Here is a 56,569-nt window from a genome sequence, read left to right on the forward strand (position 1 = left end):
CCCCCCCCCCCCCCCCCTCGACCGCCCCGTGCGCTGGGTGCATGTCGCCGAGGCGGCCGACGTGGGCGTGATGCTCACCGGCGGCGAAATGGTCCTCACCACCGGGGTGTTGCTCGCCGGGAACCCGGACGCCCAGGCCGAGTACATCCGTTCACTGCACCGCGCGGAGGCCGCGGCCGTCGTCCTCGGGCTCGGCCGGGCCTTCCCCACCCCGCCGGACGTGATGCGCCGGGCCGCCGAGCGGTGCGGCCTGCCCATGGTGGTGCTCCACCGGCCCTTCCCCTTCGCGGAGCTGACCGAGGAGGTCCAGTCCCGGCTGGTACGGCAGAAGTTCGCCGCCGTCAGCCTCTCCGAGGCCGTACGGACCGCGCTCACCGGACTCATCACCGCGGGCGCCCCTCTGCAACGCATGCTCGACGAGATCGCCGGGCATGCCGCCTGCCCCGTCGTCGTCACCAATCTCGCCCACCGCGTGCTCGCCACGGCCGGGGAGCGGTCCGCGGTCGACGACGTGCTGCGTGACTGGGAGCGCATCGCGCGGCAGGCCGGCGGCAGCGAGGGCGACGGCTGGGTGCGGGCCGAACTGGGCGGGCGGGGCGAGCGATGGGGCCGGATCGTGCTGTGCGGGTACCGCGGCGACGCGGCCACCGGACGGCTGCTCGCCGACCGCGCCGCCGAGGCCCTGGTCCTGCACCGCATGCTCGGCGGATCCGTGCACAGCTGGGAGGAGGAGTCCGCGCAGAGCCTGCTGACCGACCTCGTCTCCGGCGTCGTCCCCGCCCGGCAGCTGCTGCCCCGCGCCCGCGCCGCCGGACTGCCCGTCAACCGCCGCACCTTCGTACCGCTCGTCGTCCGCGACGGCGACCCGGCCCAACTCGACCGGACCCTGCGGCTGTTGGGGCTGCCCGGGCTCGTCGCAGAGCTGGCCGACGGAGCCACCGCCGTGCTGCTCAGCCTCGCCCGGGACCAGGACGCGGACGCGCTGGCCGCACACTTCGCCGGGCGGCTGCGCCATGAGACCGGCGCCCCCACCACCGTGGCGGCCGCCTCCCCCCGGAGCGGATGGGACGACGTCTCCGCGGGACTGCGCGAGGCGCTGCACGTCGCCGAGGCCGCCGCGGACACGCCCGCCGACCAGGACCAGCCGGCGCTCGTACGTCTGCGGGATGTCCATCTGCGCGGTCTGGTACGGCTGTTGAGGGAAAACCCGCACGTCCAGGCCTTCGCCGAGCGGGAGTTGGACGGGCTGCTGTGCGGGGCCGACGCCGAGTCGGAGCTGCTGCCCGTGCTGCGCACGTACCTCGCGACCGGCCGCAACAAGTCGCGCACCGCGCAGCTCCACCACGTCAGCCGGCCCGCGCTCTACCGCCGCCTGGAGGCCATAGAGGCCCGCCTCGGCGTCGACCTCGACGACTTCGAACAGGCCGCGTCCGTGCACATCGCGCTGCTCGCGCACGACGCGCAACAGAGGTGAAACATGGAACGACGTGGGAAAACGGTGGTGAAACATGGGCCGACGCGGGGGTGACACCGTGGAACGCCGCGCGGCCGCAGACGTGACACCGTGCAACTCAAAGCCGCTCCGGGCGCTTTCTAGGCTCCTCGTACACCGAGCGACCGGAGGTCCCGATGAGCAGAGTGATCCGAGCCGCCGTCTTCCAGACCGCGTGGACCGGCGACAAGGAATCGATGATCCAGGTCCACGAGCAGGCGGCCCGAGACGCGGCCGCGCAGGGCGCACAGGTCCTGTGCTTCCAGGAGCTGTTCTACGGACCCTATTTCTGCCAGGTCCAGGACAAGGCGTTCTACGAGTACGCCGAACAGATCCCCGAGGGCCCGATCGTGCAGCGTTTCCAGGCGCTAGCCAAGGAACTGGGCATCGTCCTGGTGCTGCCGATGTACGAGGAGGAACAGCCCGGCGTCCTCTACAACACCGCGGCGGTGATCGACGCCGACGGCTCGTACCTGGGCAAGTACCGCAAGACCCACATCCCCCAAGTACCGGGATTCTGGGAGAAGTTCTACTTCCGTCCCGGCAACTCCGGGTGGCCGATCTTCGACACTGCCGTCGGGCGGATCGGTGTGTACATCTGCTACGACCGGCACTTCCCGGAAGGCTGGCGGGCGTTGGGCCTGGCCGGTGCCGAGATCGTGTTCAACCCCTCGGCCACCTCGCGCGGCCTGTCCGGCTACCTGTGGCAGCTGGAGCAGCCCGCGGCGGCCGTCGCCAACGAGTACTTCGTGGGCGCGATCAACCGGGTGGGCGTCGAGGAGTACGGCGACAACGACTTCTACGGGACGAGCTACTTCGTCGACCCGGAGGCGCAGTTCGTCGGCGAGGTGGCGAGCGACAAGGAGACCGAACTCGTCGTCCGCGACCTGGACATGGCCAAGCTGCGCGAGGTGCGCGACCGGTGGCAGTTCTACCGCGACCGCGCTCCGGGCACGTACGGGCCCCTGACCGCTCCCTGACCGGACGAGCAGCCGCGGGCCCGGCGCACGGGGGGCCGGGCCCGCGGTGTCGACCTCCCCGGCAGGAACCAGCGTCGACCTCAGGCTTCACCACCAGCAGCGGTATTACCTCAGCGCACGCGCGAGCGGAAGGAGAGGGAGCATGAGCCGTACCGTCATCCGGGGTGGCCTCGTCATCACCGCGTCGGACGAGATCCACGCCGACGTCCTGATCGAGGACGGCCGGATCGCCGCCCTCGCCGCGTCCGGCACCCCGGCGGCCGGGGCATGGACGGCCGAGCGCACCATAGACGCCACCGGAAAGTACGTCATCCCCGGCGGTGTCGACGCCCACACGCACATGGAGCTGCCGTTCGGCGGCACGTTCGCCTCCGACACCTTCGAGACGGGCACCCGGGCCGCCGCCTGGGGCGGCACCACCACCATCATCGACTTCGCCGTGCAGAGCGTCGGCCATACGCTGCGCGAGGGCCTCGACGCCTGGAACGCCAAGGCCGACGGCAAGTGCGCCATCGACTACGGCTTCCACATGATCGTCTCCGATGTGAACCAGGAGACGCTCAAGGAGATGGACCTGCTGGTCGAGGAGGGCGTCACCTCCTTCAAGCAGTTCATGGCCTACCCCGGGGTCTTCTACAGCGACGACGGGCAGATCCTGCGGGCCATGCAGCGCGGTGCCGAGAACGGCGGGCTGATCATGATGCACGCCGAGAACGGCATCGCGATCGACGTCCTTGTCGAGCAGGCGCTCGCCCGCGGCGAGACCGACCCTCGCTACCACGGCGAGGTGCGCAAGGCGCTCCTGGAGGCCGAGGCCACCCACCGCGCGATCAAGCTCGCCCAGGTCGCCGGCGCCCCGCTCTACGTGGTGCACGTCTCGGCGCAGCAGGCGGTCGCCGAGCTGACCCGGGCGCGCGACGAGGGCCTGAACGTCTTCGGCGAGACCTGCCCGCAGTACCTGTTCCTGTCCACGGACAACCTCGCGGAACCGGACTTCGAGGGCTCCAAGTACGTGTGCAGTACGCCGCTGCGGCCCAAGGAGCACCAGGCCGCGCTGTGGCGGGGCCTGCGCACCAACGACCTCCAGGTCGTCTCCACCGACCACTGCCCGTTCTGCTTCGAGGGCCAGAAGGAGCTGGGCCGCGGCGACTTCTCGAAGATCCCCAACGGTCTGCCGGGCGTGGAGAACCGCATGGACCTGCTCCACCAGGCCGTCGTCGACGGGCACATCAGCCGCCGCCGCTGGATCGAGATCGCCTGCGCGACCCCGGCCCGTATGTTCGGCCTCTACCCGAAGAAGGGCACGATCGCCCCGGGCGCCGACGCCGACGTCGTCATCTACGACCCGCACGCCGAGCAGATCATGTCGGTCGAGACGCACCACATGAACGTCGACTACTCGGCCTACGAGGGCAAGCGCACCACCGGACGGGTGGAGACCGTGCTCTCGCGGGGCGAACTCGTCATCTCCGAGCGGGAGTTCACCGGACGCGCGGGTCACGGCGTCTACACCCCCCGCTCCACCTGTCAGTACCTGAACTAGGAGTGGCGCACATGGACTTCGGACTCGTCCTGCAGACCGACCCCCCTGCCTCCCGTGTGATCGAGCTGATGCAGCGGGCCGAGGGCCAGGGCTTCACGTACGGCTGGACCTTCGACTCGGCCGTGCTGTGGCAGGAACCCTTTGTGATCTACAGTCAGATCCTCGCGAACACCGAGAAGTTGACGGTCGGCCCGATGGTCACCAACCCGGGCACCCGCACCTGGGAGGTCACCGCCTCCACCTTCGCGACGCTCAACGACATGTACGGCAACCGCACGGTGTGCGGCATCGGGCGCGGCGACTCGGCGATGCGCGTCGCCGGACGCAAGCCGAACACCCTCGCCCGTATCAGCGAGGCCATGAAGGTCATCCGCGCCCTCGGCCGCGGCGACGAGGCCGACCTCGGCGGCACGGTCATCAAGTTCCCGTGGGTCAAGCCGGGCGCTCAACTCCCGGTGTGGATGGCCGCGTACGGCCCGAAGGCCCTGAAGATGACCGGCGAGGAGGCCGACGGCTTCATCCTCCAGCTCGCCGACCTGTACCTCACCGAGTACATGGTCAAGGCGGTGAAGCAGGCGGCCGTCGACGCGGGACGCGACCCCTCCGACGTCAAGATCTGTGTGGCCGCCCCCGCGTACATCACCGAGGACGACTCGCCCGAGGCGCTCGCCCACGCACGCGAGCAGTGCCGCTGGTTCGGCGGCATGGTCGGCAACCACGTAGCCGACCTCGTCTCCAAGTACGGCGAACACTCCGCCGCCGTACCGGACGAACTCACCGACTACATCAAGTCCCGTGAGGGCTACGACTACTCCCACCACGGACGCGCCGACAACCCCGACACCGCGTTCGTGCCGGACGAGATCGTGGACCGGTTCTGCCTCATCGGCACCGCCGAGCAGCACATCGAGAAGCTGAACGCGCTGCGCGCGCTCGGCGTCGACCAGTTCGCCGTGTACGACATGCACGACGCGCAGGAAGCGACCATCGACGCGTACGGGTCGAAGGTCATCCCGGCCGTCAACGGCTGACCCGCGGTACCGCTCGACTCCCCACCCCCCACTCCTGTTCTCCCCTCCCCGACGTCCCGGGGGAGGGGGCCGGAGCCCGCACGGCCTTTCCGGATCCGCCCCTCGTTTGATTGGCCTGCCCATGACCGACACCGCTCCCTCGGCGATACCGCCGTCCCCTCAAGTCACCCTCGCCGACGGCCGGGTGGAGATCGCCCCCGGGGCTTCGGCGCCCAGCGGCCCGTACGCCAACGAGGACCTGCTGCCCGTACCCGTCGAGAAGCGCACCTGGACCACGTACAACTTCTCGGCGCTGTGGGTGGGCATGGCCCACAACACCGCTTCCTGGACCCTGGCCTCCGGTCTGATCGCCGTGGGCATGGACTGGAAGCAGGCGGTCCTCACCATCGCACTGGCCAACCTGATCGTCCTGGTGCCGATGCTGCTCACCGGGCACGCCGGTCCCAAGTACGGCATCCCGTTCCCGGTCTTCGCCCGCGCCTCCTTCGGTGTCCGCGGCGCCAACCTCCCCGCCGTCGTACGGGCGTTGGTGGCGTGCGGCTGGTTCGGCATCCAGACCTGGATCGGCGGCGAGGCGATCTACTTCCTCGCCGGGAAGCTCATCGGCGACAGCTGGGCGAACGCATCGCACGTGGGCGGCTACGCCTGGACGATGTGGCTCTCGTTCGCGATCTTCTGGGTGATCCAGGTGGCCATCATCTACCGGGGCATGGAGACGATCCGCCGCTTCGAGAACTGGGCGGCACCCTTCGTGCTCGTCGGCGCCGGCGTGATGCTGTGGTGGATGAGCAGCAAGGCGGGCGGCTTCGGCCCGCTCTTCGACCAGCCCTCCAAGCTCGGTTGGGGCAGCGGCTTCTGGAAGCTGTTCTGGCCCTCGCTCATGGGCATGATCGGCTTCTGGTCCACGCTGTCGCTGAACATCCCGGACTTCACCCGGTACGGCAAAAGCCAGAAGGCGCAGACCTGGGGGCAGGCGCTCGGTCTGCCCACGACCATGACACTGTTCGCGTTCCTGTCGGTGCTGGTCACCTCCGGTTCGCAGGCGGTCTACGGCACGGCGATCTGGGACCCGGTCCAGCTGGCCGCCAAGACGGACAACGTGTTCGGCCTGCTCTACGCGCTGGTCACCGTGCTGGTGGCGACCCTGTCCGTGAACATCGCGGCCAACCTGGTCTCGCCGGCCTTCGACTTCTCCAACATCGCGCCCCGGAAGATCAGTTTCCGCACCGGCGCACTCGTCACCAGCGTCCTCGGCGTGCTGATCTTCCCGTGGAAGCTGTACTCCGACCCGCAGGGTTACATCTTCACCTGGCTCGGGCTGGTCGGCGGTCTGCTCGGCACGGTCGCGGGCATCCTCATCGCCGACTACTGGATCCTGCGCCGGACGAAGCTCGACCTCGCCGATCTCTACCGCGCGGGCGGCCGTTACTGGTACGACGGCGGCTGGAACTGGCGGGCCGTGGTCGCCTTCGTGACCGGCGGCGTCCTGGCGGTCGGCGGCGCCGACTTCCATCCGCTGATCGACGGGCGGCCCATCCCGGCCCTGGAGTCGCTGGCGGACTACGGCTGGGCGGTCGGACTCGGCACCTCGCTCGTGCTGTACCTCGTCCTGATGTCACTGCGGGGGCGCGACAATACGGCGTCGGACTGACGCACGGGAGGGAGGACGGTCAGCTCTTGCGGCCGTCCTCCAGTGCGGCCACCGCATCTTTCGCGGCTTTGATGGCGCCCTTGTTGATCTCGTCCGTGCCCGGCGCCTTCTGCGTCTCGAAGTCGCTGCCGTTGTACGTGATGATCACCAGTGCGTTGGACGCGCGGACCATCACCAGGCCCTCGCGCGTCTGCTGCTTCTTGTCGGTGGTGAGGTTCACGACCGAGTAGCCCTCGTCGCCGAGGCCGGGTACCGCCCCGCCGCCGCCCTTCTCGCCGGTGCGTTCCTTGTAGGCGGTTGCGGCGGCGCCGTCGGTGGCCTTGATCTCGTACGAGACGTCGAGCCAGCGGTAGTCGTAGCCCTTGAGCGCGTTCCAGGAGCAGGTCCGGCGCAGGGACTTGTCGGTCGAGGGGATCTCCTGGCCGGTCGTCTTGGCGCCCGGAACGAGCGAGGTGACCGTCTTCTCGGTCACGCCCGTGCAGGGGGCAGGGGAGGCGGTGTAGGTCTTGGACGCCGCCGAAGTCGAGGGAGCGGTGGCCGAGTTGTTGTCCTTTTGTGGCGATTCGGTCGTTTTGTGCTCGGCGGTCGTGGTCGTCGCGAGCGGGCCGGAGGACAGGGCCCAGCCCGCCGTGGCGAGCACGACGACCGGCATCACGCGCACGGTGAGTGCGAGCGGCAGAGGAAGAGAACGCACAGAGTACTTCTCGCGTGTCGGTGCGGGAGGTCCCGCACTGGGGTGGGGGACGCCAGTGTCACACGAGTCCCTGTGGGGTGGAAGTGTCAACTCGCTCCGTGCCTGTGCGGTGACGCAGGCTCACTGTTGACGAGCTGTGGGCCGCCTCGCCGTCACGAGCCACACCGCTCCCCGGAGGCGAACGCCGCGATTCGTCTCGTAGGGGCGCAAACTCTCCTCCAGGGCCGTGCGGGTGCCGGCGTCGACCTTCCGGTCAGGTGTGCGGGAGAGAAGGAAGTCGACGGCGTCCGGGACGTCGCGCCCCCAGTGTGTCTCCACATCCACCGGGGCCACCGTCACGTCGTCCCACCCCTGCAGCACCTCGTGGAGACGGGCCGGGTCGGACAGGGACGCCATCGCGGTGTGCGCGGCGACCGTGTCCGCGTCCGGGGCGTCCAGGAGCTTGGCGAAGAGGCCGAGGGCCCGCGACTCCTCGACGTCCGGCCCGGCGGGTCGCGGACAGATGAACGCCAGTCGCCCTCCCGGGATCAGGGCCCGCGCCAGGTTCCGGAACGCGGCCGCGTGGTCCTCGAAGAACATCACGCCGCCCCGGCTGATGACCACGTCGTATCCGGCGGGCGGAAAGGGATGGGTCTGGGCGTCGGCGAGCTCGTAGGCCACGTTCCCGACGTGCTCGGCGGCGGTGACCGCACGGGCCCGCCCGACCAGGGGTGCCGAGATGTCGACGCCTACGACGTGTCCGCGCGAGGCCAGCCGGGCCGCGATCCGCGTGGTCGTCCCCGCGCCGCAGCCGACGTCCAGGACGCGGTCGGCCATCGTCACGGCCGCGCCCGCGAACAGCGCGTCGTTCACCCCCGACAGCAGGGCGTCGTAGCGCTCGTGATGGTCGGCCCAGTGGGTGCCGACGGTGCCGTTCCAGGCCCCTGCCTGTACGGGGTTGGTGGCCGTCCGGGTCATGAGGACTCCTTGGCGGTGTGAAGGGGCAGCGCACTCTCGATGCGCTGGACGGCGGCGAACGCGCCGTACGCGATGAGCTGCACCAGGGAATGGTCGGCGTGGTCTGTTTTGCGCCAGTTCGTCACGTCCTCGTCCGTGATGCGGTACGGGGCGAGGGCGGCCAGCACGGCGAGGCGGGCCCCGGGCCGGGAGAGGCCGGGCAGGCCGTCCCAGCCGAGCGGCGGATGAGTGCCGTCCCAGTCCTGGAGGGTTTCCCGTACGACGATCCGGTCCCCTTCGTCGAGGAGGCCCGCGCCCGCGCCGGCGGCGTCGCGCAGGGCGGCGTACGCCGGGCCGACCGTGGTGCCCTGCGCCCAGTCCGGCCCCGGGCCCGGATCGTCGAGCAGCGCCAGGCCCGCACCCGGCGCGGCCCTGCGGCGGACGGTACCGGCCAGCGACCGGCCGGCGAGGCTGCGTACCGCCCGGAACCGCTGGGCGTTGCCCGGCAGCAGGTTCTCGGTCAGCAGGGCCGACACGATGCGGTTGATGAAGTGGAAGGAGAGGGCGGTGCCGATGTAGGCGGGCACATGGGCGCGGGGGAAGGGCAGCGGGGTCAGCTCCGGCGCGCCCGGGGTCCGGGTCGCCCTGCCCCAGGCCAGCACGCGCGCGTGGTTATCGTCCCTGGGCGTCTCGCCGCGTGCCACCGCCTCCGCGAGGGCGTGGTCCCCGGTGGCGTGCAGCAGCACCGTGTGCGCGTCCACACAGAACGGGCACCGGTTGGCGGCCGACACCCCGAGCGCCGCGAGCTCCTTCCCGGTCCGGTCCCCGGCTCCCGCGATCAGGGACTCGCGCATCAACGCCCAGACGGCGGCCATGATTTCGGGAGCGGAGGACAGCACGACAAAGGTCACCGCCCGATCGATCCCGAAGTCCTGGGCCAGTTGCTCATAGACCTCGGCGGTGCGACCGGTGGCGGACCTGGGCGGCGGTGGAGTGGTGAAGCGGTAGGGGCTGGGCATGTGGATCTCCTGGGGTCTGCTGCGGTGGGGCCACCGCTGTGAGCACGTCCGGCAGCGCCGGGTGCCGTGCAAACCCTGGCCTGTCGGGGTTCGCCGGGGCGTCGTACCGCCGAAGGCACTTCCGCTTACGGCAACGGGCCCGTGCGCGGCGCGAACTACTGCGTAGGGAGTAGCCCCGGGGCCGTCCACAGGTCTGACGCCGCGGGCCGACCCGGCGGCTAGGGTGCCGGACATGCAGCTCGACCGGGCCACCCGCACACGCCTGGCCGACGCGACGCTCTCCGTCGTGGTCGGCGCGCTCGTCGCGACGTCGGCCGCCTTCGACGACGGTACGACCCCGGTCGACTACGGGCTGATCGCTGCGGGTTCCCTCGCCCTGGCGGCCTACCGCCGTGCCCCGCGTGCGGTGTTGGCCGTGGTCACCGTCGCCATGACCGCGTACGTCCTGCACGCGCATCCGGGCTCCCTCGCCGCCCTGCCCGTGCTGGCCGCCGTGCACACGGCCGCCCGGGTGGGCAACCGGGGCGTCGCGGCGGTCGCAGGTGCCGTGTTCCTGGCCGGATTCGCGGTGACCGGCCCTGCGACACAGGAGGTAGTCGAGCGTACGACGTTGCTCGTCGGCTGGTTCCTGTGCGCGCTGGTGACCGGCCTCGCCGACCGCAACTGGCAGGCGTACCTGCGCCAGACGGAGCAGCGCGCACTGGAGGCGGAACGCACCCGTGAGGAGGCCGCCCTGCGCAGGGCCGGCGAGGAACGGCTGCGCATCGCCCGCGAGCTGCACGACTCGCTGACGCACAGCATCTCGATCGTCAAGCTGCAGGCGGGAGTCGCAGCGCACCTCGCCCGCAAGCGCGGTGAGGAGGTGCCGCCCGCACTGCTCGCCATCCAGGAGGCGAGCGGCGAGGCCATGCGTGAACTGCGCTCCACGCTGGAGGTGTTGCGCACCGACGAGCCGACCGGCACCCCCGCGCTGCTCGTGGAGCGGGCCCGCGCGGCCGGCCTCGCCGTCGACCTGACGGTGACCGGCGACGAGCGCCCGCTGACGGCGACCGTCGACCGCGCCGCGTACCGCATCGTCCAGGAGGCCCTGACGAACGCCGCCCGTCACGCGGGCTCGGCCAAGGTGACCGTTCAACTCGACTACGCCAGGGACGACTTGACAGTACGAGTGGACGACGACGGCAGCGCCGATCCGGCCCGTCCGCCGAAGCCGGGCATCGGCCTCACCGGCATGCGTGAACGCGTCACGGCCCTCGGCGGAACCCTGTACGCCGCCCCGCGCACCGACGGCGGCTTCTCGGTGCGCGCCGAGCTGCCGCTCGGGGAGGCGACGTGATCCGGGTCGCGCTCGTCGACGACCAGGCCCTGATGCGGGCCGGGTTCCGCGCCCTGCTGGACGCCGAGGACGGCATCGAGGTGGTGGGCGAGGCCGCCGACGGGAAACAGGGCCTGGCTCTCGTGCGCGCCGAACTGCCGGACATCGCGCTCGTCGACGTACAGATGCCCGTCATGACCGGAATCGAGGCCACCCGCCGTATCGCCGCGGATCCGGAACTGTCCGGCGTACGGGTCGTGATCCTCACCAACTACGGCCTGGACGAGTACGTCTTCGAGGCGCTGCGCGCCGGGGCCAGCGGCTTCCTGCTCAAGGACACCGAGCCCGCCGACCTGCTCCAGGCCATCGAGGTCGTCGCCCATGGGGAGGCGCTGCTCTCGCCGTCCGTCACCCGGGCGCTCATCGGCGAGTTCGTCGCCCGGCCACCGGACCGGGCCACCGCGCCCGGCCTGGAGAGCCTCACGCGCCGCGAACGTGAGGTCACCGCCCTCGCCGCGCGTGGCCTCACCAACGAGGAGATCGCCGCCCACATGGTCATCAGCCCGTTCACGGCCAAGACCCACATCAGCCGTGCGATGACGAAGCTCGGTGCGCGCGACCGGGCCCAACTGGTGGTGTTCGCCTATGAGTCGGGGCTCGTGACGGCTCGCGGGCGCGCGGAGTGAGGGCTTCCGGCAAGGCGGCGTGCCATGATCGTCGCGTGACCGCGATACCTGTGACGGCGACCCGCTCCGCCGCGCTCGCCTGTGTGCTGGCGCTGGCCGCGAGCGGGTGCGGGCTCTCCGCCGAGCTGGACCGCGAACGCAACCCCGACCGCTCGCCGACCCCGACTCCGACACTGACGTGGCCGACGACCGCCGCCCCGGCATCCGTGTCCCCGCTCCCCGAGCCGTCGCCGGCGGTGCCGGTCCAGCCGGCCGGCTGCCCGCCGTCCGGGGTCCGCGTCGAGGCAGGGCCCGTGGACGGCGCCATGGGCCTGCGCGCCATGACGCTCACACTGACCAACTGCGGCGACAAACCGTACAAGGTGGACGGCTACCCCGCCGTCCTGGTCCTCGACGATACGGGCCTGCCGATCCCCGGCGTGCGCACCGCCGAGGGAACGGACGACGTCTCGATGGCCCCGCCGGACCCCGGTCCCGAGCCGCTGACGCTGGCCCCGGGCGCGGCCGCGCAGGCGGGCCTGTACTGGCGGATGAACAACGAGGACGGCCCCTACCTGCGGGTCGGGCCCGCAGAGGGGCGGGACGAGCGGACCGTACGCCTTGAGTCGCCCCTCGACATCGGCCCGGAGAACGTTCTCGCAACGACGGCATGGAGACCTGCCCGGGCAACCGGCTCGTCCACTCCGGCGAACTGAACCCGTCCCCACCGGCTCCTGCGCGCACACCGGGTCCGCCCCGCAACCGCAAGTGCCATAGTCGAGCCCGAGGTTGATCGCTCCCGCACAGCGAGGTGGCACGGCATGTTCACGACCCGACCGACTCTCCAGGGCACCTTCGGCATGGTGTCCTCCACCCACTGGCTCGCCTCGCAGTCGGCGATGGCCGTCCTGGAGGACGGCGGCAACGCCTACGACGCCGCGGTCGCCGCCGGCTTCGTCCTGCACGTCGTCGAGCCGCACCTCAACGGTCCCGCGGGCGAGGTCCCGATCATCCTGGCCCCTGCGGGCGGCGCGATACAGGTGCTGTGCGGGCAGGGTGTCGCGCCCGCCGGGGCCACGATCGCCCACTACAGGGGACTGGGTCTGGATCTCGTACCCGGTACAGGACCGCTGGCCGCGGCCGTCCCCGGCGCCTTCGACGCCTGGATGATGCTGCTGCGCGACCACGGGACGAAGTCCCTCGCCGACGTACTGAAGTACGCCATCGGGTACGCGCAGGACGGCCACGCGCCCGTGGAGCGCGTCGGCGAGACGGTGGAGACCGTACGCGAGCTCTTCGAGAGGGAGTGGACCTCGTCGGCGGAGGTCTACCTCCCCGGCGGCAGGGCGCCGCGCCCCGGCGAACTGTTCCGCAACCCCGCCCTCGCCGCGACCTGGCGGCGACTGCTCGCCGAGACCGCCGGCGCCGGGGACCGGGTGGCGCGGATCGAGGCGGCGCGCGAGGTGTGGCGCCGCGGGTTCATCGCCGAGGCGCTCGTGCGGCAGGCGGGCCGGCCGACCCTGGACACCAGCGGCGCGCACCACACCGGCACCCTGACCGCAGCCGACCTGGCCTCCTGGTCCGCGACCTACGAGGCGCCCGCGACGTACACATGGCGGGGCTGGACCCTGTGCAAGGCGGGCCCCTGGAGTCAGGGCCCCGTCCTCCTGCAACAGCTCGCCCTGCTGCCGCCCGAGCTGCCGCGCTACGGCTCCGCCGACTACGTCCACCTGCTCGTCGAGGGCTGCAAGCTCGCCATGGCGGACCGGGAGGCCTGGTACGGAGACGCGGCGGAGGTGCCCCTCGACGATCTGCTGTCACGGGAGTACAACGCCGCACGGCGCGACCTCATCGGCGACAAGGCGTCCTACGAACTGCGCCCCGGCAGCCCCGGAGGCCGCGCGCCGCGGATGAGCGGGCACGCGCGCGTGGCCGCCGAGGCGGACCCCGGCTTCGATCCCATGGGGGTCGGCGAGCCGACGGTGGCCAAGAGCCCGCGGTCCCCGGTGCCGGGCGAGCCGGACGTCACCGCGGACGGTGGCACCCGCGGTGACACCTGCCATCTCGACATCGTCGACCGGTGGGGCAACATGGTCGCGGCCACGCCCAGCGGCGGCTGGCTCCAGTCCAACCCGGTCGTACCGGAACTGGGCTTCCCGCTCGGCACCCGGCTGCAGATGGCCTGGCTGGAGGAGGGCCTGCCCAACTCGCTGACGCCCGGCCGCCGCCCCCGGACGACCCTCACCCCCTCGCTGGCGCTGCGCGACGGCGTGCCCGTCCTGGCGTTCGGCACCCCGGGCGGCGATCAGCAGGACCAGTGGCAGACCCATTTCTTCCTCGCCGTGGCCCTGCGCTCCGAGGTGCGCGGCGGCCTCGACCTCCAGGGCGCGATCGACGCCCCGAACTGGCACAACGACAGCTTCCCCGGCTCCTTCTACCCTCGCGGCATGCGCCCCGGGGCCCTCACCGTCGAGTCCCGCACGGACGAAGCGGTCGTCGAGGAGCTGCGCCGCCGCGGCCACGACGTCCTCGTCGGCGACGCCTGGTCCGAGGGGCGGCTCTGCGCGGTCGCCCGGGACCCGCGGACCGGAGTGCTGTCGGCGGCGGCGAATCCGCGGGGGATGCAGGGGTACGCGGTCGGCCGCTGACCTTGGGGATCAAGGGGCACGTGCGGCGGCGGTCGCCCGGCCCCGGCAATTCATGTCGATTCCACCGGGAGTGCACCGGGCCGGTGGGGATTGTCAGTGGGCCGTGCTCTCATGGATGCATGATCGAAGACACGGAAACCATCGAAGAGTTTCTCGCACAGCACTCGGCCGACGTCGAAGAAGCGGTCCGCACGGCGGCCGCGACCGAGATCATGCCGCGCTTCCGGCAGCTCGCCGCGCACGAGGTCGACCAGAAGAGCGGCCCGCACGACCTGGTCACGGACGCCGACCGCAAGGCCGAGCTGTACCTCACAGAGGTGCTGCGGGAGCTGCTGCCCGGCTCTGTCGTCGTCGGCGAGGAGGCCGTGCACGCCGACCCGGCGTCGTACGAGGCGCTCCAGGGCGACGCCCCGGTCTGGATCGTCGACCCCGTCGACGGAACCCGCCAGTTCGTGCACGGCAACCCGGGCTTCTGCACGCTGGTCGCCCTCGCGCGCGGCGGCGTCCTGCTCGCCTCGTGGACCTACGCCCCCGCGCTCGAGGAGTTCGCCACCGCGATACGCGGGCGGGGCGCCGTTCTCAACGGCGCGCCGCTGCGCTCCGGCTCGCCCGAGCCCGGCCGTGACCTCGACGTGGCCACGTCCCACCCGGACTACACGACGGACGAGCAGAAGCGCGCCCTGCTCGGCCTGCGCACCGACGGGATCCGCCCGCGCCCCTGCGGCTCGGCCGGCCTGGAGTATCTGGCCATCGCCCGCGGCGAGTTGGACGCCACCGCCTTCTCCTGGGAGGCGGCCTGGGACCACGCCGCCGGTCTGCTGCTCGTCGAGGAGGCGGGCGGCGCCCATCTGACCCTCGCGGGCGAGCCGTTCCGTATCACCGGCGGCAACGCGCTGCCGTTCACGGCCGCACGGGACGCGGCCACGGCTCGCCGGGTGGTGGAGCTGCTGTCGGCCGGAGCCTGAGCTGCGGGGACCCGTTGACACGGATGCCGACGACCTCGAAATCAGCGGCGGTCCCGTCGGGCGGCCACACGCAGTCTGCCTCCCAGAGGTGCACCACATCCACGAAACCGGGCAGCGGCAACCCGAGATCGACGAAGACACCCGTCCTGCCGGGAGGCCACGGGGCCCCGACGAACGTGCCGGGCAGCCGCGTGCCCACCGGTATCGGACCGCTGGAATGCCGGACGTCGCACTGCCGGTAGGAACGGCAGCGCCCCCACATCACGGCGAACTCGTGCTCGGTCACGGGCTCCGCGTCCGGCGGTGCCTCGACGGGCCCCTCCGCCGCCACGCCGTACACGACCTCGTAGAGCTGGGCGCCCAACAGGCCACAGCTGTCGCGGACTTGGGTGAGCTCGGCGAAGTCGACGGCCACCACGGGAACGGAGTCGGCGCCGAGCAAGGTCATCCGGCGTGTCGGCTGTCCGTCCGGGGCCGTCTCGAACCAGTACCAGGTGTCCTCTTCGGGCTCATGGCGGCGGAAGCGGCACGTCATGCGCGTAGGTTACCCACGCCCCTGGGATGTCGGTGGCCCGGCATATCCTGATCCTCAGTGGCCATCGGCTGACGAAGGAGTCCGAAGGTGTCGTCCATGCTCGATGCGGTCGTGGTGGGAGCGGGCCCGAACGGGCTGACGGCTGCCGTGGAGCTGGCCCGCCGTGGATTCTCCGTCGCCGTCTTCGAGGCCCGCGACACCGTGGGCGGAGGAGCCCGCACCGAGGAGCTCACGCTGCCCGGATTCCGGCACGATCCCTGCTCCGCCGCCCATCCGCTGGGCATCAACTCGCCCGCTTTCAAGACGATGCCGCTGGAGCGGTACGGACTGGAATGGCTGCACGCCGAGCTGCCCATGGCCCACCCCTTCGACGACGGTACGGCCGCGGTCCTGTCGCGGTCGGTGGCGGAGACCGCAGCCTCCTTCGGGCCGCGCGACGCGGGCGCGTACCGGCGGCTCGTCCAGCCCTTCCTGCCCAAATGGGACACGCTGGTACGCGACTTCATGTCCCTGCCGCTGACCTCGCTGCCCCGGGACCCGGTCACCCTGGCCCGCTTCGGCCTCGTCGGCCTGCCGCCCTCGACCTGGCTGATGCGCCGCTTCCGCGACGACCGTGCCAGGGCACTGTTCGCCGGGCTCGTCGCGCACGTCATCGCCCCGCTCGACGGCCTCGCCACGGGCGCCGTCGGCCTCGTCTTCGCCCTTGCCGCGCACGCCAGGGGCTGGCCCGTCGCCCGGGGCGGTTCCCAGTCGATCTCCGACGCGCTCACCGCGTACCTGAAGGACCTCGGCGGCACCGTCCACACCGACTACGAGGTCAAGCGCCTCGACGACCTGCCCCCGGCCCGCGCATACGTCTTCGACACCTCGCCCACGGCCCTGGCCAGGATCGCGGGCCTCGGGCGCTACTACGAGCGGTACCGGTACGGGGCAGCCGTCTTCAAGATCGACTACGCGCTGGACGGCCCCGTGCCGTGGACGGCGCACGAGGCGCGCACCGCGGGAACCGTGCAGGTCGGGGCGAGCAGCCAGGAGATCGACCGCGCCCTGCGAGCGGCGTCGCGTGAGGGCCGCGCACCCGACGTCCCCTTCCTGATCTCGGTGCAGCCCAGCGTCGTGGACCCCTCCCGGGCACCCGACGGCAAGCATGTCTTCTGGACGTACGGCCACGTCCCCAACGGCTGGAGCGGCGACCTCACCGACGCCGTCGAACGCCAGCTGGAGCGGTTCGCGCCCGGCTTCCGCGACCGCGTACTGGCCCGTGCGACCGCGGGCCCGCCCGAACTCGCCGTGCGCAACGCCAACTACGTGGGCGGCGACATCGCCACCGGCGCCGCCTCCGGGCTCCAGCTCCTGCTGCGGCCCAAGATCTCCCTGTTCCCGTACGGCACCCCGCACCCGGCCGTCTTCATCTGCTCGTCGGCCACCCCGCCGGGCCCCGGCGTGCACGGTATGTCGGGGCACAACGCGGCCAAGGCCGTCTGGAGGAGGCTGCGACAGACATGACCGTCATCACGCTGGTCCAGGGCGACATCACCGGGCAGACGGTCGACGCCCTCGTCAACGCGGCGAACTCCTCCCTGCTCGGCGGGGGCGGCGTGGACGGAGCCATCCACCGCCGCGGCGGCCCGGCCATCCTGGAGGAGTGCCGCAAGCTTCGTGCCTCGCAGTACGGCAAGGGGCTGCGCACCGGCCAGGCGGTCGCCACGACCGCCGGTCGGATGGACGCCCGCTGGGTGATCCACACCGTGGGACCCGTCTTCAGCCGGAGCGAGGACCGCTCCGCCCTGCTCGCCTCCTGCTACCGCGAATCGCTCCGGATCGCCGACGAACTCGGCGCGCGCAGCGTCGCGTTCCCGGCCGTCTCCGCCGGCATCTACGGATGGCCGATGGACGACGCCGCCCGGATCGCGGTGGCGACCGTCCGGGCCACGCCGACCGATGTCGAGGAGGTCAGGTTCGTGCTCTTCGACGAGCGGGCGTACGAGGCCTTCGCCCGGGAGACGGCCCAGCGGTCCGGCTAGGGGGTGTTTTGAAGGTCCTGTGCGGTGCCCGCGGTGTTCGGTGCGTGCCCTCGGCGTGCCGGACGAAGGCCCTCGTACTGGACGTACTTGGGGTTTCGGCCGGTGCGGCGAGGGTGCGTGCCGGGCGCCGTGGGTGCTGTGCGGGACTTTCAAAACACCCCCTAGCGGGCCGGGCTCCGCTGCGGCCGTTCCGGGACGACCAGGATGCTGTTGGCGAGAGGGCGGCTGCCCCGGGGCATCGGACCGGTCAGGGACCGGGAACACCGACCCGGCTTCGGTCGTTTCCCGACGGCGCAGCCAATCCCGCCCACCCCGACTTCCCCGAAGCGCACGCCATCAGCATCATCGGCCTCTGATGTGGAGCCTGACATGACGACACCGCGGGACCTGTTGATCATCGCCTTGGACGTCGCGTCCAGCCGCCCCGTCGAGCAGGGTGAGCTGTCGCTCGCCCTCGCGGGAGCCGAGCTCATCGATCTCCTCGACGCCCGGGCGGCCGCCCTGGAAGGCGACCGGATCGTGCCCGGCCCCGAGACGGCCACGGACGACCGGCTGCTGGACGAGGCCGCGTCGGCGCTCGCACGGCAGGAGCCGTACGAGTCCGCCGAGGAGTGGCTGTGGCGCCGCGGCAAAGGCCTGTCCTCGGCGTACCAGGCCGCCCTGGAGGCGGACGGCCAGGTGGCCCGGGAACGCCATCGCTGGATTCCCGTGCGAACCGGACGCACGGCGCTGGTCGACTCGCCCGCCCGCCGCCGGGCCGACGACCGCTGGACGTCGGGCGAGCGCGTCCTCGCAGGACTCGCAGCCGCCGTGGGGATCCTCGACGCGCCGGACGAGGGCTTCGAGGGGCCGACCGACGACGACGCCGTCGTGACCGTGCTGGCCGCCGTCCACGACGCGGTGATGGAGCTGGAAGCCGTGCGGCAGCGGCGAAGCATCGAGAACGCGGCCTTCGACAACATCTGGCGAGGTCAGTGACCGAAGCCGGTACGCGGAGACCGGCCGGCCGCAGGCCACGCGACCTACGTGTCGGATTTCCGCCAGCCCTTGGCCCGGCGGTGCCCGATCCTTGAGACATGCAGAACGGGATGCACGCCGATATCGAACGCTGTGTGCGCGCCGTCCAGTCGAAGGACGCGCGCTTCGACGGGTGGTTCTTCACCGCGGTCCTGACCACCCGAATCTACTGCCGGCCCAGCTGCCCGGTGGTGCCGCCGAAGCCGGAGAACATGACGTTCTACCCGAGCGCGGCGGCCTGCCAGCAGGCCGGCTTCCGGGCCTGCAAGCGGTGCCGCCCGGACACCAGCCCCGGCTCGCCCGAGTGGAACCGGCGCGCCGACCTGGTCGCCCGCGCCATGCGTCTCATCGGCGACGGAATCGTGGACCGCGAGGGCGTGCCCGGCCTCGCCGGCCGGCTCGGCTACAGCACCCGCCAGATCGAGCGGCAGCTCCTCGCCGAACTGGGCGCGGGCCCGCTCGCACTCGCCCGGGCCCAGCGCGCCCAGACCGCGCGGCTGCTCATCGAGACCACCGCGCTCCCGATGGCGGAGATCGCCTTCGCGGCCGGGTTCGCCTCCATCCGCACCTTCAACGACACCGTCCGCGAGGTCTTCGCCCTGGCGCCGAGCGAGCTGCGCACCCGAGTACCCAGGTCACGCGCTCCGGGAGTCTCGGGAACGCCGGGGGTCCTCAACCTGCGGCTGCCGTTCCGCGCGCCGCTCAACCCCGACAACCTCTTCGGACACCTCGCCGCGACCGCCGTACCGGGGGTCGAGGAGTGGCGCGACGGCGCGTACCGGCGCACCCTGCGACTGCCCTACGGCCACGGGGTCGTCGCGCTCGCTCCCACGGCCGACCACATCGCCTGCCGCCTCACCCTCAGTGACCTGCGCGACCTGCCCGTCGCCATCAGCCGCTGCCGCCGCATGCTCGACCTGGACGCCGACCCGGTCGCGGTCGACGACCAGCTGCGCACCGACCCGCTGCTCGCGCCGCTGGTCGACAAGGCGCCGGGGCGCCGGGTGCCGCGCACCGTCGACGAGGCGGAGTTCGCCGTACGAGCGGTGCTCGGCCAGCAGGTCTCCACAGCCGCCGCCCGCACCCACGCGGCCCGCCTGGTCCTCGCCCACGGCGAGCCCGTCGAGGATCCCGAGGGCGGCCTCACCCACCTCTTCCCGTCCGCCGAGGCCCTTGCCGCACTCGATCCCGAGTCCCTCGCGATGCCCCGCACCCGCCGCACCACCTTCACCACGCTCGTCCGCCAACTCGCCGACGGCACCATCCACTTGGGCGTGGAGAGCGACTGGGCGGAGACCCGCACCCGGCTCCTCGCGCTGCCCGGCTTCGGGCCCTGGACCGTGGACGTCATCGCGATGCGCGCCCTCGGTGACCCCGACGCCTTCCTCCCCACCGACCTCGGAATCCGGCGCGCGGCCCAGGAGTTGGGCCTGCCCTCCACCCCGGCCGCCCTCACCGCACGGGCCGCGGCCTGGGCGCCCTGGCGGGCGTACGCCGTGCAGTACCTGTGGGCGACGGACAGCCACCCCATCAACTTCCTCCCTGTGTAAGGACATCCAGTGAAGCAGCACACGGTCGTCGACAGCCCGTACGGCCCCCTCACCCTGGTCGCCGACGACGGGGTCCTGTGCGGCCTCTACATGGTCGGCCAGCGCCACCGCCCGCCGGAGGAGAACTTCGGCGAGCGTGACGAGACCCCGTTCGGGGAGGTGGCCGAGCAGCTACAGGCCTATTTCGCAGGCGAGTTGAAGGAGTTCACGCTCCGCCTCGACTTCGCCGGGACACCCTTCCAGCGCACGGTCTGGGAGCAGCTGAGCCGCATCCCCTACGGCGAGACCCGCTCGTACGGCGAACTCGCGGAAGCGCTCGGCAACCCCAAGGCCTCGCGCGCGGTGGGCCTGGCCAACGGCAAGAACCCCATCGGCATCATCGTCCCCTGCCATCGCGTCGTCGGCGCCGACGGCAGCCTCACCGGGTACGGCGGCGGCCTCGACCGCAAGCGCCGCCTGCTGGACCTCGAACGCGGCACGGCGCTCTTCTGACTCCTCGGACGAGCCGCCCACCCCGCTCTAGAGGCGGCCCAGCAACTCCGGCAGCGCCGTCCCGATCGGCTCCCGTACGACCTCGTCGGCCCGGTCGTCGTACGGGGTCGGCTCGGCGTTGACGATGACGAGCCGCGCGCCGTGGTCGGCGGCGACCCCCGCGAGCCCGGCGGCGGGCTGCACCTGAAGGCTGCTGCCGACGGCGACGAACACCTGGCAGGCCTTGGTGATCGCGACCGCCTCGGCCAGCACCACCGGGTCGAGCCGCTGGCCGAACATCACCGTCGCCGACTTCAGGATCCCGCCGCACTCCAGACACGGCGGGTCGTCCTCGCCCGCCTCGACCCGCGCGAGCGCGTCCTCCATCGGCCCGCGCGCATGGCACCCGGTGCACACGAAACTCCGTGCGCTGCCGTGCAGTTCGAGCACCTTGCGGGCCGGCATCCCGGCGAGCTGGTGCAGCCCGTCCACGTTCTGCGTGATCACCCGCACCGGCACCCCGGACCGCTCCAGCTCCACCACCGCCCGGTGCGCGGCGTTCGGCTCGGCCTTGAGCGTGCGGTTGTCGCGCCGCATCTGCCACGAGCGCCGCCGGATCTCCGGGTCCCCCATGTAGTAGTCGTAGGTGACGAGCTTCTGGGCCTCCGGATCCCGCTGCCACAGCCCGTTCGGCCCCCGATAGTCCGGGATCCCGGAATCCGTGGAGATCCCGGCCCCGCTGAGGATCGCGACAAGTGGCTTGTTCATGGTGCCGAGGGTAAAGGCGCCCGACGCCCGGTCGCGAGCGAATTCGGCCTCAGGAGGAGCCGGGGCGCGGGCCGAGGAGCAGGGCGGCGAGCCGCAGGTAGGCCTTGTACGCGTCGGGTGTCAGCCAGGACAGCTCGACCGTGCTGCCCATCGCCAGATGGCCGTCCCGCGGCACCGTGACGATGCCGCGGCAGCGTGAGCTCAGGCCAAGCAGGGCGCCCGAGTCGAGCGCCCAGCCCGCGGCCGGGCGGCTGTGGTTGAGCACGACCACCGACTCCCCGACGAGCCCGGGCCGGTCCAGCGTCACCAGGCGGTCCATGGCCTGCTGGGCCTGGGTCAGGCCCGCGGGGTCCGCGCGCGAGACGATGACCAGGCGGTCGGTGTGCTGCATGATCACGGGATGGAGGTTGTCGGTGTCGACCAGGGTGAGGTGGAAGTAGCGCTGCGTCGTGTACGCCACGCTGCGGAACTCGTAGTCCGTGTACTGACCGGCCGCCGGGGGACGCCGTACCGAGTCGTTCGCCAGCACCATGAGCCCGGAGCGGTGCGGTGACAGAAAGAGCTCCAGGTCCTCGAACCGTTCCACGTCGTGCAGCGAACCGGCCAGGTCCGACATGCTCTCCAGGGTGTTGCGGAACACCCGGCCGCTGATGCGGACCTGCCGTCCCGCATGCCGGTCGGCGTCGATCGCGAGCACGTGTTCCTGCCGTTGGTCGGCCAGCACGGCACCCAGCATCATCGTGGTCGTGGTGCAGCCGACGCCGTCCCTGACCCCCACGAGCGTGATCCGCAGCGGTCGTTCCAGCGGTTCCCGGATGGTCCGCGTCCACTGCTCGCGGTGGTCCTCCGGTGCGGGCGCCTCCACCGGGTCGACCGCCGCGGGGTCGGGCGCCTCCTCCTCGACGTCCTCCCACTCCGTCCCGCCCGGCAGCCGCGCCCCCAGGGCGTCCGCCACCTCACGGGCGGTGGGCCGCCCCTCCGGCTCGCGCATCACGCAGCGCATCAGCAACTCGGCCAGGTCCTCGTCGAGTTGGGCGAAGTGATGGTTGCGCGCCAACTCGGCCTGTTCGTGCGGGGACCACGCCCTCCCGGTCACCGCGTGCAGCAGGACGACGCCCAGCGAGTACACGTCTCCCGCGGTGATCCGCGACTCGCCCCAGTACGTCACCTCCGGCGCCCGGTAAGGGGAGTTGGCCGGTACCGACGCCGTCGACGCACTCCACGCGCCGTCGATGCGCGCCGACGTCCAGCCGATCACGTGCAGCGTCGACTCGGTCACCAGGATCGCGCCCGGGGCCAGCGAGCCGTGCACCATGCCCAGACGGTGGCAGCGGCTCAGCGCACGCGCCAGATTCCAGGCCAGCCAGGTGAACAGCGGGGTGCCCGGCTGCGGCCCCGCCGCCTCCAGCACCGCCCGCAGCGTGGGCGCCGGCCGCCCGTCGGCGAGCGTGTCGAGCCGCAGCGCGAGCCAAGGGGTGGCGGCGCTCGCCAGGTTGCCGTCGACGACCGCGGGCGCGTACACCCCGGCCATGCGACGCAGCGCACGGTGCTCGACGTCGAGCAGCTCCTGCGCCACCGGTGAGGCGAACGAGGAGGACACCCGCAGCAGTACGCGCTGTCCCTCCTCGTCCTCGCCGATGTACGCCGTGGGCTTGCCGCCGGACCCGTCGCGCTGCAGCAGCGTGTAGGGGCCCAGGGAATGCAGGTCCTGCAGACGCAGTGGCAGCCAGGAGGGTGCGGCCTCCAGGTCCGGCGGCAGTCGTACGTCCTCGTACTCGGTGACCCGCTCGGGCGTCGGCGCCATGGGCCGGGCGCCCAGATGCGTCAGCAGGCGGTCCTCCAGCCACGCGAACGGCCGCGTACCGGGCAGGAGTTCACCCGTCCCCGAGGGATGGGCGAGCCATGCCGGGAAGTCGGGGGAGCGGCCCACGAGGGTGCGCAGACGGTCGGTGACGGCTCGTGTCGTGCGCAGCAGGTCGATCGGGGACGCCGTGTCGAGCAGGATCTCCTGGGCGTCCCTGGGGAATCCGAAACGCCGGTGCTGGACGGGGAGCAGCTCGTCGTCGGGCTCGGTCCGGCGCATCAGACCGCCCAGGAACACCTCCGCGAGATGCGCGGTCTCGGCACGCCAGGGCACGGCCGCCTGGACGAGACGCATCACCGGAACCGTCAACGGGGACACCGCGGCCAGATGGGCGGCCAGCCGGTAGGCCTGCGGCGAGGCGGCGTTGCGGAACCGCAGGACGGCCTTCGCCGCGTCGGCTCCGCGGGTGTCGGCCCCGCCACGGGGAGCCCGCGCCTCCGGCGGTGCCAGCAGCGGCAGTTGCGCACTGGCGCCGGGCGACGCCACGAGGCGGGCCCAGGCCGCGACGGCCGGCGGATACGGTTCGAGAACCGGGACCGGGACGCCCGGGAACTTCTCGCCGAGGTCGGGCGGCAGCAGCGGATCGGTCACCTCCCAGCTCTCGTTGGCCGCGCCGCGCCGCCGGGTCGTCACCAGCCATGGCTCCGAGCGGATGCCCGAGCCGTCCCACAGGTGGGCGGGCAGGGTGTGCATGATCGCCGTCGGGCCCTGGCGCGCCCAGCGTTCCAGGACGGTCCGCATCCGCCCGTCGCGCCAGCAGGGACCGACGCCGTCGCTGATCACCAGCACCAGCGTGCCGCCCGAGGGATCGACGACCGAGGCGGGGGACAGCAGCGGGGCGCCCGGGTCGAAGGGGCGGGCCCGCAGCAGCGGCACCGGCGCCTCGTCGGGGTCCGCGTGGTGCATGCGTGTGTCGAGGCCGTGCACCCGGATGTCGCGGAACGCGCCGAGCCGCTCCAGCAGCGCCCGCAGTTCCGCCGCGAGCCGCCGCCACAGCAGCATCGATATGCCGTCGTCGATCAGCAGGACCAGATCGAGCCAGCGCTGCCGCGCGGGCCGCGTCACCACGTCCGGCAGCCCCGTCTCGGCGATCGCGGCGGCCGTGGCCTCCTCGTCGAACTCCCGCTTCAACAGATTGGGTTGGGGCTGCTTGAGCAGCCGCAGGGCACGCCCGAAGCGGAGCTCGTCCTCGCCGAGCGCCTTCTCCTCCGGCACCCGCACCGGCATCGCGCCGTCGCGTGCGCCGCCGTGGCCGTCGTCCTCGCCGAGCGCCGCGAACTCGGGTGCACTGCGCGTGGCGGCGGCCGCGTGCAGAGCGCCCAGGAGCTGCGCCGGCGCCGGCGGTTGCGCCGGGGTCTCGGCGCTCGGCTCCGACGCGGCGGCCCCCGGAGGGCGGGTGCCGGGCGCCGGCGTGTCCTCGCTCGCGTCGGGCCCCGGGCGGTGGGCGGAGAGCCGCGGCAGCGCCGACACGAGCGGGGCGCCGCTGTCCGCCGGAAGTCGCGCCGCCAGCCATACGGCGTCCAGCAGCTCGTGGATGGACAGCTCCTGCCCGGTGAGGCGGGCGATGCTGCTCAGCGCCGGCGGTGGCTCGACGCCGTCGAAGGGGTCGTCCGGAGCCCTGGGGCCCGTGCCGTCGGGCGGCATCTAGACCATCCCGCCGAGCCGGTGCAGTACGGCGTCGAGCAGCCCCTCGGCGTCCAGATCGACCCCGCCCTTGCGCAGGAACACGGCGTTCAGCAACTGGTCGGTGGCGAGTTCGCCCGGTGCCCGGCGGTTGAGGAAGGCATGGAGGAGGTCCTCCACGTCGCTCAGCGTGTCCTCGCCCAGATGGGCGGCCACGATGTCCCGCAGCCGGGCCTCGTCCGGGTCGGGCAGGTCCAGGCGAACACAGCGGCGCATGAACGCGGGCGGGAAGTCCCGTTCACCGTTGCTCGTGATCACCACGACGGGGAACTCCCGGCAGCGGACCAGACCGCGGGTGACCGTGACCCGCTCACCGTGCGCCCCGTGGGTGAGGACCGGCACCTCGGCCTGCTCCTCCGGCAGCCGGGACAGCTCCGGTATCTCGAACTCGCCCTCCTCGAAGACGGTCAACAGGTCGTTGGGCAGATCCACATCGCCCTTGTCCAGCTCGTCCACCAGCAGGACGCGCGGCCGGTCGCGCGGCACCAGGGCCGTGCCCAGCGGTCCCAGCCGGACGAACGTGCCGATCTCGGGTTCGTCCGCGCCCCGTTCCCGGCGCAGGTGCGTCTCGCGGAGCCGGCCGATGGCGTCGTACCCGTACAGGGCGTCCTTGAGGACCGAACGGCTGTTGACGGCCCATTGCAGCACCGGCCCCAGGGACAGTTCGTGGGCGATGGCGTGCGCCAGCGAGGACTTGCCGGTGCCGGGGTGCCCGGTCACCAGCAGCGGGCGGCGCAGATGCAGCGCGGCGCTCACCACGTCGGCCTCCGCGCGGCCGATGAGATAGGGGCGGTGCCGGGGGCGGCCGCCCGGCCGGTCGGTGAACTGCCGCCAGGGCGGTGCCTCGGGGAACTCCGGCTGCCGGGCCACGCGGTCGCCGCGGAACAGCCGCCACCCGTCGGTCTGCGTCATATCGCGTGCTCCGTTCCTTCCGAGGGGTCGGCGAGCTGTAGTTCGTCCGGCAGCGGCAGTTCGGCGTCGTCCCACACCAGGGCGGGGCGGGCGGCCACCTCGTTGTCCGCGAAGACGCGGACCCTGACGTACCGCACCCGCTCCGGAAGCGCGTCCACCGGCCCCTCGGGCACGATGGCATCGAGCGGGGGTCCCTCGCCAGGGCCGAGGCCGGCGCGGTTCCACAGCACGATGGGCACGCCCATGGCCAGACAGACGAGGACCAACTTGCCGCGGTGCTGGGCGTTCCCGTCCACAAGGACGCGCGCGGTGTCCCGATGGGTTGTCTTCAGCAGCCCGGCCAGTGTCCGGTCGCCCGTGCGGTGGTCGGCGAGCAGCGAGCCGCTCTGCTGCCGGGCGTTCCATCGCCGTTCGAGATCGGCGGCCCCGGTGGGGGAGCGGCGCCGCAGCCGGGGGCAGCGCAGGACCAGGTGGAAGTCCTCGCCGAGCGGCGCGGGCATGTACTCGCCGGCCCCGGCCCCGTCCCACTCGTCGACCGGCAGGTCCAGCGCCTCCGGCGGCACCGACACGGCGACCAGCGCGACACCGTCACCCGTGTCCTTCGCGCCTCCCGCGACCTCCCTGATCAGCCGGGCGATCTCCGGTCCGGTACGGGGCCGGTCGGGTCCGTCGACGGTGCGTGCGGCGCTGCCGTCGGGGCGCAGCCGCCACACCGAGCAGCGGTAGTGGTGCGCGGGATCCTGGGCGTAGCGGTCGAGCTCCACCAGGATCCGGGCCCCGGCCGGGGCGGCCTGCCGCGACCAGCGCTCGGCGTCGGCGCGGCGCTCGCGAAGCGCGGAGGGGTGGATGCCGAGCCGCGCGGCGACCCGGTTGCTCCATTCGCGCAGGACCTGGCCGACCATGCCTTCGGTGGCCGCCGCCAGGTACTCGACGACGCGCAGCAGGGCCGGCAGCCGGGGCGTCTCATCGGGCACGGGCGAGCCGTCGCCGTACCAGGTCTCCAACTCGCCCAGGACATCCGGTACTTCGGCCGGGGTGAGCCGGGCCGCCTGCAGTGACCGGGGGAGTTCGAGATAGGGAAGGGCCGCGGTCGCCGCCCGGTGCAGCAGTCCCGGATCGGCCTGGGTGAGATGCTCCAACTTGCCGATGAGCATGCGGTGTTCGGCGATGGAGAGCAGCCGGGCCGCGCCGGTGAGGCGGCCCAGGGCCAGCAGCCGGTCGAGCTCGGCCCGCCCGCGCGGGTCGTCGACCACCTTGGGCGCCAGCGACTCGGCAAGGGTCGGCAGTGCCCGCTCCGTGCCGCACAGCAGGTGCGCCAGTTTCTCCACGGACGGCGCCGTGCCGTCGGAGGGCGCCGACAGGCCGAGCTGCTCGGCGAGTTCGCCGGCGTGCGCGGCGCGTGCCACGGGATCGCCGAGCAGCGTGTGCAGCGGCCCCACCATCATGTCGCGCACCGACTCGTCCTCGGCGAACACCGCCGACCGCCCCGCCCACAGCCCGGCCAGGTGCGGTTCCGGCACCGCCTCGGCCCTCCGCAGCTCCACCAGCACCGACTGCCAGCCGAGCCCCCAGCTGCGCCGCACCGTGTGCTGGGTCGAGAACCCGTTGTCGGGAGCGGTGATCCGGCCCATGACCAGCCCCACGGCGGCGCCGTCGCCCATCGACCACAGGGGGCCGCCGCTGTACCCGTCGTCGACGGCCGCCCCGGACAGCTGCCCGTCGAGATAGCCGACGCCGTCGTCGTACACGGCCACGCGCACATCGGCGTACGAGAACGGCTGCCCGGCCCCGTACCACGCCCTGACCTCCTGCCCCCGCGCCATCTCCAGCCAGCGCACCGAGCCCACGGGCGGCGGCGGTTCCTCGTCGAGTTCCAGGACGGCCAGGTCGCCCTCCCACCTCAGGGCGCCGTCGTCGACCGGCCCGTACTGGTGGGAGCGGGGCGGTATCCACGACACCAGGCGCGCGCTGCGGACGTCGCCGGCGGAGAGCACGGGGAAGGACACGTCGAGCGTGATCCCTCCCGGGTCCTGCGGGTTCAGGCTCCGCCGCCCGAGCACCGTGTTGACGACATGCGCGCAGGTCAGCAGCCGGCGCCCGGAGAGATAGACGCCCGCGCCCGCCGTGCTGCTGCGGTTGGCGGACAGGATGCGGACGAGAGCGCCGCGCGCGTCCGCCGACCGGTCGCCCCGGGGCGCCGCGAACCAGGTCACTCCCCGTCCCGGGGCGGCAGCTGCCAGGTCGCCGAAATGGTCATGCTGGCCTGTCCGTTGGCGCCCACGATGCCGATCTTCAGGTCCTGGCCGATCTGTATGCCGAAGGCGACCGACAGCTCGTGCGGCGGATCGGCGATGCCGGACACCGAGTCGTGCACCTGCTGAAGTACGGGGCCCAGCGGACTCAGTACGGCGCGCAGGGCGTCCGTCGCGAGCGCCCCGACGCGCGCGCCGCGTCCGACGGGCGTGACACCGGCGATGCCGCCGGGCAGATCGGCATCACCCGCCGGGGCCTCGCCCGCTGCGGCCAGTTCGAGACGGACCTGCGCTCCGTCGTCGAGCGCGAACTCCATGTAGTCGTAGTGCGGCACAGCAAGCATTGTGCCGATCAATGAGCCCTACAGGTAGGAGAGTTGACGAAATAGGCCCGCGGACCCGAAGGCAGCCGGGCCGCTACGCCCCTACGGCGCCCACCCGGTGGCCGTTCTCCAGCTCCGCCGTCCCCGACCCGTCCGCCAGTACGTCCAGGGCGGCGAGCACCCGGCGACAGAGCGCGTCCGGCAGGTACCGGGTGAGCTCCTCGCGTGCCACGAGGCGCCAGGAGAGCAGTTCCTCCTCCTGCAGGCGGATGGACTCGAAGTCGCTGTCCGCGAGGACTCCGCCGTCGTAGAGGTAGGCGACCAGCGGCGGGCGTGTCGTCCCGGGCACCCAGTCGACCGCGAGCAGCCGTCCCGGCTCCACGTCGAGCCCGATCTCCTCGACTGTCTCGCGCCGTGCCCCCTGCCGCGGGGTCTCCCCGTCGTCCGACTCGACGGTGCCGCCCGGAAGGGCCCAGCCCTCCCGGTAGTTGGGCTCGACGAGCAGCACACGGTCGTCCGCGGCACGGAAGAGCGCGGCGGCGCCCACCAGGACGCGGGGGAGGCCCGCGATGTACGTGGCGTAGTCTTGGGTGGTCATTCGTGCAGCGTAACCAGCTCGCGCGGGCGCCTCTCCCGCTCACTGCCGGACTCGGCGAAGTGGGCGCTGCTGTCGAGGAGTTCGGCGACCGGCTGCCGTCAGGCCGCCGCCTCCGTCTCCGCGAGAGCCACCGTGCGGGCCGCCAGCTCGCTGATGCGTACGCCGTCGAAGCCGAAGACCGCGCTGCGGACCATGTCCTCCAGCGGGTCCTTCCACTGGGCGGGGATCGCGTCGGCCCCGCACAGCACGCCCGCCACCGACCCGGCGGTCGCGCCGTTCGAGTCGGTGTCCAGGCCGCCGCGGACGGTCAGCGTGATGGTCCGGGTGAAGTCGCCGTCGCCGTACAGCAGCCCGGCCGTGAGGACCGCGGCGTTCGGGATCGTGTGGATCCAGCCGAGCCCGGCGGTCTCCTCGCCCACCGTGGTGAGCGTGTCCTCCCAGGCCATCCGGGTCTCGTGAAGCGTGAGCACACGCCGCACGGTGCGGGCGAGGCGGCTGCTCGCGGGAATGACGGTCAGCGACGTGTCCAGGGCGTCACGCACGGTGTCCGCCGTGAACGCCGCCGAGATCAGCGCCGCCGCCCACATCGCGCCGTACACGCCGTTGCCGGTGTGCGAGAGCACCGCGTCGCGTCGGGCGAGCGAGGCCGCGCGGCGGGGTGCTCCCGGGCAGGTCCAGCCGTAGACGTCGGCGCGGATCAGGGCGCCGATCCACTCCTGGTAGGGGTTGTCGTAGGTCGCGGTGAGAGGCGGTTTCAGGCCGTTGGCGAGATTGCGGTAGGCGGCCCGTTCCGCCGTGAACGTCTGCAGGTACGGCAGCCGCAGCAGCCACAGATCGCCGACCTGTTCCGTGCTGAAGCCGAAACCGTGCCTTTCCAGGAGGTCGAGGCCGAGGATCGCGTAGTCCACGTCGTCGTCACGGCAGCTGCCGTGGATACGGCCGCGCACGCATTGCCGCCATTCGGGGCGCAGCTCGAAGCCGTCGCTCTCGGTGAGCGGCTCGGGCAGGTAGTCGACAAGGGGCAGGGCCGCGGCCTGCCGCAGATAGCGGTCGATGCGTTCCCGCGTCCAGTGGTCGCCCTGCTCGACCGGTTTGCCGAGCATGTTGCCCGCGATCCGGCCCAGCCAGCCCCCGAGAACGCGGTCGCCGAGCTCAGTGCCCACAGGGGTCATGGTTCCGGTTTACCGAATTCCGGGCGAGCCCGCGCGGTGTTTCGCTGCGCGGGACGGGGCATGACGGCGTGGGCCTCCTGCGGTTATGGTCGCAGCGGCGCGACTGCCTTGACGTGAGCAAGGCTCGAAAGCAAGGGGAATGCAAGGTGGCGGACGCTGCTGTGAACCGGACACCCACCGGAAATGCGCGGGTGCTGATCGCCGCGGACAAGTTCAAGGGCTCGCTGACGGCCGTACAGGTCGCGGAGCGGGTCACGGCGGGCCTGCGCCGGGCCGCGCCCCATGCGGAGGTCGAGGCCCTGCCGGTCGCCGACGGCGGCGACGGCACCGTCGACGCGGCGGTCGCGGCCGGGTTCGAGCGGCGCGAGGTGTCCGTCGCCGGGCCGCTCGGCGGTGAGGTCACGGCCGCGTACGCGCTGCGCGGCGACACGGCCGTCGTCGAGATGGCGGAGGCCAGCGGGCTGCAGCGACTGCCCGCCGGGGTCTTCGCACCGCTCACGGCGTCGACGTACGGCTCAGGGGAACTGCTGCGGGCCGCGCTGGACGCCGGTGCGCGCACCATCGTCTTCGGAGTGGGCGGCAGCGCCACCACCGACGCAGGTGCCGGAATGCTGTCCGCGCTCGGCGCCCGCTTCCTCGACGCGGAGGGCGAGCCGGTGGCTCCCGGCGGGGGCGCGCTGAGCGATCTCGTGACGGCCGACCTGTCCGGGCTCGACGCGCGGCTCGCCGACATCGACCTCGTGCTCGCGAGCGACGTGGACAACCCGCTGACCGGCCCGAAGGGCGCCCCCGCGGTGTACGGGCCGCAGAAGGGCGCGAGCCCCGACGACGTGGCGACCCTCGACGCCTCCCTCGCCCACTTCGCCACGGTCCTGGAAAAGGCCGTCGGCCCCCGGGCCGCGGAGTACGCGCAGGCGCCCGGTGCGGGGGCCGCGGGCGGCATCGGCTACGGCGCCCTGGTCCTGGGCGCCCGTTTCCGGGCCGGTATCGAGGTCATGCTCGACGTCCTCGGCTTCGCTCCCGCGCTGGAGCGGGCCACGCTGGTGATCACCGGGGAAGGGTCGCTGGACGAGCAGACGCTCCACGGGAAAGCGCCCGCAGGGGTCGCTGCGGCGGCGCGTGCGGCCGGCAAGGACGTCGTGGCGGTGTGCGGGCGCCTCGCGCTGCCGCCCGAGGCTCTCGGCAAGGCCGGGATCCGGCGCGCGTACGCCCTGACGGAGGTCGAGCCCGACGTCGCCCGGTGCATCGCCGAGGCGGGGCCGATTCTGGAGGAGCTGGCGGAACGGGTCGGGACGGATTTCCTGACCTGAGGCGTGAGGGGCCACTTTCCCTGCCGGACGGCGCTGGAGATCTTCAGCCCGTCCGGCGTTTGAGGACGAGCGCGAAGCGCGACGCAGGGGAAAGGGGGCGCAGCCCCCAGGACAACGGGACGGGCAGGGGCGGAGGCGGCGACTACCCCACCCCCGACAGCCGGTACGCGTCCAACGCCAACGTCATCTCGATCAGGTCCCGGGGCCGCGCCAGCGAGCGCGAGGTCAGCTGCTCCAGACGCCGCAGGCGGTTGAAGACCGTGTTGCGGTGGCAGTACAGGCGCCCCGCCGCCCGCCCGGCGGAGCCCTCGCAGGAGAGCCAGACGTCGAGGGTCTCCAGCAGGACGGCCCGGTCGCCGGGCTCCAGCTCCAGCAGCGCGCCGAAGACCCCCGCCACCAGGCGCTCCGCCAGCTCCGGCTGGCTGACGACCAGCGCGGTCGGCATGCGCTGATCGAGCCGTACGACCTCGGTGGCGTCGGGCGGACACGTCCGCAGCGCCAGCTCGGCGAGCCGCCGGGCCCGCCCCAGCTCGGCGAGGCCGGGGACCACGGGGCTGATCCCGCCGGGCCCGGCGCACCGGGCGTCGAGGAGCCCCGCGAGAGCGTCCAGCCCGGCGCCGTCACCGAGCGCGACCACCCCCACCTCGCAGTCCGTGCGCATCCGCCAGATGAACCGGAACCCGGTGCCCTGCACGGGCCGGTGGAAGGTCTCGCGGACGTCCCGGCGGTCGGCGCGCAGCACGACGACCGCGTACGGCCCGTGCTCGGGCAGATCGAGCCCGGCCGCGGCCCGCGCGGCGAGCCCGGGCGCCTGCTGTCCTTCGAGGAGGGCGTCGAGCAGCGCCTGAAGCCGCTCGTCGGTACGCCGCCGCAACTCCATCTCGGTGGCCCGGTAGGCATCCGAGGCGGCCTCCGCCTGGGCGTCCACGGCCGACCACACCATCGTCGCCGACCGCATCAGCACGGTGAGCCGCGCCGGATCCTGCCCGGCCGCGCCTTCGAGGAGCGCGTCCCACACCAGGTAGCCGGCGTTGCGGTACGCGTGCACGAGGAGTTCCAGCGGCAGGCCCTGCTGGGCGCGCCGCCGCCCGGCGTCCTCGGCGCACTCCAGATCGCGGCGCGGGGAGTCCCGGGGCGCCGACATCGTCTCGATGCCGATCCGGATGGCCTCCTCCGACTCCCGCCAGTGCATGTCGTACGGCAGGACCCGCGCGTACACGGGGGAGTACTCGGTGAGCTGCCGCATATGGGCATCCACCAGTTCGGGCAGCCGGTCCAGCAGCGCGGTGCAGGACTCGGCGAGCAGCTTCCAGTCATGACCGGTCCGCGGTCTGCGCCCACCCATGGACCGGAGGATGCCACCGGGAAGACGCCTCGCACAGGCCCCTGACACGCGGTGTTGTGCGCGCGCACAACCGGCGGCCGTGCGCGCTGGTCACCCGCCACGTTTCGGCCGCACCCCGTGGACGGGCGCCGCCGGCGGTGCTGGGGTGAGCGCCACACCCAAGCGACCCCGGGGAGATGCCATGGGCGGTTCCGCTCTGCTCGTATGGGACCTGTCGGTGGGATACGGGCCCGTACGCGCCCTGCGCCGGGTGACGCTGGAGGTGCCCGAGGCAGCCGTGGTCACCGTCCTCGGCAGCAACGGCGCCGGAAAGTCGACGCTGCTGCGGGCGGTCTCCCGCACCCTCGCCTTCCACGGCGGCGCGGTGACCGGCGGCACCGTGAGCCTCGACGGCCGCCCCCTGGACCGGCTCCCCCCGGACCGGGTGGTGGCCGCCGGGGTGTCCCAAGTGCCCGAAGGGCGGCGGGTGTTCGCCCGGATGACGGTCGCCGACAACCTGCGGGCCGGCGCGCTCGGCGCTGCGGGAGGACGGCGGGAACGGGCCGCCGCCCTGCGCCGTGTGCACGACCTGTTCCCCGTCCTCGCCGAACGCGCCCAGCAGCGCGCCGCCCTCCTGTCGGGCGGCGAACAGCAGATGCTCGCGGTCGCCCGCGCCCTGATGGCGGCCCCGCGCCTGCTGCTCCTCGACGAGCCCTCCCTCGGGCTCGCCCCGCTGATGGCCGCGCGGATCGCGGAGACCGTACGGGAGATCAACGCCCAGGGCACCTCGGTCCTGCTCGTCGAACAGAACGCCGCCCTCGCGCTGCGGCTGGCATCGCACGCGTACGTCCTGGAGGTGGGCGAAGTGACCCTGTCCGGCCCGGCACGGGAGCTGGCCGCCTCCGACGAGGTGCGCCGCCGCTACCTCGGCGTGGTCGACGAGGACGCCGCGGCCGACGCCTCGGACGCCCGCGCCACGCATCCGACGCTGTCCCGGTGGGAGGGGTGAAGCACTCGATGATCGTCAAGGAGCAGCCTGCCGTCCCTGCGTCGGAGACGGGACAGCCGGCGGTCCGCTTCACCGCCTCCGGCGCCCGCGCCACGCACCCCCCGCTCTCCCGGTGGAAGGGATGAAGCTCCCCATGGCCAAGGACAGGAAACCGGCCGTCCCGCCGCTGGAGATACGGCAGTTGACGGTCCGCTTCGCCGGGCTCACCGCCCTGGATGCTGTCAGCTTCACCGTCCGCCCCGGCACCGTGCATGCCGTGATCGGCCCCAACGGCGCCGGAAAGTCCACCTGCTTCAACGTACTGTCCGGCGTCGTCCGCGCCTCCTCCGGCAGCGTCCGCTTCGGCGCGCACGACCTGACCGGGCTGCCCGCGCACCGCATCGCCGACCTGGGCGTCGCCCGCATCTTCCAGAACCTCGCCCTGCCGCCGCACGCCACGGTCGAGGACAGCCTGCTGCTCGGCCGCCACCGGCTGACCCGCACCGGCTTCCTGTCCGCCGGGCTGCGGCTGCCCTCGGCGGCCAGGGAGGAGCGGCGGCACCGCGCACGCGTGCGGGAGATCGCCGCGTTCGTCGGACTGGAACAGCACCTGGACCGCCCGGCGGGCTCGCTGCCGTACGGGCAGCAGAAGCTCGCCGAACTCGCCCGCGCCCTGTGCATGGAGCCCCGCCTGCTGCTCCTGGACGAACCCGTCGCGGGCATGACCGCCGACGAACGGCGCCGTACCGCAGCCGTCGTCGCGGGCGTCCGCGACAGCCTCGGCATCTCGATCGTGCTGGTCGAACACGACATGGGGGTGGTGATGCGGCTCGCGGACGCGGTGACCGTACTCGACTTCGGGCGTCTGATCGCGGACGGCACACCCGGCGACGTACAGAACGACCCGGCGGTCGTACGGGCCTACCTGGGCGAGCGTGACACCGACGGTGAGGAGTCCGAGGCATGAGCACCTTCGCCGAACTCCTTCTCAACGGTGTCTCGCTGGGCTCCGTCTACGCCCTGATCGCGCTCGGCTTCGTGGTGATCTTCCGGGCCACCGAGGTCGTCAACTTCGCGCACGCCTCGCTGCTGCTCGCGGGCGGCTACATCACGGCGTCGCTCCACGACGACCTCGGCTTCTGGCCCGCGCTGCTCGTCGGGATCGCGGGCGCCGCGCTGGTGGGGGCCGCCGTGGAGTTCCTGGTGATGCGCCGCTACCGGGGCAACGATCACAGCGTCCTCGCCATCGTCACCATCGGCGTCGACATCCTGCTCACCACCGAGCTGACCCGCCGTATCGGCACGGACGTACTGCCGCTCGGCGACCCGTGGGGCGACGCCGTGCTCAGCGTCGGACCGGTCTCGCTCGCGCACACCCGGATCGCCGCGTTCGTCGCCGCGACGCTGCTCATCACGGCCTTCCTGCTGGCCTTCCGCTACACCTCCTGGGGCGTGGCGATGCGCGCCGCCGCCGAGAGCCCGGAGACCGCGGCCCTGATGGGCGTACGCCTGGGCCGGGTCTCGCTGGGCGCCTGGGCGGTGGCGGGCGCTCTCGCGGCCGTCGCCGCACTGTTCCTCACCGTCTTCCCGACGCCGGGCCTGGAGCGGGCCACCGCGCTCACCGCGCTCAAGGCGTTCCCCGCCGCGATCCTCGGCGGCCTCGACTCGACCACCGGCGCCCTGGTCGGTGGCCTGCTCGTCGGGATCACCGAGTCCCTCGCGACCGGCTACCAGAGCGACCTCACCTTCCTGGGCCGCGGCCTCGGCGATCTCGCGCCTTACCTGGTCATGGTCGCGATCCTGCTCGTCCGCCCCGCCGGGCTGTTCGGCACCAAGGAGCTCGCCCGTGTCTGAAGCCCTGGTGAAGCCACTGCGCCTGGTCCGCCCGCGCACCTACGTCTGGGCCGCCGGCACCGTGCTGCTGTTCGCCCTGCCGTTCTACGTGGAGCGCTTCTGGCTCCAGGCGGGCCTGTTCGCGATGGCCGCCGCGATCGGCGCGATCGGCCTCAACCTGCTCACCGGCGCGACCGGCCAGCTCTCCATGGGCCACGCCTTCTTCCTCGCGGTGGGCGCGTACGGCTACTGCGTGTTCGCCGCGGACGGGGGCGACGGGCTGACCGGGCTCGGCCTGCCGACCTGGCTCGCGATGATTCTCGCCGTGCTCGTCGCGGGGGTGGCGGGCGGCCTGTTCAGCCCCATCGCGGGGCGGCTGCGCGGCGCCTACCTGGGCATCGCCACCCTCGCGCTGATCTTCATCGGGCAGCACGTGCTGTTCAACGCACGCGAGCTGACGGGCGGCTTCAACGGACGCGACGTACCGCCGCTGAGCGTCTTCGGCCTCACCTTCGACGACCGTGAACTCGTCGTCGCCGCCGTGCCGTTCGGCTCCGCGGAGAAGCTCTGGTACGCGGGTCTGGTGCTGCTCCTGGGCTGCGGGCTGTTCGCCCGGGGGGTGCTGCGCGGCAGACCTGGCCGGGCCATGAACGCGATCCGCGACCACCGCATCGCCGCCGGGGTCATCGGCGTCCCCGTCGCCCGCTACCGTGCCGCCGTCTTCGTGCTGTCCTCGATGTACGCGGGCCTCGCCGGGGTCCTGCTCGCGCTGGTCTTCCAGCGGACGGTGCCCGACTACTTCGGCGTGACGCTCTCGCTCGAATACCTCGCCATGATCGTCATCGGCGGGCTCGGCTCGGTCGCCGGGGCGGTGGTCGGGGCCGCGTTCGTCTCCCTGCTGCCGCAGCTGCTGACCCGCTACAGCGACGCCCTGCCGCTGGTCTCCGACCCCGGCACGGGCGGCGGCGTCGCACCGGGCGAGGCGGCCCGGTACCTCTACGGCGCCGCCGTCGTGGCGGCGGTGCTCTTCCTGCCCGGCGGCCTGGTCGGGGCGGCCGCCCGGCGTCGTGTCAGGACCGATCCAGGGTCGCTACCAAGGGAGGAACGATGAGTACGACGTATGCGGCCAGGGTGGCTGCCGGGGCGCTGGCCGCCCTGCTCGTGCTGGCCGGATGCAGTTCCAAGGCCAAGGACGACGACAACGGCGACAAGAAGGCCGCCGGAGGTGTGAAGACCGGGGACGGCATCTCCGGGAAGACGATCAACCTCGGCGTTCTCACCGACATGACGGGCGTCTACGCCACGCTCGGCAAGAGCGTCACACAGGCCCAGCGGCTCTATGTGAAGCAGACCAACGACGCCGGCGGCATCTGCGGCTACAAGCTGGCCCTGACCGTCCGCGACCACGGCTACGAGCCGCAGAAGGCCGTCTCCGGGTACACGGAGCTGGCACCGAAGGTGCTGGGCTTCACGCAGTTCATCGGCTCGCCCTTCGTCGCCGCCGTCAAACAGCGCATCGACGGCCAGGACAAGGGCCTGGTGCTGCCGCAGGCCTGGTCGGCCACCCTGCTGGGCAGCCCGTACATCCGGGTCATCGGCTCCACCTACGACGTCGAGACGATCAACGCCGTCGACTTCCTGATGAAGGAGAAGGGGATCAAGAAGGGTGACCGGATCGGGCATGTGTACTTCGAGGGGGACTACGGCGAGAACGCGCTGACCGGCTCCAAGTACATGGCGAAGAAGTCCGGGCTCACCGTCGTCGAGCAGAAGATCAAGCCGACCGACAACGACATGACCGCGCAGGTCGCCGCCCTCAAACAGGCCGGCGTCAAGGCGATCGTGATCAGCGCGGGCCCGCGCCAGGCTGCCTCGCTCGTCGGTGTCGCCGCCGCCGGGAAGTTCGACGTGCCGATCATCGGCAACAACTCGGCCTTCGCCCCGCAGCTGCTCGCCACCCAGGCGGGCCCCGCCCTGACGAAGAACTACTACGTCGCCTCGCCCTCGCTGCCGATCGGCGCCGGGACACCGCAGGCGAAGAAGCTGGTCGCCGACTATCGGAAGGCCTATCCGAAGGACGCCCTCGACAACGGCATCGTGGCCGGCTGGACCGCGGCCTCCGCGTTCGGCGAGGCCCTGAAGAAGGCCTGCGCGAGCAAGGACCTCACCCGCGAGGGCGTCGACAAGGCGCTGCTGACCCTCGACGCCTTCGACCCGGGCTTCGGCGTCACCCAGGACTTCACCGACCCGAAGGCCCCCTCGTCGAAGCAGAGCATCATCCTGCAGCCCGACAAGAGCGCCGTGGGCGGCATGAAGGTCGTCCGCGAGGCGGCCGCGTCGACGGTCGCCGAGGGATACACGCCGGGCGCGTGAGGGCCCGTACACACGAAGGGCCCCGAACCGTGTGGTTCGGGGCCCTTCGTCTGTCGTACGACCGCCGCTACGGCAGCTGCGCCGCGCGCGCCTCACGCCGGTTGTCGCGGAAGTTGTTCACCCGCCGTGCCGTGGCGAAGAGCGGGATCACCGCGCCGAGCACCAGCTGGAGCGCACAGCCCGTCTGGAGCAGCAGAGCGCCGCCGGGGGCGTCGAAGGCCCAGGCCGCCAGGAGAGCCATCCCGGAGACGATCCAGGAGACCATCGCGATTGCGAGCGGACCCCGCGGCTTCGGGTACTCGACCCGGCTCACCATCAGCCACGCCGTGCCGATGATCGCCAGCAGCGTCGCCACGAAGGGCAGCTCAAGGAGCACGATCGACACGACCGTCAGCGCCCCGAACGGCGAGGGCATGCCCTGGAACGTGCCGTCCTTCACCGTCACACAGGAGAATCTCGCGAGTCTGAGCACGACGGCGAGCAGCACCACGATGGCCCCCACCGCCGCCACCCGCTGGTGCGCGTCGTCCGCGACCATGCCGTAGACCAGGACGAAGTACGCCGGGGCCAGACCGAAGCTGATCAGGTCGGAGAGGTTGTCCAGTTCCGCGCCCATGGGGGAGGAGCGCAGCTTGCGGGCGACCAGACCGTCGAAGAGGTCGAAGACCGCCGCGCACAGCATCAGGATGACCGCCGTGGCGGCCGAGTGGCGGGCCATGCCCGTCGACTCGTCGTTGCCCGTCAGGTGCGGGATGAGGATCCCCGTGGTGGTGAAGTACACCGCCATGAAGCCGCACGTGGCGTTACCGAGGGTGAGGGTGTCCGCTATTGAGAGACGGAGCGAGAGGGGCATCTCGTCCTCGTCGTCCTCGACGGCCTCCGGCACCCAGCCGGCCTGTGTCTCAGGATCAATCACGGTCAATTCGAGTCACCCCAGCCACGGTCTTCTGACCGACCTCCACATCGACCTCGACACCCTCGGGGAGGTAGATGTCGACACGCGAGCCGAAGCGGATCAGGCCGATCCGGTCGCCCTGCTCGACCTTCGTGCCCTGCGGGAGATACGGCACGATACGACGGGCGACCGCGCCGGCGATCTGGATCATCTCGATGTCGCCGAGTTCGGTGTCGAAGTGCCAGACAACGCGCTCGTTGTTCTCGCTCTCCTTGTTGAACGCCGGAACGAACCCGCCCGGGATGTGCTCGACCGACGTCACCGTGCCGGACAGCGGCGCGCGGTTGACGTGGACGTTGAGCGGGCTCATGAAGATCGCGACGCGGGTGCGTCCGTCCTTCCACGGCATGATGCTCTGCACCACACCGTCAGCGGGCGAGATGACCCGGCCCTGGGTGATCTCGCGCTCGGGGTCGCGGAAGAACCACAGCATGCCCGCAGCGAGCGCGGTGGCGGGTACGGCCACGGCCCTGGCGGCGCCGGAGCGGCGCGCGCGGACCAGGCTGAGTGCTGCGGTGGCGACGGTCGGGAGAAGCCACGGCGATGCTCCGCGCGCGAGGCGTACGCCTGCCAGGCTGTCGCGAGGTGCAGAGGTTTGGCTGTGGGGCATGGATGACCTTCGTAGCGGATGATGCCGCGCTGTGACAGGGGACGGCGGCTTTCCCGGGATCGTACCGGTCGCGGACCACAACTGGGCAAGCCAGGAAGCCGAGTCGACGGCCGAAGAGTGTTGACGGGGTGTGATCTTCTTCTCGAAGAAAACACCCCGAACCCGGACATCTAGCCCTGGAGTCGATACTCTTCGAGCAGCCTGCGCCCGATGATCATTTTCTGGATCTCGGCGGTACCTTCACCGATCAGCAGCATCGGCGCCTCGCGGTAGAGGCGCTCGATCTCGTACTCCTTGGAGAAGCCGTAGCCGCCGTGGATCCGGAAAGCGTCCTCGACTACTTCCTTGCAGTATTCGGAGGCGAGGTACTTCGCCATCCCTGCTTCGAGGTCGTTTCGTTCACCGGAGTCCTTTTTGCGTGCTGCATTCACCATCATCGCATGAGCGGCCTCGACCTTGGTAGCCATCTCGGCGAGCTTGAACTGAATGGCCTGGTGCTGGGCGATCGCCTTGCCGAAAGTGTGACGTTGCTGGGCGTAGGAGACACCGAGTTCGAAAGCACGCTGCGCGACGCCGCAGCCACGTGCCGCCACATTCACGCGCCCGACTTCCACTCCGTCCATCATTTGGTAAAACCCTCGGCCGGTGGTCCCGCCGAGCACGCGATTGGCCGGAATGCGCAGTCCGTCCATGATGAGTTCGGTCGTGTCGACGCCCTTGTAACCCATCTTGTCGATCTTCCCGGGGATGGTGAGGCCGGGGCGGACCTCGCCGAAACCGGGCTCCTTCTCGACCAGGAAGGTCGTCATCGACTTGTGGGGCGCCGTGCCCTCGGGGTGTCCTTCATCACTTCGGACGAGAACGGCAACCAGCGTTGACGATCCGCCGTTCGTCAGCCACATCTTCTGACCGTTCAGGACGTACTCGTCGCCGTCCTTGACCGCCTTGGAGGAGATCGCCGACACGTCCGAACCAAGGGCCGGCTCCGACATCGAGAACGCGCCGCGCACCTCGCCGAGCGCCATGCGCGGCAGGAAGTAGTCCTTCTGCTCCTGCGTGCCGTGCTGCTTGAGCATGTACGCCACGATGAAGTGCGTGTTGATGATGCCGGAGACCGACATCCAGCCGCGGGCGATCTCTTCGACGCACAGTGCGTACGTCAGGAGCGACTCGCCCAGACCGCCGTACTCCTCGGGGATCATCAGGCCGAACAGGCCCAACTCCTTGAGCCCGTCGACGATCTGCTGGGGGTACTCGTCGCGGTGCTCCAGCTCGGTCGCGACCGGGATGATCTCCTTGTCCACGAAGTCGCGGACGGTGGAGAGGATCTCCTGCTGGACGTCGGTGAGACCGGCGGTCTGGGCGAGTCGCGCCATGGCTACTTCTCCTGCTCCTTGAGCTGGGGGCGGCCGGGCTGCTCGCCGCCGCGCTCCTTGATGTACGTCTCGGTGGGGACCATCACCTTGCGGCGGAACACGCAGACCAGCGTGCCGTCCTGCTTGTAGCCCTTGGTCTCCACGTAGACGATCCCGCGGTCGTTCTTCGACTTGGAGGGCGTCTTGTCGAGGACCGTCGTCTCGCCGTAGATCGTGTCGCCGTGGAAGGTCGGCGCCACGTGACGCAGCGACTCGATCTCCAGGTTGGCGATCGCCTTGCCCGACACGTCCGGCACGGACATCCCCAGCAGCAGCGAGTAGATGTAGTTGCCGACTACGACGTTCCTGCCGAAGTCCGTCGTGTTCTCCGCATAGTTGGTGTCCATGTGGAGCGGGTGGTGGTTCATGGTGAGCAGACAGAAGAGGTGGTCGTCGTACTCGGTGACCGTTTTTCCGGGCCAGTGCTTGTAGACCGCGCCGACCTCGAACTCCTCGTAGGTGCGTCCGAACTGCATGGTGCTCAGGCCTCCGGGGCTTCGAACTTGGACGTGCGCTGCATGCCGGCGGCCCGGCCCTTGCCGGAGATGACGAGGGCCATCTTGCGGCTGGCCTCGTCGATCATCTCGTCGCCGAGCATCGCGGAGCCCTTCTTGCCGCCCGCCTCGGAGGTGTAGAAGTCGTACGCGTCCAGGATCAGCTCGGCGTGGTCGAAGTCCTCCTGCGACGGCGAGAAGATCTCGTTGGCCGCGTCGACCTGGTCCGGGTGCAGCACCCACTTGCCGTCGAAGCCGAGCGCGGCGGCGCGCTGCGCGACCGCCTTGTAGCCCTCCTGGTTGCGGATCTGCAGGTAGGGGCCGTCGATCGCCTGGAGGTTGTTGGCGCGGGCGGCCATCAGGATGGCCATCAGGATGTAGTGGTACGCGTCCGCGCCGTAGCCGGGCGGCTGCTCCCCGACGACCAGCGACTTCATGTTGATGGAGGCCATGAAGTCGGCCGGGCCGAAGATGATCGTCTCCACGCGCTGCGAGGCCGTCGCGATCGCGTTGACGTTGTTCAGACCCTGGGCGTTCTCGATCTGAGCCTCGATGCCGATCTTGCCGACCTCGAAGCCCATCGTCTTCTCGATCTGGGTCAGCAGCAGGTCGAGCGCCACGATCTGCTGGGCGTCCTGGACCTTCGGCAGCATGATGCAGTCGAGGTTCTGGCCGGCGCCCTCGACGACCGTGACGACATCGCGGTACGTCCACTCGGTCGTCCAGTCGTTCACCCGCACGACCCGCGTCTTGCCCGTCCAGTCGCCCTCGTTGAGGAACTTGACGATGGTGTGCCGCGCCTCGGGCTTGGCGAGCGGCGCGCACGCGTCCTCCAGGTCGAGGAAGACCTGGTCGGCGGCCAGGCCCTGCGCCTTCTCCAGGAAGCGGGGGTTCGAGCCGGGCACGGCCAGGCAGGAACGCCGCGGACGCAGGCGGTTGACGGGGCTGGTCATGCGAGGACCTCCAGGGGGTCGAGCTTGTTCGCTTTGCGGATCTCGTCGACGATACGGCCGATGATTCCGGTGATGTCGAAGTCCTTCGGGGTGAACACCGCGGCCACTCCGGCGGCCCGCAGCTGTTCGGCGTCGGCGTTCGGGATGATCCCGCCCGCGATCACCGGGATGTCGGTCGCACCGGCCTCGCGGAGCCGGTCGAGGACGTCCGGCACCAGCTGCGCGTGCGAGCCGGACAGGATGGACAGGCCCACGCCGTGCACGTCCTCCGCGAGGGCCGCGTCCACGATCTGCTCGGGCGTGAGCCGGATGCCCTGGTAGACCACCTCGAACCCGGCGTCGCGGGCCCGCACGGCGATCTGCTCGGCACCGTTGGAGTGCCCGTCCAGGCCCGGCTTGCCCACCAGGAAGCGGAGCTTGCCGACGCCCATCTCCTTGGCGGTCAGGTCCACCTTGCGCCGCACCAGGGCGAGCGCGGTGCCCTCCTCGGCGGTGACCGCGACGGGCGCGGACGAGACACCGGTGGGGGCCCGGAACTCGCCGAACACCTCGCGCAGGGCGCCGGACCACTCGCCGGTCGTGACGCCGGCGCGGGCGCACTCCAGGGTGGCCTCCATGAGGTTGCCGGTGCCCTGCGCGGCCTCCTTCAGCTTCTCCAGCGCCTTGCACGGGCGCGGGTGGTTGAAGGGCGGCTGGTAGCGGGTGTCGCGCCAGTCCTTGAGCGCGGAGGTGACGCGTGCCTCGACCGCCGGGTCGACCGTCTGGATCGCGGCGTCCAGGTCGGCCGTGAGCGGGTTCGGTTCGGTCGACTCGAAGATGTTCACGCCGATGATCTTCTCGGCGCCGCTCTCGATCCGGGCCCGGCGCTCGGCGTGCGAGGCGACGAGCTGCGACTTCAGATAGCCCGACTCGACGGCCGCCATCGCGCCGCCCATCTCCTGGATGCGGTCGATCTCGGCGAGCGACTCCTCCATCAGGGAGGTCACCTTGGCCTCGATGACGTGCGAGCCCTCGAAGATGTCCGCGTACTCCAACAGGTCGCTCTCGTAGGCGAGCACCTGCTGCATGCGCAGCGACCACTGCTGGTCCCAGGGCCGGGGCAGGCCCAACGCCTCGTTCCAGGCCGGGAGTTGGACGGCACGCGCGCGTGCGTCCTTGGAGAGCGTCACGGCCAGCATCTCCAGCACGATCCGCTGGATGTTGTTCTCCGGCTGCGCCTCGGTCAGACCGAGGGAGTTGACCTGGACGCCGTAGCGGAAGCGCCGGTGCTTGGGGTTCTCGATGCCGTACCGCTCGCGCGTGATCTTGTCCCAGATGCGGCCGAACGCCCGCATCTTGCACATCTCCTCGACGAAGCGGACGCCGGCGTTCACGAAGAAGGAGATACGGGCGACCACGTCCCCCTTCTGGTCCTCGCGGATCTGGCCGGACGCGAACACCGCGTCCAGCACGGCGATCGCGGTGGACATCGCGTACGCGATCTCCTGGACCGGGGTGGCTCCCGCCTCCTGCAGGTGGTAGCTGCAGATGTTGATCGGGTTCCACTTGGGGATGTTGTTGACGGTGTAGCAGATCATGTCCGTCGTCAGACGGAGCGAGGGGACCGGCGGGAACACGTGCGTGCCCCGCGACAGGTACTCCTTCACGATGTCGTTCTGGGTCGTGCCCTGGAGCTGGGCGATGTCCGCACCCTGCTCCTCCGCGACGACCTGATAGAGCGCCAGCAGCCACATGGCGGTGGCGTTGATCGTCATCGAGGTGTTCATCTGCTCCAGGGGGATGTCCTGGAAGAGACGGCGCATGTCACCGACGTGCGAGACCGGGACCCCGACCCGGCCCACCTCGCCGCGGGCGAGGATGTGGTCGGGGTCGTAGCCGGTCTGCGTCGGCAGGTCGAACGCGACCGACAGGCCGGTCTGACCCTTGGCGAGGTTGCGCCGGTACAACTCGTTGGACGCCTCGGCCGTGGAGTGACCGGCGTACGTCCGCATCAGCCACGGCCGGTCCTTCTGGCGCTCTGTCATCAGTCGACCTCAGATGTTCCGGAAGCGGTTGATGGCGTCGATGTGCTGGGCGCGCTTCTCCTCGTCGCGCACGCCGAGGCCCTCGCGGGGGGCGAGCGCGAGCACGCCCACCTTGCCCTGGTGGAGGTTGCGGTGCACGTCGTACGCGGCCTGCCCGGTCTCCTCCAGGGAGTACACCTTGGAGAGCGTCGGGTGGATCTTGCCCTTCGCGACGAGGCGGTTGGCCTCCCAGGCCTCGCGGTAGTTGGCGAAGTGCGAGCCGATGATCCGCTTCAGGGACATCCACAGGTAGCGGTTGTCGTACTCGTGGTTGTAGCCCGAGGTCGAGGCGCAGGTGACGATGGTGCCGCCCTTGCGGGTGACGTAGACGGAGGCACCGAAGGTCTCGCGGCCCGGGTGCTCGAAGACGATGTCCACGTCCTCGCCGCCGGTCAGCTCACGGATGCGCTTGCCGAAGCGCTTCCACTCGCGCGGGTCCTGGTTGTGCTCGTCCTTCCAGAACCGGTAGTCCTCGGCGTTGCGGTCGATGATCGCCTCGGCGCCCATCTTCCGGCAGATGTCCGCCTTCTGCTCGCTGCTCACGACGCAGATGGGGTTGGCGCCGCCGGCCAGCGCGAACTGCGTGGCGTACGAGCCCAGGCCGCCGCTGGCGCCCCAGATGAGGACGTTGTCGCCCTGCTTCATGCCGGCGCCGTTGCGGGAGACCAACTGGCGGTACGCGGTCGAGTTCACCAGACCGGGAGCCGCCGCCTCCTCCCAGCTGAGGTGGTCCGGCTTCGGCATCAGCTGGTTGGACTTGACGAGCGCGATCTCGGCGAGGCCGCCGAAGTTCGTCTCGAAGCCCCAGATGCGCTGCTCGGGGTCGAGCATCGTGTCGTTGTGGCCGTCGGAGGACTCCAGCTCGACGGAGAGACAGTGCGCGACGACCTCGTCACCGGGCTGCCAGGCGTTCACGCCGGGGCCGGTGCGCAGGACGACGCCCGCGAGGTCGGAGCCGATGACGTGGTACGGGAGGTCATGGCGCTTGGTGAGCTCCGAGAGGCGCCCGTAGCGCTCCAGGAAGCTGAAGGTGGAGACGGGCTCGAAGATCGAGGTCCACACCGAGTTGTAGTTGACCGAGGAGGCCATCACGGCCACCAGGGCCTCGCCCGGGCCGAGCTCCGGCACCGCCACCTCGTCCAGGTGCAGTGACTTGCGGGGGTCCTTGTCGCGGGTGCTGAGGCCGGCGAACATCTCCGCCTCGTCCTTGTGCACGGTGACCGCGCGGTACGACTCGGGGAGCGGCAGAGCGGCGATGTCGGCGGAGGTCGACTCCGACGACTGAATCGCGTCCAGGATTTCCTTCACGGTGTTGCCTCCGGCGAAAGGCGTCTTGAGGGGAGACGCTGAGGGTTACGTCGGTGTGCTGCTGTGGTGTGAGGGTGTGCCGTCGGTTCGGCGAAGGTGGTGCTACGGCAGCGCTTTGTGGCGCGAAGGGTGCCTGTGACGCAGGCGTCCGGGCGCGCTCGCCAGTGGCTTGCGGGGACAGCCGACGTACGAAAGGTCTCTGCACGCCGGCCGCCCGGACAACATCAACGTATGGCACCGCGTGTCACCTGGCAAGGCACGCAGTGCCATAGGTTGCGCTCAGGTGAAATCTTTACGTAACACCTGAGCGATGATCGATCAGACGGGGGTACAAAAACGCCGGACGGGGCGTTTTCGGCCCGTCCGGCGAGGGGGGCGAAAAGCCTGTCCGGCGTTTGAGGACAAGCGGCGGAGCTGCGGTTCTGTGACGGAAGTGACTACGACCGTTCCCGCAGCGCCTGCTCGATGGTTCGCATGACCTGCTCCAGCGGGGCATCGACGCGGGCGACGGTCACCAGGACATCCCCCTCCGTGAAGGAGGAAGCGGGCGCAGGCACAGGCGCGGCCTCGGGCCCGGCGCCTATACCGGTTCCGAACGTCTTCTGCACGATCGAGAACGCGTGGTCGAGCTGGGCCTCGACATCCCCCTGGCCGCCGGCCCGCAGCCAGCGCCGCAGTACGTGGTTGTGGGCGGTGACCACGGCCGACGCGGCGACCTCCGCCAGCAGCGGGTCGTCGTTGGCGTCGTCGTCGTGGGCGTGCTCGTCGAAGTGGCCGAGGAGATAGCGGGTGAAGAGGCGTTCGTAGCGGGCGACCGAGGCGATCTCACGCTCGCGCAGGGTGGGCACCTCGCGGGTGAGCCGGTAGCGCTCGACGGACACGGCCGGGGAGGCCGCGTACATCTTCATGACTTCCTTGATGCCGCGGCACACGGTGTCGAGCGGGTGCTCGTGCGCGGGGGCCGCGTTGAGCACCGCCTCGGCGCGCACCAGGGTGTCGTCGTGGTCCGGGAAGATCGCCTCTTCCTTGGAGCGGAAGTGGCGGAAGAACGTGCGGCGCGCGACACCGGCCTGGGCGGCGATCTCGTCGACGGTGGTCGCCTCGTACCCCTTGGTCGCGAACAGCTCCATGGCCGCGGCCGCCAGCTCCCGGCGCATCTTGAGCCGCTGGGCGGCGGCGCGTGTGCCGGCGGCACTTTCCGGTGCGTCGGTCGTAGCCGGTGTACGTGAGGACTTGGCGGGCTGGGACATGACCCGAACGTACTGCATGGGCGCAGGAGAGCGCTCATGACCGGGGGTTCCCCCGCCCTGGCTGGGCGGGGGGTCGCAGGACAGGGCGGGCGGGAGATGGCCGCCCGGGTCCAGGAGCCCGCCCCAGTCGGCGGACTCCCTGTACCGGTCCTCGGCCGGCTCAGCGCCGGGCATATTCGCGGAAGCCGCGGCCCGTCTTGCGGCCGAGGCAGCCCGCGGCCACCAGGTGCTCCAGGAGCGGCGCCGGGGCGAGGCCCGGGTCGCGGAACTCGCGGTGCAGCACCTTCTCGATGGCCAGGGAGACGTCCAGGCCGACCACGTCCAGCAGCTCGAACGGGCCCATCGGGTAGCCGCCGCCCAGCTTCATGGCGGCGTCGATGTCGTCGAGGGTCGCGTAGTGCTCCTGCACCATCTTGATCGCGTTGTTCAGGTACGGGAACAGCAGCGCGTTCACGATGAAACCGGCGCGGTCGCCGCAGTCCACCGGGTGCTTGCGGATCTTCGTGCAGACCTCGCGGACCGTGGCGTGCACATCGTCCGCGGTCAGCACGGTGCGCACGACCTCGACCAGCTTCATCGCCGGAGCCGGGTTGAAGAAGTGCATGCCGATCACGTCCTGCGGGCGCGAGGTGGCGCGGGCGCAGGCCACCACGGGCAGCGAGGAGGTGGTCGTGGCGAGGATCGCGCCGGGCTTGCAGACCTTGTCGAACGCGGCGAAGAGCTGCTGCTTGATCTCCAGATCCTCGGCCACGGCCTCCAGGGCCAGGTCGACCTCGGCGAAGGCGTCGTAGGAGCCGGCCGGGGTGATCAGGTCCAGGGTCGCGGCGGCGGCCTCGGCGGTCATCCGGCCCTTGTCGACGGAGCGCGCGAGCGACTTGCCGATCCGGGCCTTGGCGGCCTGTGCCTTCTCCTCGCTGCGGGCGGCGAGGACCACCTCGTACCCGGCCTTCGCGAACACCTCCGCGATACCGGACGCCATGGTCCCGGAGCCCGCGACACCGACCGAGCGGATCGTACGTCCGGAGGTCAGGGCGGCGCCCTCCTGCGGCGTCAGCGCGTCCTGCACGACGGTGGCGCTGCCGGGGGCCTCGTACGTGTAGAAGCCGCGCCCCGACTTGCGGCCGGTCAGGCCCGCCTCGCTGAGCTGCTTGAGGAGGGGGGCGGGAGCGTGCAGCCGGTCGTGCGACTCGGCGTACATGGCCTCCAGGACCGTGCGCGCGGTGTCGATGCCGATCAGGTCGAGCAGGGCGAGCGGGCCCATGGGCAGACCGCAGCCGAGCTTCATCGCGGCGTCGATGTCCTCGCGGGAGGCGTACTTGGCCTCGTACATCGCCGCTGCCTGGTTGAGATAGCCGAACAGCAGCCCGTCCGCGACGAAGCCGGGGCGGTCACCGACCGCGACGGGCTCCTTGCCGAGGTCCACCGCGAGGTCGGTGACCGCGGCGACGGCCGCGGGCGCGGTCAGCACGGACGAGACGACCTCGACCAGCTTCATCGCCGGGGCCGGGTTGAAGAAGTGCAGTCCGAGCACGCGTTCCGGACGGGCCGAGTCGGCCGCCAGACGCGTCACCGAGAGGGCGTTGGTGCCGGTCGCGAGGATCGTCTCCGGGCGCACGATGCCGTCGAGCGCGCGGAAGACCTGCTGCTTGATCTCGTACGACTCCGGGACCACCTCGATGACCAGGTCGGCGTCGGCCGCCGCCTGCAGATCGGTGAACGTCCGGAAGCGGGCCAGGACGTCGCCGCGCTCCTGCTCGGTGAGACGGCCGCGCCCCACGGCGCGGGCGGTGGAGGCTTCGAGCGAGACGACCGCCTGGGCGGCCGCGGCCTCGCTGACGTCGATGCCGATGACTTCGCGGCCGGCGCGAGCCAGGACCTCGGTGATGCCGGTGCCCATGGTGCCGAGGCCGACGACGGCGACGGTCTTGAGCGTGGACAGGGAGGGGTCGGACAGGGGAGCGGCCATCGCGGGACTCCAGGAAGAGGGTGACGACTGAGAGGTACGCACGCAGGTACGCCGACGGGCGCACGAAGTGCGGCAGATGCGGGTGTTGCCGGGCTGACGAGCGCACACGCCCGGTGCCGTCGGCGGGCGCGAAGCACATGCGCCCGGAGAACGGTGAAAACCGACCGGCCCTGTCCCAAGCCGCGTCGTACTGTCGTGCTGAGGTACCTGAAGTACCGAACCGACTGCTCCCGCGGCAGCTGCGTCACCAGGCCACCGCGAGTCAAGAGGCGAGTGGGTAACTCGCTCGTCTGAGCTTAACTCGCCGGTAACGAGCACGCCACCCCCCGAGTTTGTGATGTACGTCCCCGCCGCTCCAGCAGGCCTCTAGGCTCGGCGGCATGGACGAAGAGTTGCGATCACTCACGGAGCGTTTACGCGGCGAGGCGGGGGCCTCGGCGGGATACGAGCACCTCGTGGCGACCGACGACCTCGACGAACTGGCGGCCGTGCTGACCGCCCCCGGGCAACCCCTGTGGGCCAGGGAACTGGTCGCCTTCCGGCTGGGGATCGCCGGGGACCCGCGGGCCTTCGAGGCGCTCGTCCTGCTGCTCAACCACCGCGAACCGCAGCGCTGCGCGTCCGCCGCGTACGCCCTCGCCCGGCTCGGCGATCCGCGCACCGCCCGCGCCGCGGCGGCGCTCGCCACCAACGAGCTGCGCGTCGCCTACGCGCTCCATCCCGTACGGCTGCTTGCCGCGCTGCGCGCCCCCGAGGCCGTGCCCGCCCTGATCACCACGCTGCAGCGCCGGCTCCGGCCGCATGATCCGTACCGCCGGGTCGCGCTCGCCTGTATCGACGGCCTCGGCGCGATGGGCGACGCACGCGCGAGGCCCGCCCTGACCGAGGCGCTCGCCCATCCGGCGCTCGCCGAGGCGGCGGTCCACGCACTGGCCCGGCTGCCCGTCGAGCGATGAGCCCGCCTCAGCCGGCCCCGCCGCCGGACATCGCCCGGGCGTACCGCACCTCGGGCACCGCGTACCCGTTCGCCTCGAACGGCTCCTCGGCTCCGTCGGGACGAAACCCTGCCCGCTCGTAGAAGCGGCGCGCGCCGGTGTTCTTCTTCAGCACCCACAGCAGCATCCGCGGATACCCGTCGGCGGTGCACCGGGTGGTGGACTCCCGCAGCAGGGCACGCCCCACTCCGGTGCCGACGTGCTCGGGATGTGCGTAGATCGCGTACAACTCGGCATCCGCGGTGCGGACTTCACCGTCCCGGTACGGGCCGTGGCAGGCCCAGCCGATCACTTCGCCGCCCCGCTCGGCGACCAGGTGCACGATGCGCGAGTCGCCCGATGCGAAGTGCCTGCGCCGCCGCTCGGCGTCCTCCGTCACGCTCATCGCGTCGAGGTACGACCGTGGCACCAGGCCCGGGTAGGCGGTCTGCCAGCCGCGGACGCGGATCTCGGCGACACGGTCGCAGTCGGCCACGGTCATCTCCCGGACGCGCAGAGCGCTCACGTAGCGAGCACCGCGTACGCCTCGATCTCCATCAGGAACTCGGGACGGACGAGCGCCGCGACCTGGACGGCCGAGGCGGCCGGGAGGCGGTCGTCGGGTATGTGCTCGGCGCGGGCCGCCCGGATCGCGGGCATGTGGGCCATGTCCGTGACGAAGAAGGTGAGTTTGACGACGTCGTCGAAGCCGGCCCCGGCGGCGGCCAGGCAGCGGCGCAGGTTCTCGAAGACCTGCCGGGCCTGTGCCGCCGCGTCGCCCTCGCCGACGAGCTCGCCGCTCTCGTCCAGGGCGAGTTGTCCGGAGACCGCGACGAAGCGGCCGCTCCCCATGACGACATGTGTGTACGCGGCGGCGGGGGCGACCCCGTCGGGGGCGGGAATCCTGGTCAGCTCACTCATGGGTCCAGAGTGGACCATGGCACTGACAACGCCCCCAACGGGTTTTCGCGGTTCTCAGCCGCGGAAGCCGAGCAGCCCGTGCAGGGCCGAGCCGCGCGAGGAACCGGACGCCGCCTTCGTGGTCCGCGGCTTCGGGTCGGGCCGCTTCTCGCACACCGCGTCGACCTCGCCACCGCTGTGCGGCACCGTGCCGTCCTTCAGATACGCCGCCAGGTACTTGTCCAGGCAGGCGTTCCCGCTCAGCGTGATCCCGTGGTTCCCGCCGCCCTGCTCGACGACCAGACCGGAACCGGCCAGCAGACGGTGGACGGTGACCCCGCCCTCGTACGGTGTGGCCGCGTCGTTCGTGGCCTGGAAGAGCAGTGCCGCGGGCAGCTCGTCGTTGGACACGTCCACCGGCTCCAGGGTGTCCGTCGGCCAGAACGCGCACGGTGCGTTGTACCAGGCGTTGTTCCACGCCATGAACGGTGCCTTGTCGTACACCGCCCAGTTGTCCTCGCGCCACTGGTTCCAGTCGCGCGGCCAGGACGCGTCCCGGCACTGCACCGAGGTGTAGACGCTGTAGCCGTTGTCACCGGAGGCGTCGACGGCGGCGAAGTGCTCGTACGCCTCGACCAGCGGGGCGGCGTTCCTGTCGTTCACGTAGGCCGCGAACGCCTTCGCGAGGTGGGGCCAGTAGCCGTTGTAGTAGCCGCCGGGCATGAAGGTGTCCTCCAGCTCGGAGGCGCCCACCTTCTTCTGGGCGGGCTTCCTGGCGAGCGCGGCCCGCATCCTGTACCACTTGGCCTCGACCTTCGCGGGGTCGGTGCCCAGCTTGTACGTCGCGTGGTACTTGGCGACCCACGCCATGAACGCCCGGTGGCGGTCGTTGAAGGCGTGGTCCTGCTGCATGTTGTCGTCGTACCAGGCGCCGGTGGGGTCGACGACGGAGTCGAGCACCAGGCGGCGGACGCGGTCCGGGAAGAGCTTCGCGTACACGGCGCCCAGATAGGTCCCGTAGGAGTACCCGAAGTAGCTGATCCGCTCGGCGCCGAGCGCGTGCCGGATCGAGTCCATGTCACGGACCGCGCTCACCGTGTCGATGTACGGCAGGACGCCCTTGTACTTGGTCCCGCACGCCGCGGCGAACGACCGGGCCCGCTTGAGGTTCGCCTCCTCCAGGGCGTGGGTGAGCGGTACGGAGTCCGGGCGCACCGCGTCGAAGTGCCCCGGCTCGCAGTCGAGCGCGGGCTCGCTCCTGCCCACACCGCGCGGGTCGAAGCCGATGACGTCGTACTGCGCGGCCACCGACCCGGGCAGCGAGGACGCCACGTATCCGGCGAGCGTCAGTCCGCTCCCGCCGGGCCCGCCCGGGTTCACCAGCAGAGGGCCCTGGTACGTCTTCGCGGTGTGCGCGACGCGCGACAGCGCGAGCGTGATCCGGCGGCCGTCGGGACGGTTGTGGTCGAGCGGCACCTTCAACGACGCGCACTGCAGCCTAGGATAGGCCGTGGTGCCGCACTTCTTCCAGATCACCTTCGCCGTGCCGGCGGAGGGCACGGCGGCGGGGCCCGCGCTCGCGTCGGCCGGGACCGCGACCACCATCGCGGCCACCACCGCGGCGGCACCGCACAGCGCGGCTGCTCTTGTCTTCATGAGGCCTCCCGGAAACGGAGGATGGTGAGCCGTGCTCACCACGGCCTTCGCCGCATCGTTCCGGAGCGGCCGCCCGAAAGAACTGGTTCCGACCAGAGTTGACCCGATCGGGGCGCGCGATCCGCTCGGATGCCGCCGGTGGGGCGTCCGGAGGGTCTCAGAGCAGGGTGAGCTGCGTCGGCTCGGCTGCCGGCGGGACGGGCTCGGGCGCGGTGATCCTGCGCGGCATCCCCGCGCGGGCGGGGCCGATGCCGTACTCCTGGGCCAGTTCGTGGACCTGACGGGTGATCCGGCGCTGATACCACTTCGGGGCGTACGCGCCCTCCGCGTACAGCCGCTCGTAACGGCGTACGAGGTAGGGGTGATGGTGCTCCAGCCAGGCCATGAACCACTCGCGGGCGCCGGGACGCAGATGCAGCACGAGCGGGGTCACCGAGGTGGCGCCGGAGGCCGCGACGGCCCGCACGGTGGCGCGCAGTTGGGCCGGGTGGTCGCCGAGAAAGGGGATCACGGGGGCCATCAGAACCCCGCAGTCGATGCCGTGGTCCGACAGCGTGCGTACGGCGTCCAGACGGCGCTCCGGCGCGGGCGTGCCCGGCTCCACCGTGCGCCACAGCTCGGTGTCGGTGAAGCCGACGGAGACGGAGATCCCGACGTCCGTGACCTCCGACGCCTGCTTCAGCAGGTCGAGGTCGCGCAGGATCAGCGTGCCCTTCGTCAGGATCGAGAAGGGGTTCGCGTGGTCGCGCAGGGCCGCGATGATGCCCGGCATCAGACGGTAGCGGCCCTCCGCGCGCTGGTAGCAGTCGACGTTGGTGCCCATCGCGATGTGCTCGCCGAGCCAGCGCTGCGAGCCCAGCCTGCGGCGCAGCAGCTCGGGCGCGTTGACCTTCACCACGATCTGGGAGTCGAAGTCGAGTCCCGTGTCGAGGTCGAGATAGCTGTGGGTCTTGCGCGCGAAGCAGTACACGCATGCGTGCGAGCAGCCTCGATAGGGGTTGACCGTCCATTCGAACGGCATCCGTGACGCCCCCGGCACGCGGTTCACGATCGACCTGGCCCGGATCTCGTGGAAGGTGATCCCGCGGAACTCGGGGGTGTCGAAGGTGCGGGTGATCACCGCGTCCGCGCCGAACAGCGCGGCATCCCGGGCGGGGTCCCCGGCGGGGTCCGCCGTGAGGTTCTCCCAGCGCATGACGCCTCCTCGGTAGCACTGACCACAGAATAGAACACATGTTCCCTTGATCGTGCGACCCGCTTTTCCCGGGTCGGCACGGGCCCCGATTTGGGCGGCCGGGCCGGGGGGTGGTTGGCTTGCCCCCACCCCGAGAACCCAGGTGCTGGAGGAATGCAATGGCGCAGGTCGAGGCCACCACGGAGCGAGTCGTCGCGGCGGACGCGGAGAAGGTGTTCGACGCCCTCGCCGACTACAGCGGCACGCGCGAGAAGGTGCTGCCCGAGCACTTCAGCGAGTACGAGGTGCGCGAGGGCGGCGACGGCGAGGGCACCCTCGTCCACTGGAAGCTGCAGGCCACCAGCAAGCGCATCCGCGACTGCCTCTTCGAGGTCAGCGAGCCCACCGACGGTGAGCTCGTCGAGAAGGACCGCAACTCCTCGATGGTCACCACCTGGCGCGTCACCCCGGCCGGTGAGGGCAAGTCCCGCGTCGTCGTGACCACCGTCTGGGACGGCGCCGGCGGCATCGGCGGCTTCTTCGAGCGGACCTTCGCGCCCAAGGGTCTCGCCCGGATCTACGACGCGCTGCTCGTCAATCTCGCCGCCGAGATGGAGAAGTAGCCCGAAAGGCAGCCGGAAGCCGGCCGGGGGGCGGCGCCGGAGGCGCCCCCGGAGGGCGCCCAAGGGGCGGCCGCCGGGGGCGCGTTGGCGCGCTCACCGGTTCGAGTGGATCTCCGTCCGGTGCAGCGTTGTGCCGTAACTCGTCGCACTTACTCGCAGTTGTCGCGTAATGCGGGATTCGTGCAGTAGGTGCGACGAGGGGAGCGGTACGTGGGCGGGATCACTCTGGTGCAGGACGAACCGGCCGTTTCGCCCCCGCAGCACCCCGCCCCTCCCGTAGCCGCGCCGGTCGAACTCGGCCCGCGCCGGGTGCGGTTGGTCTTCGTCGGCCTCATGCTCGCGCTGCTGCTCGCGGCCCTGGAGCAGATGATCGTCGCCACCGCCCTCCCGAAGATCGTCGGGGAGCTGCACGGCCTGGACCGGATGTCCTGGGCGATCACCGCCTACCTGCTCACCTCCACCGTCGGACTCCCCGTCTACGGCAAGCTCGGCGACCTGTTCGGCCGCAAGGGCGTCTTCCAGTTCGCGATCGTCGTGTTCGTCATCGGCTCGGCCCTCGCCGGCCGGTCGCACACCATGGACCAGCTGATCGCCTTCCGCGCCGTCCAGGGCGTCGGCGCCGGCGGTCTCATGATCGGCGTGCAGGCGATCATCGCGGACATCGTGCCGCCCCGCGAACGCGGCCGCTTCATGGGCCTGATCGGCGCCGCGTTCGGCCTCGCCTCGGTCGCCGGACCGCTCCTCGGGGGCTACTTCACCGACCACCTCACGTGGCGGTGGTGCTTCTACATCAACGTGCCCTTCGGCCTGCTGACCCTGCTCGTCGTCACCGCCGTACTGAAGCTCCCGAAGCCCGCCGCCCGGGGGCGCCTGGACCTCCTCGGCGTGCTGCTGCTCGCCGCCGCCTCAACCTGCCTGGTCCTGCTGACCAGTTGGGGCGGCACCGAGTACGCCTGGGACTCGCGGGTCATCCTGGGGCTCGGCGCGGGCGCCCTCGCCGCGACGGTCCTCTTCCTCGTCGCCGAGCACTTCGCGGCCGAACCTCTCATCCCGCTGCGGCTGTTCAGGGACGGCGTCTTCAACGTCACCGCTCTTGTGGGCCTGGTGATCGGCATCGCCCTGTTCGGCGCCGCCAGCTATCTGCCGACGTTCCTGCAGATGGTCGACGGCGCGAGCGCGACCGAGTCCGGGCTGCTGATGCTCCCCATGATGGGCGGCATCGTCGGCGCCTCCGTCATCTCCGGACAACTCATCACCCACACCGGCCGCTACAAGGTCTTTCCGGTCCTCGGCGGCGCGCTCGCGGCCGTCGGCATGTGGCTCCTGTCCCGCCTCGAAGTCGACACGCCCCGACTGCACTACAGCATCTGGATGGCCGTCCTGGGCGCCGGTATCGGCATGGTGATGCCGGTCCTCGTCCTCGCCGTGCAGAACTCCGTGCCTCCGGCCGACCTCGGCACCGCGACCAGCGCCAACAACTACTTCCGTCAGATCGGCGGCAGTGTCGGCGCCGCCGTCTTCGGCACGCTGTTCGCGAACCGGCTCGCCGACGCCCTCGCCGACCGGGTCCCCGCCCGGGCGGCCGGCGGCCTGCCGGACGCCGAGTCCCTCACCCCGCAGCTCGTCCACGCGATGCCCGCCGCCCTGCGCGAGGACTACATCGGCGCCTACGCCGACGCCATGCCGCGGATCTTCCTCTACCTGGTGCCGGTACTCGTCCTGGGCCTGCTCATCGCCTTCTTCCTCAAGGAGAAACCACTGGTGTCCCACCACATGCCCGCCGCCGACACCGCCGACCCCGTGACCGAAGCCGCCGTGTCCGTGCCGATCCCGGGGGCCCGTTCGTCGTACGCCGCCGGAATCCCCGTCTGCGGAACGGTGCAGCACCCCGACGGGACCGTCGTCCCGCGCGCCGCGCTCACCCTCATCGACATCGCGGGACGCCAGATCGGGCGGGGCGCCAGCGGCGAGGACGGACGGTACGCGCTGTCCACGCCCGGATCGGGGTCGTACGTCCTGATCGCCGCGGCCGGCGGCCACCAGCCGCAGGCCGTCTCCGTGACCGTCGGGGAACGCCCGGTCGAGCTGGACGTCGTGCTCGGCGGCGCCGGACGCCTGGCCGGGAGCGTGCTGACCGCGGACGGCACCCCGGTGCGGGAGGCCACCGTGACGCTCACCAACGTCCACGGGGAGGTCGTCGCCACCACCCGCAGTGGACGCGAAGGTGGCTATGTCATCACGGAGTTGGTGGCGGGCGAGTACACCCTCGCGGCGAGCGCGCCCGCCTTCCGC

The 56,569-nt window shown here is 71.5% G+C and carries 49 protein-coding genes (1 of these 49 only partly in view); 24 read left to right on the forward strand and 25 right to left on the reverse strand.

Annotated features, from left to right (window positions below; genetic code table 11):
- From ACN6LB_RS10360 to ACN6LB_RS10380, 5 genes are all read left to right on the forward strand, one after another.
- On the forward strand, nt 1-1,474 hold a 1,474-nt coding region (locus ACN6LB_RS10360; protein ID WP_445025547.1), incomplete at its 5' end, for a PucR family transcriptional regulator.
- A 155-nt stretch (nt 1,475-1,629) separates the two neighbouring features.
- Nucleotides 1,630-2,472 carry a nitrilase-related carbon-nitrogen hydrolase gene (locus ACN6LB_RS10365; protein WP_356146319.1) on the forward strand — a complete coding sequence of 281 codons (843 nt, stop codon included), beginning with the start codon at nt 1,630-1,632 and terminating at the stop codon, nt 2,470-2,472.
- Between the two features lie 142 nt (nt 2,473-2,614).
- Nucleotides 2,615-4,015 carry a dihydropyrimidinase gene (hydA, locus tag ACN6LB_RS10370; RefSeq protein ID WP_445025548.1) on the forward strand — a complete coding sequence of 467 codons (1,401 nt, stop codon included), beginning with the start codon at nt 2,615-2,617 and terminating at the stop codon, nt 4,013-4,015.
- An 11-nt stretch (nt 4,016-4,026) separates the two neighbouring features.
- Nucleotides 4,027-5,046 carry a TIGR03842 family LLM class F420-dependent oxidoreductase gene (locus tag ACN6LB_RS10375; RefSeq protein WP_445025549.1) on the forward strand — a complete coding sequence of 340 codons (1,020 nt, stop codon included), beginning with the start codon at nt 4,027-4,029 and terminating at the stop codon, nt 5,044-5,046.
- Between the two features lie 121 nt (nt 5,047-5,167).
- Nucleotides 5,168-6,697 (forward strand): NCS1 family nucleobase:cation symporter-1, encoded by a 1,530-nt coding sequence (locus ACN6LB_RS10380; protein WP_445025550.1) that lies wholly within the window; start codon nt 5,168-5,170, stop codon nt 6,695-6,697.
- Nucleotides 6,698-6,716: 19 nt separating this feature from the next.
- On the opposite strand, the gene ACN6LB_RS10385 is transcribed toward ACN6LB_RS10380, so the two are convergent.
- The 3 genes from ACN6LB_RS10385 to ACN6LB_RS10395 form a co-directional block, all read right to left on the reverse strand.
- Entirely contained in the window at nt 6,717-7,391 is a 675-nt protein-coding gene (locus tag ACN6LB_RS10385; RefSeq protein ID WP_445025551.1) for a hypothetical protein, read from the reverse strand.
- 120 nt (nt 7,392-7,511) lie between these two features.
- Nucleotides 7,512-8,348 carry a class I SAM-dependent methyltransferase gene (locus ACN6LB_RS10390; RefSeq protein ID WP_445025552.1) on the reverse strand — a complete coding sequence of 279 codons (837 nt, stop codon included), beginning with the start codon at nt 8,346-8,348 and terminating at the stop codon, nt 7,512-7,514.
- Entirely contained in the window at nt 8,345-9,346 is a 1,002-nt protein-coding gene (locus tag ACN6LB_RS10395) for a carboxymuconolactone decarboxylase family protein (protein ID WP_445025553.1), read from the reverse strand. The genes ACN6LB_RS10390 and ACN6LB_RS10395 overlap by 4 nt, the downstream gene beginning before the upstream one ends.
- Nucleotides 9,347-9,578: 232 nt before the next feature.
- Here ACN6LB_RS10395 and ACN6LB_RS10400 point away from each other — a divergent pair, with 232 nt between their 5' ends.
- The 5 genes from ACN6LB_RS10400 (at nt 9,579) to ACN6LB_RS10420 (ending at nt 14,939) form a co-directional block, all read left to right on the forward strand.
- Entirely contained in the window at nt 9,579-10,682 is a 1,104-nt protein-coding gene (locus ACN6LB_RS10400; protein WP_445025554.1) for a sensor histidine kinase, read from the forward strand.
- Nucleotides 10,679-11,347: a response regulator gene (locus ACN6LB_RS10405; protein WP_445025555.1), complete on the forward strand. Its 669-nt coding sequence runs from the start codon at nt 10,679-10,681 to the stop codon at nt 11,345-11,347. The genes ACN6LB_RS10400 and ACN6LB_RS10405 overlap by 4 nt, the downstream gene beginning before the upstream one ends.
- A 35-nt stretch (nt 11,348-11,382) precedes the next feature.
- A complete protein-coding gene (locus ACN6LB_RS10410; protein ID WP_445025556.1) occupies nt 11,383-12,042 on the forward strand; it encodes a DUF4232 domain-containing protein in 660 nt (219 codons plus the stop codon).
- 105 nt (nt 12,043-12,147) lie between these two features.
- Complete coding sequence (locus tag ACN6LB_RS10415) at nt 12,148-13,974, forward strand: gamma-glutamyltransferase family protein (protein ID WP_445025557.1); 1,827 nt, start codon at nt 12,148-12,150, stop codon at nt 13,972-13,974.
- A 119-nt stretch (nt 13,975-14,093) separates the two neighbouring features.
- Complete coding sequence (locus ACN6LB_RS10420; RefSeq protein WP_445025558.1) at nt 14,094-14,939, forward strand: inositol monophosphatase family protein; 846 nt, start codon at nt 14,094-14,096, stop codon at nt 14,937-14,939.
- Here the strand turns inward: ACN6LB_RS10420 and ACN6LB_RS10425 are convergent.
- Entirely contained in the window at nt 14,875-15,474 is a 600-nt protein-coding gene (locus ACN6LB_RS10425) for a hypothetical protein (RefSeq protein ID WP_445025559.1), read from the reverse strand. The two genes, ACN6LB_RS10420 and ACN6LB_RS10425, sit on opposite strands and share 65 nt — an antisense overlap.
- 96 nt (nt 15,475-15,570) lie before the next feature.
- On the opposite strand from ACN6LB_RS10425, the gene ACN6LB_RS10430 reads away from it, so the two are divergent.
- The 5 genes from ACN6LB_RS10430 (at nt 15,571) to ACN6LB_RS10450 (ending at nt 20,557) form a co-directional block, all read left to right on the forward strand.
- Nucleotides 15,571-16,980, forward strand: coding sequence for a phytoene desaturase family protein (locus ACN6LB_RS10430; protein ID WP_356137818.1), 1,410 nt, complete (start codon nt 15,571-15,573; stop codon nt 16,978-16,980).
- Nucleotides 16,977-17,498 carry an O-acetyl-ADP-ribose deacetylase gene (locus tag ACN6LB_RS10435; RefSeq protein WP_445025560.1) on the forward strand — a complete coding sequence of 174 codons (522 nt, stop codon included), beginning with the start codon at nt 16,977-16,979 and terminating at the stop codon, nt 17,496-17,498. Before ACN6LB_RS10430 ends, ACN6LB_RS10435 begins: the two co-directional genes overlap by 4 nt.
- Nucleotides 17,499-17,867: 369 nt before the next feature.
- Entirely contained in the window at nt 17,868-18,476 is a 609-nt protein-coding gene (locus tag ACN6LB_RS10440) for a GOLPH3/VPS74 family protein (protein WP_445025561.1), read from the forward strand.
- Between the two features lie 98 nt (nt 18,477-18,574).
- Nucleotides 18,575-20,065, forward strand: a complete 1,491-nt coding sequence (locus tag ACN6LB_RS10445) for an AlkA N-terminal domain-containing protein (RefSeq protein ID WP_445025562.1) — start codon at nt 18,575-18,577, stop codon at nt 20,063-20,065.
- A gap of 9 nt (nt 20,066-20,074) precedes the next feature.
- Nucleotides 20,075-20,557 (forward strand): methylated-DNA--[protein]-cysteine S-methyltransferase, encoded by a 483-nt coding sequence (locus tag ACN6LB_RS10450; protein WP_356137826.1) that lies wholly within the window; start codon nt 20,075-20,077, stop codon nt 20,555-20,557.
- Nucleotides 20,558-20,584: 27 nt separating this feature from the next.
- Here ACN6LB_RS10450 and ACN6LB_RS10455 read toward each other — a convergent pair whose 3' ends face one another.
- The 7 genes from ACN6LB_RS10455 to ACN6LB_RS10485 form a co-directional block, all read right to left on the reverse strand.
- Complete coding sequence (locus ACN6LB_RS10455; RefSeq protein WP_445025563.1) at nt 20,585-21,304, reverse strand: SIR2 family NAD-dependent protein deacylase; 720 nt, start codon at nt 21,302-21,304, stop codon at nt 20,585-20,587.
- A gap of 49 nt (nt 21,305-21,353) precedes the next feature.
- Nucleotides 21,354-24,812, reverse strand: a complete 3,459-nt coding sequence (locus ACN6LB_RS10460) for an SAV_2336 N-terminal domain-related protein (protein WP_445025564.1) — start codon at nt 24,810-24,812, stop codon at nt 21,354-21,356.
- Nucleotides 24,813-25,763: an AAA family ATPase gene (locus ACN6LB_RS10465; RefSeq protein WP_445025565.1), complete on the reverse strand. Its 951-nt coding sequence runs from the start codon at nt 25,761-25,763 to the stop codon at nt 24,813-24,815.
- Nucleotides 25,760-27,976 carry a VMAP-C domain-containing protein gene (locus tag ACN6LB_RS10470; RefSeq protein ID WP_445025566.1) on the reverse strand — a complete coding sequence of 739 codons (2,217 nt, stop codon included), beginning with the start codon at nt 27,974-27,976 and terminating at the stop codon, nt 25,760-25,762. Before ACN6LB_RS10470 ends, ACN6LB_RS10465 begins: the two co-directional genes overlap by 4 nt.
- Nucleotides 27,973-28,350: a CU044_2847 family protein gene (locus ACN6LB_RS10475; RefSeq protein ID WP_356137835.1), complete on the reverse strand. Its 378-nt coding sequence runs from the start codon at nt 28,348-28,350 to the stop codon at nt 27,973-27,975. Before ACN6LB_RS10475 ends, ACN6LB_RS10470 begins: the two co-directional genes overlap by 4 nt.
- A gap of 82 nt (nt 28,351-28,432) precedes the next feature.
- A complete protein-coding gene (locus tag ACN6LB_RS10480) occupies nt 28,433-28,936 on the reverse strand; it encodes an NUDIX domain-containing protein (protein WP_445025567.1) in 504 nt (167 codons plus the stop codon).
- A gap of 98 nt (nt 28,937-29,034) precedes the next feature.
- Nucleotides 29,035-30,108, reverse strand: coding sequence for an ADP-ribosylglycohydrolase family protein (locus ACN6LB_RS10485; RefSeq protein WP_445025568.1), 1,074 nt, complete (start codon nt 30,106-30,108; stop codon nt 29,035-29,037).
- Between the two features lie 146 nt (nt 30,109-30,254).
- Here ACN6LB_RS10485 and ACN6LB_RS10490 point away from each other — a divergent pair, with 146 nt between their 5' ends.
- Nucleotides 30,255-31,418, forward strand: a complete 1,164-nt coding sequence (locus ACN6LB_RS10490; RefSeq protein ID WP_445025569.1) for a glycerate kinase — start codon at nt 30,255-30,257, stop codon at nt 31,416-31,418.
- Nucleotides 31,419-31,560: 142 nt separating this feature from the next.
- Here ACN6LB_RS10490 and ACN6LB_RS10495 read toward each other — a convergent pair whose 3' ends face one another.
- Nucleotides 31,561-32,763 carry a PucR family transcriptional regulator gene (locus ACN6LB_RS10495; RefSeq protein WP_356137843.1) on the reverse strand — a complete coding sequence of 401 codons (1,203 nt, stop codon included), beginning with the start codon at nt 32,761-32,763 and terminating at the stop codon, nt 31,561-31,563.
- Nucleotides 32,764-32,944: 181 nt separating this feature from the next.
- Here ACN6LB_RS10495 and ACN6LB_RS10500 point away from each other — a divergent pair, with 181 nt between their 5' ends.
- The 5 genes from ACN6LB_RS10500 (at nt 32,945) to ACN6LB_RS10520 (ending at nt 37,936) form a co-directional block, all read left to right on the forward strand.
- Nucleotides 32,945-33,751, forward strand: a complete 807-nt coding sequence (locus ACN6LB_RS10500; RefSeq protein ID WP_445025570.1) for an ABC transporter ATP-binding protein — start codon at nt 32,945-32,947, stop codon at nt 33,749-33,751.
- A 133-nt stretch (nt 33,752-33,884) separates the two neighbouring features.
- Nucleotides 33,885-34,697: an ABC transporter ATP-binding protein gene (locus ACN6LB_RS10505; protein ID WP_445025571.1), complete on the forward strand. Its 813-nt coding sequence runs from the start codon at nt 33,885-33,887 to the stop codon at nt 34,695-34,697.
- Entirely contained in the window at nt 34,694-35,584 is an 891-nt protein-coding gene (locus ACN6LB_RS10510) for a branched-chain amino acid ABC transporter permease (protein ID WP_445025572.1), read from the forward strand. Before ACN6LB_RS10505 ends, ACN6LB_RS10510 begins: the two co-directional genes overlap by 4 nt.
- Nucleotides 35,577-36,674, forward strand: a complete 1,098-nt coding sequence (locus tag ACN6LB_RS10515) for a branched-chain amino acid ABC transporter permease (RefSeq protein ID WP_445025573.1) — start codon at nt 35,577-35,579, stop codon at nt 36,672-36,674. Before ACN6LB_RS10510 ends, ACN6LB_RS10515 begins: the two co-directional genes overlap by 8 nt.
- Nucleotides 36,671-37,936 carry an ABC transporter substrate-binding protein gene (locus ACN6LB_RS10520; RefSeq protein WP_445025574.1) on the forward strand — a complete coding sequence of 422 codons (1,266 nt, stop codon included), beginning with the start codon at nt 36,671-36,673 and terminating at the stop codon, nt 37,934-37,936. The genes ACN6LB_RS10515 and ACN6LB_RS10520 overlap by 4 nt, the downstream gene beginning before the upstream one ends.
- A gap of 67 nt (nt 37,937-38,003) precedes the next feature.
- Here ACN6LB_RS10520 and pssA read toward each other — a convergent pair whose 3' ends face one another.
- The 9 genes from pssA to ACN6LB_RS10565 all read right to left on the reverse strand — a co-directional run bounded on the left by pssA (nt 38,004) and on the right by ACN6LB_RS10565 (nt 48,950).
- Complete coding sequence (gene pssA, locus ACN6LB_RS10525; RefSeq protein WP_356137855.1) at nt 38,004-38,858, reverse strand: CDP-diacylglycerol--serine O-phosphatidyltransferase; 855 nt, start codon at nt 38,856-38,858, stop codon at nt 38,004-38,006.
- Nucleotides 38,845-39,501, reverse strand: coding sequence for a phosphatidylserine decarboxylase (locus tag ACN6LB_RS10530; protein ID WP_356137857.1), 657 nt, complete (start codon nt 39,499-39,501; stop codon nt 38,845-38,847). The genes pssA and ACN6LB_RS10530 overlap by 14 nt, the downstream gene beginning before the upstream one ends.
- Nucleotides 39,502-39,671: 170 nt before the next feature.
- Nucleotides 39,672-40,877 (reverse strand): acyl-CoA dehydrogenase family protein, encoded by a 1,206-nt coding sequence (locus ACN6LB_RS10535; protein ID WP_356137859.1) that lies wholly within the window; start codon nt 40,875-40,877, stop codon nt 39,672-39,674.
- A 2-nt stretch (nt 40,878-40,879) separates the two neighbouring features.
- Nucleotides 40,880-41,392: a MaoC family dehydratase gene (locus ACN6LB_RS10540; RefSeq protein ID WP_445025575.1), complete on the reverse strand. Its 513-nt coding sequence runs from the start codon at nt 41,390-41,392 to the stop codon at nt 40,880-40,882.
- A 5-nt stretch (nt 41,393-41,397) separates the two neighbouring features.
- Nucleotides 41,398-42,363: an HpcH/HpaI aldolase/citrate lyase family protein gene (locus ACN6LB_RS10545; RefSeq protein ID WP_445025576.1), complete on the reverse strand. Its 966-nt coding sequence runs from the start codon at nt 42,361-42,363 to the stop codon at nt 41,398-41,400.
- Complete coding sequence (locus ACN6LB_RS10550; RefSeq protein ID WP_356137864.1) at nt 42,360-44,387, reverse strand: protein meaA; 2,028 nt, start codon at nt 44,385-44,387, stop codon at nt 42,360-42,362. Before ACN6LB_RS10550 ends, ACN6LB_RS10545 begins: the two co-directional genes overlap by 4 nt.
- Nucleotides 44,388-44,396: 9 nt before the next feature.
- The gene (gene ccrA, locus ACN6LB_RS10555) at nt 44,397-45,734 is read right to left on the reverse strand and encodes a crotonyl-CoA carboxylase/reductase (protein WP_445025577.1); all 1,338 of its coding nucleotides are present in this window, start codon (nt 45,732-45,734) and stop codon (nt 44,397-44,399) included.
- Between the two features lie 437 nt (nt 45,735-46,171).
- Nucleotides 46,172-46,984, reverse strand: a complete 813-nt coding sequence (locus ACN6LB_RS10560; RefSeq protein WP_445025578.1) for a TetR family transcriptional regulator — start codon at nt 46,982-46,984, stop codon at nt 46,172-46,174.
- Nucleotides 46,985-47,144: 160 nt separating this feature from the next.
- A complete protein-coding gene (locus ACN6LB_RS10565; RefSeq protein WP_445025579.1) occupies nt 47,145-48,950 on the reverse strand; it encodes a 3-hydroxybutyryl-CoA dehydrogenase in 1,806 nt (601 codons plus the stop codon).
- Between the two features lie 380 nt (nt 48,951-49,330).
- On the opposite strand from ACN6LB_RS10565, the gene ACN6LB_RS10570 reads away from it, so the two are divergent.
- Nucleotides 49,331-49,906 (forward strand): adenylosuccinate lyase, encoded by a 576-nt coding sequence (locus ACN6LB_RS10570; RefSeq protein WP_445025580.1) that lies wholly within the window; start codon nt 49,331-49,333, stop codon nt 49,904-49,906.
- A gap of 7 nt (nt 49,907-49,913) precedes the next feature.
- Here the strand turns inward: ACN6LB_RS10570 and ACN6LB_RS10575 are convergent, their stop codons facing one another.
- From ACN6LB_RS10575 to ACN6LB_RS10590, 4 genes are all read right to left on the reverse strand, one after another.
- Entirely contained in the window at nt 49,914-50,426 is a 513-nt protein-coding gene (locus ACN6LB_RS10575) for a GNAT family N-acetyltransferase (protein ID WP_445025625.1), read from the reverse strand.
- 20 nt (nt 50,427-50,446) lie between these two features.
- Nucleotides 50,447-50,845, reverse strand: a complete 399-nt coding sequence (locus ACN6LB_RS10580; RefSeq protein ID WP_445025581.1) for a RidA family protein — start codon at nt 50,843-50,845, stop codon at nt 50,447-50,449.
- 54 nt (nt 50,846-50,899) lie between these two features.
- On the reverse strand, nt 50,900-52,480 hold the full coding sequence (locus ACN6LB_RS10585) for an alpha/beta hydrolase (protein WP_445025582.1): 1,581 nt from the start codon (nt 52,478-52,480) through the stop codon (nt 50,900-50,902).
- A 157-nt stretch (nt 52,481-52,637) separates the two neighbouring features.
- Complete coding sequence (locus ACN6LB_RS10590; RefSeq protein WP_445025583.1) at nt 52,638-53,675, reverse strand: Rv2578c family radical SAM protein; 1,038 nt, start codon at nt 53,673-53,675, stop codon at nt 52,638-52,640.
- 158 nt (nt 53,676-53,833) lie between these two features.
- Between ACN6LB_RS10590 and ACN6LB_RS10595 the strand changes: the two genes are divergently transcribed.
- Complete coding sequence (locus tag ACN6LB_RS10595; protein ID WP_445025584.1) at nt 53,834-54,277, forward strand: SRPBCC family protein; 444 nt, start codon at nt 53,834-53,836, stop codon at nt 54,275-54,277.
- A 210-nt stretch (nt 54,278-54,487) separates the two neighbouring features.
- Nucleotides 54,488-56,569 carry the 5' portion of an MFS transporter gene (locus tag ACN6LB_RS10600; protein ID WP_445025585.1) on the forward strand. 321 nt of this gene lie beyond the right edge of the window, so 2,082 of the gene's 2,403 nt are visible here — the first part of the coding sequence; its start codon is at nt 54,488-54,490; the stop codon falls past the right edge of the window.

It is taken from the genome of Streptomyces sp. SAS_270, assembly GCF_052543295.1.

What these genes read in the sequence shown, in the direction of transcription:
- ACN6LB_RS10365 (WP_356146319.1), top strand. Translation starts at nt 1,630, where the DNA reads ATGAGCAGAGTGATCCGAGCCGCCGTCTTCCAGACCGCGTGGACCGGC.
- hydA (WP_445025548.1), top strand. Translation starts at nt 2,615, where the DNA reads ATGAGCCGTACCGTCATCCGGGGTGGCCTCGTCATCACCGCGTCGGAC.
- ACN6LB_RS10375 (WP_445025549.1), top strand. Translation starts at nt 4,027, where the DNA reads ATGGACTTCGGACTCGTCCTGCAGACCGACCCCCCTGCCTCCCGTGTG.
- ACN6LB_RS10380 (WP_445025550.1), top strand. Translation starts at nt 5,168, where the DNA reads ATGACCGACACCGCTCCCTCGGCGATACCGCCGTCCCCTCAAGTCACC.
- ACN6LB_RS10390 (WP_445025552.1), bottom strand. Translation starts at nt 8,348, where the DNA reads ATGACCCGGACGGCCACCAACCCCGTACAGGCAGGGGCCTGGAACGGC.
- ACN6LB_RS10395 (WP_445025553.1), bottom strand. Translation starts at nt 9,346, where the DNA reads ATGCCCAGCCCCTACCGCTTCACCACTCCACCGCCGCCCAGGTCCGCC.
- ACN6LB_RS10400 (WP_445025554.1), top strand. Translation starts at nt 9,579, where the DNA reads ATGCAGCTCGACCGGGCCACCCGCACACGCCTGGCCGACGCGACGCTC.
- ACN6LB_RS10415 (WP_445025557.1), top strand. Translation starts at nt 12,148, where the DNA reads ATGTTCACGACCCGACCGACTCTCCAGGGCACCTTCGGCATGGTGTCC.
- ACN6LB_RS10420 (WP_445025558.1), top strand. Translation starts at nt 14,094, where the DNA reads ATGATCGAAGACACGGAAACCATCGAAGAGTTTCTCGCACAGCACTCG.
- ACN6LB_RS10425 (WP_445025559.1), bottom strand. Translation starts at nt 15,474, where the DNA reads ATGACGTGCCGCTTCCGCCGCCATGAGCCCGAAGAGGACACCTGGTAC.
- ACN6LB_RS10430 (WP_356137818.1), top strand. Translation starts at nt 15,571, where the DNA reads ATGCTCGATGCGGTCGTGGTGGGAGCGGGCCCGAACGGGCTGACGGCT.
- ACN6LB_RS10435 (WP_445025560.1), top strand. Translation starts at nt 16,977, where the DNA reads ATGACCGTCATCACGCTGGTCCAGGGCGACATCACCGGGCAGACGGTC.
- ACN6LB_RS10440 (WP_445025561.1), top strand. Translation starts at nt 17,868, where the DNA reads ATGACGACACCGCGGGACCTGTTGATCATCGCCTTGGACGTCGCGTCC.
- ACN6LB_RS10445 (WP_445025562.1), top strand. Translation starts at nt 18,575, where the DNA reads ATGCAGAACGGGATGCACGCCGATATCGAACGCTGTGTGCGCGCCGTC.
- ACN6LB_RS10455 (WP_445025563.1), bottom strand. Translation starts at nt 21,304, where the DNA reads ATGAACAAGCCACTTGTCGCGATCCTCAGCGGGGCCGGGATCTCCACG.
- ACN6LB_RS10460 (WP_445025564.1), bottom strand. Translation starts at nt 24,812, where the DNA reads ATGCCGCCCGACGGCACGGGCCCCAGGGCTCCGGACGACCCCTTCGAC.
- ACN6LB_RS10465 (WP_445025565.1), bottom strand. Translation starts at nt 25,763, where the DNA reads ATGACGCAGACCGACGGGTGGCGGCTGTTCCGCGGCGACCGCGTGGCC.
- ACN6LB_RS10480 (WP_445025567.1), bottom strand. Translation starts at nt 28,936, where the DNA reads ATGACCACCCAAGACTACGCCACGTACATCGCGGGCCTCCCCCGCGTC.
- ACN6LB_RS10485 (WP_445025568.1), bottom strand. Translation starts at nt 30,108, where the DNA reads ATGACCCCTGTGGGCACTGAGCTCGGCGACCGCGTTCTCGGGGGCTGG.
- ACN6LB_RS10495 (WP_356137843.1), bottom strand. Translation starts at nt 32,763, where the DNA reads ATGGGTGGGCGCAGACCGCGGACCGGTCATGACTGGAAGCTGCTCGCC.
- ACN6LB_RS10500 (WP_445025570.1), top strand. Translation starts at nt 32,945, where the DNA reads ATGGGCGGTTCCGCTCTGCTCGTATGGGACCTGTCGGTGGGATACGGG.
- ACN6LB_RS10505 (WP_445025571.1), top strand. Translation starts at nt 33,885, where the DNA reads ATGGCCAAGGACAGGAAACCGGCCGTCCCGCCGCTGGAGATACGGCAG.
- ACN6LB_RS10510 (WP_445025572.1), top strand. Translation starts at nt 34,694, where the DNA reads ATGAGCACCTTCGCCGAACTCCTTCTCAACGGTGTCTCGCTGGGCTCC.
- ACN6LB_RS10520 (WP_445025574.1), top strand. Translation starts at nt 36,671, where the DNA reads ATGAGTACGACGTATGCGGCCAGGGTGGCTGCCGGGGCGCTGGCCGCC.
- ACN6LB_RS10530 (WP_356137857.1), bottom strand. Translation starts at nt 39,501, where the DNA reads ATGCCCCACAGCCAAACCTCTGCACCTCGCGACAGCCTGGCAGGCGTA.
- ACN6LB_RS10535 (WP_356137859.1), bottom strand. Translation starts at nt 40,877, where the DNA reads ATGGCGCGACTCGCCCAGACCGCCGGTCTCACCGACGTCCAGCAGGAG.
- ACN6LB_RS10540 (WP_445025575.1), bottom strand. Translation starts at nt 41,392, where the DNA reads ATGCAGTTCGGACGCACCTACGAGGAGTTCGAGGTCGGCGCGGTCTAC.
- ACN6LB_RS10545 (WP_445025576.1), bottom strand. Translation starts at nt 42,363, where the DNA reads ATGACCAGCCCCGTCAACCGCCTGCGTCCGCGGCGTTCCTGCCTGGCC.
- ACN6LB_RS10550 (WP_356137864.1), bottom strand. Translation starts at nt 44,387, where the DNA reads ATGACAGAGCGCCAGAAGGACCGGCCGTGGCTGATGCGGACGTACGCC.
- ACN6LB_RS10560 (WP_445025578.1), bottom strand. Translation starts at nt 46,984, where the DNA reads ATGTCCCAGCCCGCCAAGTCCTCACGTACACCGGCTACGACCGACGCA.
- ACN6LB_RS10565 (WP_445025579.1), bottom strand. Translation starts at nt 48,950, where the DNA reads ATGGCCGCTCCCCTGTCCGACCCCTCCCTGTCCACGCTCAAGACCGTC.
- ACN6LB_RS10570 (WP_445025580.1), top strand. Translation starts at nt 49,331, where the DNA reads ATGGACGAAGAGTTGCGATCACTCACGGAGCGTTTACGCGGCGAGGCG.
- ACN6LB_RS10575 (WP_445025625.1), bottom strand. Translation starts at nt 50,426, where the DNA reads ATGACCGTGGCCGACTGCGACCGTGTCGCCGAGATCCGCGTCCGCGGC.
- ACN6LB_RS10580 (WP_445025581.1), bottom strand. Translation starts at nt 50,845, where the DNA reads ATGAGTGAGCTGACCAGGATTCCCGCCCCCGACGGGGTCGCCCCCGCC.
- ACN6LB_RS10585 (WP_445025582.1), bottom strand. Translation starts at nt 52,480, where the DNA reads ATGAAGACAAGAGCAGCCGCGCTGTGCGGTGCCGCCGCGGTGGTGGCC.
- ACN6LB_RS10590 (WP_445025583.1), bottom strand. Translation starts at nt 53,675, where the DNA reads ATGCGCTGGGAGAACCTCACGGCGGACCCCGCCGGGGACCCCGCCCGG.
- ACN6LB_RS10595 (WP_445025584.1), top strand. Translation starts at nt 53,834, where the DNA reads ATGGCGCAGGTCGAGGCCACCACGGAGCGAGTCGTCGCGGCGGACGCG.